62 protein-coding genes and 1 pseudogene (2 of these 63 only partly in view) are annotated in these 55,890 nt (G+C 52.5%); 29 read left to right on the top strand and 34 right to left on the bottom strand.

The window, feature by feature from the left end:
* The 4 genes in view from J9253_RS01165 to J9253_RS01150 are tightly spaced (at most 16 nt apart) and all read right to left on the bottom strand, a layout consistent with a single transcriptional unit that may run on beyond the window.
* Positions 1-962, bottom strand: partial view of a non-ribosomal peptide synthetase gene (locus tag J9253_RS01165; RefSeq protein ID WP_210222931.1) — the start only. The gene continues 3,703 nt to the left of window position 1, outside the view; only the first 962 of its 4,665 coding nucleotides appear in the window; the start codon lies at positions 960-962; its stop codon lies off the left edge, out of view.
* The gene (locus tag J9253_RS01160) at positions 959-4,141 is read right to left on the bottom strand and encodes a non-ribosomal peptide synthetase (RefSeq protein ID WP_210222930.1); all 3,183 of its coding nucleotides are present in this window, start codon (positions 4,139-4,141) and stop codon (positions 959-961) included. Before J9253_RS01160 ends, J9253_RS01165 begins: the two co-directional genes overlap by 4 nt.
* 2 nt (positions 4,142-4,143) lie before the next feature.
* Positions 4,144-8,631, bottom strand: a complete 4,488-nt coding sequence (locus J9253_RS01155; protein WP_210222929.1) for a non-ribosomal peptide synthetase — start codon at positions 8,629-8,631, stop codon at positions 4,144-4,146.
* Positions 8,632-8,647: 16 nt separating this feature from the next.
* Positions 8,648-9,055: a hypothetical protein gene (locus J9253_RS01150; RefSeq protein ID WP_210222928.1), complete on the bottom strand. Its 408-nt coding sequence runs from the start codon at positions 9,053-9,055 to the stop codon at positions 8,648-8,650.
* Positions 9,056-9,237: 182 nt separating this feature from the next.
* On the opposite strand from J9253_RS01150, the pseudogene cobB reads away from it, so the two are divergent.
* Both cobB and J9253_RS01140 read left to right on the top strand, forming a co-directional pair.
* Positions 9,238-10,029 (top strand): annotated as a pseudogene (gene cobB / locus J9253_RS01145) (Sir2 family NAD+-dependent deacetylase); the annotation flags it as partial.
* Positions 9,992-10,168: a hypothetical protein gene (locus J9253_RS01140; protein ID WP_210222926.1), complete on the top strand. Its 177-nt coding sequence runs from the start codon at positions 9,992-9,994 to the stop codon at positions 10,166-10,168. The pseudogene cobB and the gene J9253_RS01140, both read left to right, overlap by 38 nt.
* A 15-nt stretch (positions 10,169-10,183) precedes the next feature.
* On the opposite strand, the gene J9253_RS01135 is transcribed toward J9253_RS01140, so the two are convergent.
* On the bottom strand, positions 10,184-10,765 hold the full coding sequence (locus J9253_RS01135) for an NUDIX domain-containing protein (protein ID WP_210222925.1): 582 nt from the start codon (positions 10,763-10,765) through the stop codon (positions 10,184-10,186).
* A gap of 234 nt (positions 10,766-10,999) precedes the next feature.
* Between J9253_RS01135 and J9253_RS01130 the strand changes: the two genes are divergently transcribed.
* Both J9253_RS01130 and vapB read left to right on the top strand, forming a co-directional pair.
* The gene (locus tag J9253_RS01130) at positions 11,000-11,836 is read left to right on the top strand and encodes a hypothetical protein (protein ID WP_210222924.1); all 837 of its coding nucleotides are present in this window, start codon (positions 11,000-11,002) and stop codon (positions 11,834-11,836) included.
* A gap of 118 nt (positions 11,837-11,954) precedes the next feature.
* Complete coding sequence (vapB, locus tag J9253_RS01125) at positions 11,955-12,164, top strand: type II toxin-antitoxin system VapB family antitoxin (RefSeq protein ID WP_210222923.1); 210 nt, start codon at positions 11,955-11,957, stop codon at positions 12,162-12,164.
* A 246-nt stretch (positions 12,165-12,410) separates the two neighbouring features.
* Here vapB and J9253_RS01120 read toward each other — a convergent pair whose 3' ends face one another.
* From J9253_RS01120 to J9253_RS01105, 4 genes are all read right to left on the bottom strand, one after another.
* A complete protein-coding gene (locus J9253_RS01120) occupies positions 12,411-12,821 on the bottom strand; it encodes a type II toxin-antitoxin system VapC family toxin (RefSeq protein WP_210222922.1) in 411 nt (136 codons plus the stop codon).
* 3 nt (positions 12,822-12,824) lie between these two features.
* Positions 12,825-13,082, bottom strand: a complete 258-nt coding sequence (locus J9253_RS01115) for a type II toxin-antitoxin system Phd/YefM family antitoxin (protein ID WP_028489980.1) — start codon at positions 13,080-13,082, stop codon at positions 12,825-12,827.
* Positions 13,083-13,154: 72 nt separating this feature from the next.
* Positions 13,155-14,390 (bottom strand): type II toxin-antitoxin system HipA family toxin, encoded by a 1,236-nt coding sequence (locus J9253_RS01110; RefSeq protein ID WP_210222921.1) that lies wholly within the window; start codon positions 14,388-14,390, stop codon positions 13,155-13,157.
* Positions 14,387-14,701 carry a helix-turn-helix domain-containing protein gene (locus J9253_RS01105; RefSeq protein WP_210222920.1) on the bottom strand — a complete coding sequence of 105 codons (315 nt, stop codon included), beginning with the start codon at positions 14,699-14,701 and terminating at the stop codon, positions 14,387-14,389. The genes J9253_RS01110 and J9253_RS01105 overlap by 4 nt, the downstream gene beginning before the upstream one ends.
* A 405-nt stretch (positions 14,702-15,106) precedes the next feature.
* On the opposite strand from J9253_RS01105, the gene J9253_RS01100 reads away from it, so the two are divergent.
* Positions 15,107-15,553 (top strand): hypothetical protein, encoded by a 447-nt coding sequence (locus J9253_RS01100; RefSeq protein ID WP_210222919.1) that lies wholly within the window; start codon positions 15,107-15,109, stop codon positions 15,551-15,553.
* 15 nt (positions 15,554-15,568) lie between these two features.
* On the opposite strand, the gene J9253_RS01095 is transcribed toward J9253_RS01100, so the two are convergent.
* The 9 genes from J9253_RS01095 to J9253_RS01055 form a co-directional block, all read right to left on the bottom strand.
* A complete protein-coding gene (locus J9253_RS01095; protein ID WP_210222918.1) occupies positions 15,569-15,997 on the bottom strand; it encodes a GNAT family N-acetyltransferase in 429 nt (142 codons plus the stop codon).
* Positions 15,994-16,908: a CPBP family intramembrane glutamic endopeptidase gene (locus tag J9253_RS01090; protein WP_210222917.1), complete on the bottom strand. Its 915-nt coding sequence runs from the start codon at positions 16,906-16,908 to the stop codon at positions 15,994-15,996. The genes J9253_RS01095 and J9253_RS01090 overlap by 4 nt, the downstream gene beginning before the upstream one ends.
* A 1-nt stretch (position 16,909) precedes the next feature.
* Positions 16,910-17,587 carry a BPSS1780 family membrane protein gene (locus J9253_RS01085; RefSeq protein ID WP_210222916.1) on the bottom strand — a complete coding sequence of 226 codons (678 nt, stop codon included), beginning with the start codon at positions 17,585-17,587 and terminating at the stop codon, positions 16,910-16,912.
* Positions 17,588-17,651: 64 nt separating this feature from the next.
* Positions 17,652-18,821 carry an FAD-dependent oxidoreductase gene (locus J9253_RS01080; RefSeq protein ID WP_210222915.1) on the bottom strand — a complete coding sequence of 390 codons (1,170 nt, stop codon included), beginning with the start codon at positions 18,819-18,821 and terminating at the stop codon, positions 17,652-17,654.
* Positions 18,821-20,257 (bottom strand): bifunctional D-glycero-beta-D-manno-heptose-7-phosphate kinase/D-glycero-beta-D-manno-heptose 1-phosphate adenylyltransferase HldE, encoded by a 1,437-nt coding sequence (gene hldE / locus J9253_RS01075; RefSeq protein ID WP_210222914.1) that lies wholly within the window; start codon positions 20,255-20,257, stop codon positions 18,821-18,823. Before hldE ends, J9253_RS01080 begins: the two co-directional genes overlap by 1 nt.
* Before the next feature lie 64 nt (positions 20,258-20,321).
* A complete protein-coding gene (arsJ, locus tag J9253_RS01070) occupies positions 20,322-21,509 on the bottom strand; it encodes an organoarsenical effux MFS transporter ArsJ (RefSeq protein ID WP_228291466.1) in 1,188 nt (395 codons plus the stop codon).
* A gap of 28 nt (positions 21,510-21,537) precedes the next feature.
* Positions 21,538-22,326, bottom strand: coding sequence for a transglutaminase-like domain-containing protein (locus J9253_RS01065; RefSeq protein ID WP_210222913.1), 789 nt, complete (start codon positions 22,324-22,326; stop codon positions 21,538-21,540).
* Positions 22,323-23,183: a transglutaminase family protein gene (locus tag J9253_RS01060; protein WP_210222912.1), complete on the bottom strand. Its 861-nt coding sequence runs from the start codon at positions 23,181-23,183 to the stop codon at positions 22,323-22,325. The genes J9253_RS01065 and J9253_RS01060 overlap by 4 nt, the downstream gene beginning before the upstream one ends.
* Before the next feature lie 90 nt (positions 23,184-23,273).
* Positions 23,274-24,269, bottom strand: coding sequence for an ArsJ-associated glyceraldehyde-3-phosphate dehydrogenase (locus J9253_RS01055; protein ID WP_210222911.1), 996 nt, complete (start codon positions 24,267-24,269; stop codon positions 23,274-23,276).
* A 118-nt stretch (positions 24,270-24,387) separates the two neighbouring features.
* On the opposite strand from J9253_RS01055, the gene J9253_RS01050 reads away from it, so the two are divergent.
* Both J9253_RS01050 and J9253_RS01045 read left to right on the top strand, forming a co-directional pair.
* Entirely contained in the window at positions 24,388-25,317 is a 930-nt protein-coding gene (locus J9253_RS01050; protein ID WP_210222910.1) for an MBL fold metallo-hydrolase, read from the top strand.
* A gap of 59 nt (positions 25,318-25,376) precedes the next feature.
* The gene (locus J9253_RS01045; protein WP_210222909.1) at positions 25,377-25,895 is read left to right on the top strand and encodes a GlcG/HbpS family heme-binding protein; all 519 of its coding nucleotides are present in this window, start codon (positions 25,377-25,379) and stop codon (positions 25,893-25,895) included.
* Positions 25,896-25,917: 22 nt separating this feature from the next.
* Here the strand turns inward: J9253_RS01045 and J9253_RS01040 are convergent, their stop codons facing one another.
* The 4 genes from J9253_RS01040 to J9253_RS01025 all read right to left on the bottom strand — a co-directional run bounded on the left by J9253_RS01040 (position 25,918) and on the right by J9253_RS01025 (position 27,866).
* Positions 25,918-26,151: a thioredoxin family protein gene (locus J9253_RS01040; RefSeq protein ID WP_210222908.1), complete on the bottom strand. Its 234-nt coding sequence runs from the start codon at positions 26,149-26,151 to the stop codon at positions 25,918-25,920.
* 14 nt (positions 26,152-26,165) lie between these two features.
* Entirely contained in the window at positions 26,166-26,480 is a 315-nt protein-coding gene (locus J9253_RS01035; RefSeq protein ID WP_210222907.1) for a hypothetical protein, read from the bottom strand.
* 14 nt (positions 26,481-26,494) lie between these two features.
* Positions 26,495-27,448 carry a permease gene (locus tag J9253_RS01030; RefSeq protein ID WP_210222906.1) on the bottom strand — a complete coding sequence of 318 codons (954 nt, stop codon included), beginning with the start codon at positions 27,446-27,448 and terminating at the stop codon, positions 26,495-26,497.
* 64 nt (positions 27,449-27,512) lie between these two features.
* Complete coding sequence (locus J9253_RS01025; protein WP_210222905.1) at positions 27,513-27,866, bottom strand: metalloregulator ArsR/SmtB family transcription factor; 354 nt, start codon at positions 27,864-27,866, stop codon at positions 27,513-27,515.
* 89 nt (positions 27,867-27,955) lie between these two features.
* Between J9253_RS01025 and lpxL the strand changes: the two genes are divergently transcribed.
* Together lpxL and J9253_RS01015 are read left to right on the top strand one after the other, a co-directional pair.
* A complete protein-coding gene (gene lpxL / locus J9253_RS01020) occupies positions 27,956-28,900 on the top strand; it encodes an LpxL/LpxP family Kdo(2)-lipid IV(A) lauroyl/palmitoleoyl acyltransferase (protein ID WP_210222904.1) in 945 nt (314 codons plus the stop codon).
* Positions 28,876-29,367, top strand: a complete 492-nt coding sequence (locus J9253_RS01015) for an FKBP-type peptidyl-prolyl cis-trans isomerase (protein ID WP_210222903.1) — start codon at positions 28,876-28,878, stop codon at positions 29,365-29,367. Before lpxL ends, J9253_RS01015 begins: the two co-directional genes overlap by 25 nt.
* A gap of 4 nt (positions 29,368-29,371) precedes the next feature.
* Here the strand turns inward: J9253_RS01015 and murI are convergent, their stop codons facing one another.
* Positions 29,372-30,181: a glutamate racemase gene (murI, locus tag J9253_RS01010; RefSeq protein WP_210222902.1), complete on the bottom strand. Its 810-nt coding sequence runs from the start codon at positions 30,179-30,181 to the stop codon at positions 29,372-29,374.
* Between the two features lie 3 nt (positions 30,182-30,184).
* Positions 30,185-30,979 carry an inositol monophosphatase family protein gene (locus J9253_RS01005; RefSeq protein ID WP_308393065.1) on the bottom strand — a complete coding sequence of 265 codons (795 nt, stop codon included), beginning with the start codon at positions 30,977-30,979 and terminating at the stop codon, positions 30,185-30,187.
* A 50-nt stretch (positions 30,980-31,029) separates the two neighbouring features.
* Between J9253_RS01005 and J9253_RS01000 the strand changes: the two genes are divergently transcribed.
* The 4 genes from J9253_RS01000 to J9253_RS00985 are packed head-to-tail and all read left to right on the top strand — an operon-like array spanning position 31,030 to position 34,197.
* A complete protein-coding gene (locus J9253_RS01000) occupies positions 31,030-31,443 on the top strand; it encodes a phosphate-starvation-inducible protein PsiE (protein WP_210222901.1) in 414 nt (137 codons plus the stop codon).
* The gene (gene hemH / locus J9253_RS00995) at positions 31,440-32,552 is read left to right on the top strand and encodes a ferrochelatase (RefSeq protein WP_210222900.1); all 1,113 of its coding nucleotides are present in this window, start codon (positions 31,440-31,442) and stop codon (positions 32,550-32,552) included. Before J9253_RS01000 ends, hemH begins: the two co-directional genes overlap by 4 nt.
* The gene (locus J9253_RS00990) at positions 32,549-33,289 is read left to right on the top strand and encodes a competence/damage-inducible protein A (RefSeq protein WP_210222899.1); all 741 of its coding nucleotides are present in this window, start codon (positions 32,549-32,551) and stop codon (positions 33,287-33,289) included. Before hemH ends, J9253_RS00990 begins: the two co-directional genes overlap by 4 nt.
* The gene (locus J9253_RS00985) at positions 33,247-34,197 is read left to right on the top strand and encodes a lysophospholipid acyltransferase family protein (RefSeq protein ID WP_228291465.1); all 951 of its coding nucleotides are present in this window, start codon (positions 33,247-33,249) and stop codon (positions 34,195-34,197) included. Before J9253_RS00990 ends, J9253_RS00985 begins: the two co-directional genes overlap by 43 nt.
* Here J9253_RS00985 and sctJ read toward each other — a convergent pair.
* From sctJ to J9253_RS00950, 7 genes are all read right to left on the bottom strand, one after another.
* Positions 34,194-34,796, bottom strand: coding sequence for a type III secretion system inner membrane ring lipoprotein SctJ (gene sctJ, locus J9253_RS00980; protein WP_210222898.1), 603 nt, complete (start codon positions 34,794-34,796; stop codon positions 34,194-34,196). The two genes, J9253_RS00985 and sctJ, sit on opposite strands and share 4 nt — an antisense overlap.
* A 37-nt stretch (positions 34,797-34,833) precedes the next feature.
* Positions 34,834-35,388, bottom strand: a complete 555-nt coding sequence (locus tag J9253_RS00975; RefSeq protein WP_210222897.1) for a hypothetical protein — start codon at positions 35,386-35,388, stop codon at positions 34,834-34,836.
* A gap of 9 nt (positions 35,389-35,397) precedes the next feature.
* Positions 35,398-35,763 (bottom strand): tetratricopeptide repeat protein, encoded by a 366-nt coding sequence (locus J9253_RS00970; RefSeq protein ID WP_210222896.1) that lies wholly within the window; start codon positions 35,761-35,763, stop codon positions 35,398-35,400.
* Between the two features lie 89 nt (positions 35,764-35,852).
* A complete protein-coding gene (locus J9253_RS00965) occupies positions 35,853-36,041 on the bottom strand; it encodes a hypothetical protein (RefSeq protein WP_210222895.1) in 189 nt (62 codons plus the stop codon).
* A 120-nt stretch (positions 36,042-36,161) separates the two neighbouring features.
* Positions 36,162-36,377: an EscE/YscE/SsaE family type III secretion system needle protein co-chaperone gene (locus J9253_RS00960; protein WP_228291464.1), complete on the bottom strand. Its 216-nt coding sequence runs from the start codon at positions 36,375-36,377 to the stop codon at positions 36,162-36,164.
* A complete protein-coding gene (gene sctD / locus J9253_RS00955; RefSeq protein WP_210222894.1) occupies positions 36,377-37,735 on the bottom strand; it encodes a type III secretion system inner membrane ring subunit SctD in 1,359 nt (452 codons plus the stop codon). Before sctD ends, J9253_RS00960 begins: the two co-directional genes overlap by 1 nt.
* On the bottom strand, positions 37,736-38,413 hold the full coding sequence (locus tag J9253_RS00950; protein WP_210222893.1) for a hypothetical protein: 678 nt from the start codon (positions 38,411-38,413) through the stop codon (positions 37,736-37,738). It lies immediately after the preceding gene.
* 235 nt (positions 38,414-38,648) lie between these two features.
* Here J9253_RS00950 and J9253_RS00945 point away from each other — a divergent pair, with 235 nt between their 5' ends.
* From J9253_RS00945 to sctO, 10 genes are all read left to right on the top strand, one after another.
* A complete protein-coding gene (locus J9253_RS00945) occupies positions 38,649-39,917 on the top strand; it encodes a hypothetical protein (RefSeq protein WP_228291463.1) in 1,269 nt (422 codons plus the stop codon).
* 133 nt (positions 39,918-40,050) lie between these two features.
* On the top strand, positions 40,051-41,109 hold the full coding sequence (gene sctQ / locus J9253_RS00940) for a type III secretion system cytoplasmic ring protein SctQ (protein ID WP_228291462.1): 1,059 nt from the start codon (positions 40,051-40,053) through the stop codon (positions 41,107-41,109).
* An 11-nt stretch (positions 41,110-41,120) separates the two neighbouring features.
* Positions 41,121-41,765 carry a type III secretion system export apparatus subunit SctR gene (sctR, locus tag J9253_RS00935; protein WP_323128860.1) on the top strand — a complete coding sequence of 215 codons (645 nt, stop codon included), beginning with the start codon at positions 41,121-41,123 and terminating at the stop codon, positions 41,763-41,765.
* Between the two features lie 4 nt (positions 41,766-41,769).
* A complete protein-coding gene (gene sctS / locus J9253_RS00930) occupies positions 41,770-42,042 on the top strand; it encodes a type III secretion system export apparatus subunit SctS (RefSeq protein WP_210222891.1) in 273 nt (90 codons plus the stop codon).
* Positions 42,042-42,824, top strand: coding sequence for a type III secretion system export apparatus subunit SctT (gene sctT / locus J9253_RS00925; protein ID WP_210222890.1), 783 nt, complete (start codon positions 42,042-42,044; stop codon positions 42,822-42,824). The genes sctS and sctT overlap by 1 nt, the downstream gene beginning before the upstream one ends.
* Positions 42,821-43,879, top strand: a complete 1,059-nt coding sequence (locus tag J9253_RS00920; protein ID WP_210222889.1) for an EscU/YscU/HrcU family type III secretion system export apparatus switch protein — start codon at positions 42,821-42,823, stop codon at positions 43,877-43,879. Before sctT ends, J9253_RS00920 begins: the two co-directional genes overlap by 4 nt.
* 5 nt (positions 43,880-43,884) lie before the next feature.
* Positions 43,885-44,412 (top strand): NfeD family protein, encoded by a 528-nt coding sequence (locus J9253_RS00915; protein WP_210222888.1) that lies wholly within the window; start codon positions 43,885-43,887, stop codon positions 44,410-44,412.
* A gap of 30 nt (positions 44,413-44,442) precedes the next feature.
* Positions 44,443-46,497, top strand: coding sequence for a type III secretion system export apparatus subunit SctV (gene sctV / locus J9253_RS00910; protein ID WP_210222887.1), 2,055 nt, complete (start codon positions 44,443-44,445; stop codon positions 46,495-46,497).
* A complete protein-coding gene (sctN, locus tag J9253_RS00905; protein ID WP_210222886.1) occupies positions 46,494-47,828 on the top strand; it encodes a type III secretion system ATPase SctN in 1,335 nt (444 codons plus the stop codon). The genes sctV and sctN overlap by 4 nt, the downstream gene beginning before the upstream one ends.
* Before the next feature lie 5 nt (positions 47,829-47,833).
* The gene (sctO, locus tag J9253_RS00900) at positions 47,834-48,256 is read left to right on the top strand and encodes a type III secretion system stalk subunit SctO (protein ID WP_210222885.1); all 423 of its coding nucleotides are present in this window, start codon (positions 47,834-47,836) and stop codon (positions 48,254-48,256) included.
* Here sctO and sctL read toward each other — a convergent pair.
* From sctL to J9253_RS00885, 3 genes are all read right to left on the bottom strand, one after another.
* Positions 48,210-48,827: a type III secretion system stator protein SctL gene (gene sctL / locus J9253_RS00895; RefSeq protein ID WP_210222884.1), complete on the bottom strand. Its 618-nt coding sequence runs from the start codon at positions 48,825-48,827 to the stop codon at positions 48,210-48,212. The two genes, sctO and sctL, sit on opposite strands and share 47 nt — an antisense overlap.
* Positions 48,805-49,500: a SctK family type III secretion system sorting platform protein gene (locus tag J9253_RS00890; protein ID WP_210222883.1), complete on the bottom strand. Its 696-nt coding sequence runs from the start codon at positions 49,498-49,500 to the stop codon at positions 48,805-48,807. The genes sctL and J9253_RS00890 overlap by 23 nt, the downstream gene beginning before the upstream one ends.
* A gap of 92 nt (positions 49,501-49,592) precedes the next feature.
* Positions 49,593-50,093: a Crp/Fnr family transcriptional regulator gene (locus J9253_RS00885; protein ID WP_228291461.1), complete on the bottom strand. Its 501-nt coding sequence runs from the start codon at positions 50,091-50,093 to the stop codon at positions 49,593-49,595.
* A gap of 106 nt (positions 50,094-50,199) precedes the next feature.
* On the opposite strand from J9253_RS00885, the gene J9253_RS00880 reads away from it, so the two are divergent.
* The 6 genes from J9253_RS00880 to J9253_RS00850 form a co-directional block, all read left to right on the top strand.
* The gene (locus J9253_RS00880) at positions 50,200-50,436 is read left to right on the top strand and encodes a BolA family protein (RefSeq protein WP_210222882.1); all 237 of its coding nucleotides are present in this window, start codon (positions 50,200-50,202) and stop codon (positions 50,434-50,436) included.
* The gene (locus J9253_RS00875) at positions 50,436-51,161 is read left to right on the top strand and encodes an LOG family protein (RefSeq protein WP_210222881.1); all 726 of its coding nucleotides are present in this window, start codon (positions 50,436-50,438) and stop codon (positions 51,159-51,161) included. Before J9253_RS00880 ends, J9253_RS00875 begins: the two co-directional genes overlap by 1 nt.
* A gap of 2 nt (positions 51,162-51,163) precedes the next feature.
* Entirely contained in the window at positions 51,164-51,484 is a 321-nt protein-coding gene (locus J9253_RS00870) for a hypothetical protein (protein ID WP_210222880.1), read from the top strand.
* Positions 51,485-51,497: 13 nt separating this feature from the next.
* Positions 51,498-52,661, top strand: coding sequence for a homoserine kinase (locus tag J9253_RS00865; protein ID WP_323128858.1), 1,164 nt, complete (start codon positions 51,498-51,500; stop codon positions 52,659-52,661).
* Positions 52,661-53,848, top strand: coding sequence for a cation diffusion facilitator family transporter (locus J9253_RS00855; RefSeq protein ID WP_228291460.1), 1,188 nt, complete (start codon positions 52,661-52,663; stop codon positions 53,846-53,848). Before J9253_RS00865 ends, J9253_RS00855 begins: the two co-directional genes overlap by 1 nt.
* A 152-nt stretch (positions 53,849-54,000) precedes the next feature.
* Positions 54,001-55,890: the 5' portion of a glutamine synthetase III family protein gene (locus J9253_RS00850; RefSeq protein ID WP_210222879.1), read on the top strand. 285 nt of this gene lie beyond the right edge of the window; 1,890 of the gene's 2,175 nt are visible here — the first part of the coding sequence; it begins with the start codon at positions 54,001-54,003; the stop codon falls past the right edge of the window.

Raw genomic sequence — 55,890 nt, 5'->3', positions numbered from 1 at the left:
TGTAACACCATGAACAGGGTGGTATCGGTTTGCATCGCCAGCGTTTTGAGTTGTGCAACTAACCCTTCTGGCAACATCGCCTCGTAGACCGCGCCTTTGGAACGTTGCTGTGGAGGACGGGCGCGATCCGCCGCCAAATTCAGTAAGGCGGGCGCATCCGCCAGTTGTTGCTGCCAGTAATCCAATTGCCGGGCGTAGTCACCTTGCTGCATGGCCTGACGCTGCCAGTGGGCAAAATCAGCATACTGGATCGGCAAAGTAGGCAAAGCAGGTGTTTGCCCTTGCACATCAGCGGTATACAACGTTGCCAGTTCGGACACCAACACATCCAATGACCAACCATCGGCAATAATGTGATGCAGGTTCAGCACCAGCAAGTGTTCTTGCGCCGCCACCCGCAACAAGGTTGCCTGTAATAACGGTTCACGTTCCAGCGTAAACGGGTAATCAATCAGCCGCCGGACATGCGCATCAAGCTGTTCAGAGGAAGCACCGTCCACTGCCAATAATCCCAATGTCAGCGTCAGGGTCGGCAAAATCTTTTGCACCAATGTGCCGTCACGCTCGACGAAGACCGTGCGCAGATTTTCATGGCGGGTAATGATCTGGTTCAGGCTGGTTTCCAACGCAGCAAACGCTAACGCCCCCTGCAAACGCCAGATACAGGGAATGTTGTAGACCTGTTTCTGGTCAGCCAACTGGTGTAACAACCACAAACGTTGCTGGGAAAATGATAGCGGCAAGGGTTGGTTTCGTGTTACCACTGGAATAATTGCCGCAGCGGCTGGGGCTTGTAACGGCTGCAAATACGCCATGATCTCGGCCTTGCGGGCAGACAATTCACGGCGTAAGGCATCCGTCAACACGCCTTTGGCGGCTTTGACACCCAGCTTGTCACCTTCCAAGCGGAATTTGATACCTAAGGCTTGGACTTCATCCAGCAATGCCTGAACCGTTTTCAAAGCTGTTCCAGCTCCTCGCCATCCAACCCATCGGCGTCATCCAGCATCAATGCCTGCGTGCGTAGCAAGGTGTCGATCTGCACTGCCAGCCCAGCCACTGTCGGGTGTTCAAACAGGTAATGAAATGGCACATCCAGCCCAAAGGCTTGGCTTAAGCGTGAAATCACCTGCGTTACCAGCAACGAATGTCCGCCAAGCGCAAAGAAACTGTCGTGGATACCAACAGCTTCCAGCCCTAACACTTCTTGCCAACTCTCGGCAATCTGCTGTTCGGTCGGAGTAGAAGGCAAAGCTTGCGCAGCTAATGTTGCTGAACCCCACGTTGGCACGGGCAAGGCCTTGCGGTCGAGTTTACCACTCGGCATCAGCGGGAAAGCCTCCAGCACCATCACAGCGGCAGGAACCATATAATCCGGCAGCTTTTCCTGCAAGAAATGGCTCACACTCACCTCAAGGTTGGCACTATCAGCACTTTTCGGCACAACGTAAGCTACCAAGCGTTTGTCGCCCAGATACGCTTCCTGCACCCCCACTGCGCCTTCTTTCACCGCCGAATGCTGGTTGAGTAGCGACTCGATTTCACCCGGCTCGATACGGAAACCGCGAATCTTGATTTGGGTATCGGCACGCCCCAGAAATGCCAAATTGCCGTCTTCTCGCCAGTACGCCAGATCACCTGTGCGATACAACAGCCCTTCCCCAAACGGGTTAGGCAGAAAACGTTCGGCGGTCAATTCAGGGCGGTTCACATACCCCTGTGCCAAACAATTACCCGCTACATACAGTTCGCCCGGAATACCCCGTGCGACTGGCTCACCCTGCCGATCCAGCAAGTACAGACGGGTATTAGCAATCGGCTTGCCAATTGGCGGCAAAGCAGGCCATTGTTCCACCTCGCCTTGCAAGGTATAAGCCGTCACCACATGGGTTTCGGTGGGGCCATAATGGTTGTGTAAAGCGCAAGCAGTACCTTTGAACCACGCTGCCAGCGCATCCGTCAGGCGCAATTGTTCGCCAGCCGTCACCACATCACGTAAGGATGACGGCATCCCGCCCATGGCCACGTCAGCCAATTGCTGTAACGCCACAAACGGCAGGAATAAACGTTCCACCTGCTGGGTCTCAAGGAAACGCAATAAGGCGGCAGCATCGCGGCGCAATTCCTCAGGAACCAACACCAGCGTGCCACCACTGCACAAGGTCGTGAAAATTTCCTGAAACGACACATCAAAGCTGATCGGCGAAAATTGCAAGGTGCGGGCAGCTTGCCCCAAACGTGCATCCGCTTGCTGCCACTGCGTCAAATTGAGCATGGCACGGTGCGGCATCCCCACGCCTTTGGGTTGCCCGGTCGACCCGGAGGTATACAGGCAATACGCCAAATGCTGCGGCTGTGTCTGGCAAGGCAGGTTGTCGCTGGGTAAAGTCGCCAACACATCCCACCCGGTAAAAACCTGCATCCCCGCCGTAACGGGCAATTGCGCCTGCAACGCCGGGGTGGTCAACAGTAGTGTTACCCCACTATGGTCCAGCATGTAGTGCAAACGCTCGGCGGGGTAAGCAGGGTCAAGCGGCAAACACGCACCACCGGCTTTCAAAATACCCAATACACTGATCACCAGTGGCGGGGAACGTGGCAGGCAAATGGCAACCGGCCTATCCGGCTGGATACCCTGCCCGCGCAAATACACCGCTAACTGGTTAGCTTGCGCATTCAATGCCTGATAACTGAATGCCTGACCCTCATATTCGAGTGCTAGCGTTGCTGGAGTACGTGCCACCTGTGCTTCAAACAGCTCATGGATGCCACCCGCCGGTGGGAAAGCCTGTGCTGTTGCCGTGAGGTTTTCCAGCACATCCTGTTGTTCCGCTGCCGTCAGTAAGGGTAAATCCTGTACCCGTGTATCGGTATCCACCACCATGCCCGCCAGCAAGGTTTGCAAATGCCCTAACAGCCGGGTAATCAGTACCGGAGCAAAGCGGGTTGCATCAAAATGCACATGCAGTTCCATAACCCCGCGCAGCATGGCGACAAAACTCAACGGATACGGCACACGTTCCACCGCGTTCATTGCCTTGATCAGCCCCAAGGATTCCCAATCGGCTTGTAGCGGGTAATTTTCGTAGGCAAAAATGCTTGCAAACAGCGGTGAACCACGCGGTACATCACTCCAGCCCTGAATATCCATCAAGGAACAATGCGCATATTGCTCACAGTCAAGTTGTTGTTGCTGAAGGGTTTGCAACCACGTCAACAACCTAGCATTCTGTGCAAGCTTGATGCGCACAGGCACGGTATTGGTGAACATGCCCACCATTGCCTCTACCCCCGGCAGGGTTGCAGGCCGCCCGGATACAATCCCACCGAATACCACATCATCACCCGCGCCGTAACGTGCCAGCAACACTGCCCACGCGCCTTGCAGCAAGGTATTCAAGGTCAAGCGGTGTTGTTGGGCAAAGGTACGCAACTGTTGCGTCTGCTCAGGTGACAGCAGCAAGTGTTGCGTCTGGTAAGCGGCTTGACCGGTAGCGGTCGGTTTGCTGGCGCCTAGCGGAGTTGTTTCAGTAAATCCACCCAACTGTTCGCGCCAAAAGTGCTCTGCTTGCGCCATGTCCTGCTGTTGCAGCCAGTCGATGTAATCCACGAATGGGCGGGGCATAGGCAAAGCCAACGGTTTGCCCGTCACTTCTGCCTGATAAAAGCTCAGCACTTCATTCAGCAGAATCGGGTAACTCCAACCGTCATTGATCAAGTGGTGGACTGTCCACACAAAGCGGCAAGTTTCATTATCTGAGCGGATCAGGGTGCAGCGAAACAAGGGGGCTTCATCCAGCGCAAACGGCTGTTTCAGGTCAGCTTCCTGCCAAGTCGCCCACTGGGTAACCTCAGCATGACCGCGCCAATCGTGTTCTTCCCACGGTAACGCCACGTCACGCAATACTACCTGCACCGGCTTATCGAGGTCTTGCCAATAGAACGCCGAGCGCAATACCGCATGGCGACCTAAAACAGCTTGCCAAGCGCGTTGCCAAGCAGCGCCATTCAACTGCGCCGCATCCAGCGTGAGAATGAATTGGATGGTGTACGCATCGGTATCCGGTTTGCTCAGGGTTTCGATCAGCAAACCCTGTTGTAACGGCGTCAGTTCGTAGATGTTTTCCAGATTGTCCTGCATGGTCATTTCCTTTTGCCGACCTTGATCCGGTTCAGCAACTGATCCAGTTGGTTCTGTTTGAGTTTGGCTTGGGCAAAATCGCTGCTGGTGTAACCACCGGCTTGTGGGTCTTGGCAATGCGTCAGCAAAGCTTGCAAGGCTGCCATGAACGCAGCCGCCAAGGTTTCAACGCGGGCGGGCTGGTGCAACGCAGTGCTGTAAGACCAGTCAACCTGCAACTGCCCATCCTGCACCAAACAATTGATTTCCAGCGCGTAAGGGCGTTGCTGTTGCAGGCTGTGCGGGTTGGAATCCATATCCAGCGCGGCATCCGCTGTCTCGAATTGCCCCAGATAGTTGAAACACAGGTCTGCACCCTGCCTCTCCAAGCCTTGCGCTTTACCCACATAACGCAATACACCGTAACCCATGCCACGATTGGGGATGGCGCGTAGCTGTTCTTTGACTGATTTAATGGCGGTAGCGGGGTCACTCCCTGCCAACGTCAGCACTACCGGGTAAAGGCTGGTAAACCAACCGACGGTACGTGACAAATCAAGTTGTTCACGCCCATGCCCTTCCGTATCCAGCCGCAAACAGGTTTGCCCGGTTTGTTTAGCCACGGCTTGCAGCAAGGCGGTGAGCAACAAGTCATTGATCTGTGTGTGGTATGCCTGATGTGCTGCTTGCAACAAGGTGCGGGTGGCGGCTGCCGATAGCTGTTTTAGCACATGCGCTTGTGAAGCCACCGTGTTAGCCGTGTCATTGCCGGGGAAATCCAGCGGCAAGGCCGGTATTGGGGTTGCACACACCTGCTGCCAATACGGTAATTCGGCTTGGGCTTGTTGCAGACCCACCGTCGCTAACCAGCGGTTCCATGCCTGAAAGGACAGGGTTTTGGCAGGTAATTTGACTGGCTGGCCTTGTTGCAATTGCTGGCAAGCAGTTTGCAAATCTTCCAGCAATACCCGCCACGACACACCATCCACCACCAGATGATGGATGACCCAACACAAGCGGGCGGGCTGGTGTGCGCCAAAGCGGAACAGTGCCAGCCGTTGCAGTTCACCCGTCTCCAGATTGAGGCTGGCTTGCAGGCGGATGCGCTCGCTGAGCCAGCGTGCTTGCTGTTGTTCAGCCGGTAATGCCGCGAGATCAATCACCTCCACAGCGTTATCGGCAACTGAGGTATCAACGGTTTGCTGCCACGACTCGCCCTCACGGCTAAAGCGGCTACGCAAGGCATCGTGGTGCAAACTCACCTGCCGCAAAGCTTCCGCCAGCCATTCCGGCTGGAGCGTCGCAGGCACTTCGGCACGGAACGTCAGATTATGGTGATGCGCAGCGGTGAACGCCTGGGCAAAAAACCAGTGCTGGATGGGGGCAAGTTCTACCCTACCTGTCACTAAACCTTGCTCGGCTTGCGATTGGCTGGCACCTGACAGTTCCACCACGTTGACCAATTTGGCAATGGTTTGGTACTGAAAGAGCTGTTTGGGCTGGAAGACCAAGCCCTGCTGCCGGGCGCGTGCCACCACTTGCAGGCTGAGGATGGAATCGCCACCCAGTTCAAAGAAATTGTCGTGGATACCGACGGTGGTACGCCCCAACACGCTCGCCCAGATGTCTGCCAGTTGTTGCTGTAGCGGTTGCGTGGGGGCAACGTAGGTATCTGCATCGCTATCCGCACTGATGGCTGGGGCAGGCAATGCTTTGCGGTTGATTTTGCCGTTGGCCGTGTGCGGCATGACCTCTAACAATACACACACCGCTGGCATCATGTAGGCAGGCAATACGCCTTGCAGGTAAGTGGTCAGCTCCGCCACCGACAGGGTTTGCGCTGGCTTGTTTACCCAGTAAGCCACCAGCCGCTTTTGCCCCGGCGTATCTTCACGCGCCAACACCGCCGCTGCCTGTATCGCCGGATGTTGGGTTAACAGCGTTTCGATTTCCCCCAGTTCGATGCGGAAACCCCGGATTTTGACCTGATGATCGACCCGCCCGATGAATTCCAACGTGCCATCCGGCAGCCAACGTGCCAAATCGCCCGTGCGGTACAAACGCCCCGCCCCGAATGGATTGGCAATGAAACGTTCCGCCGTCAAATCATCACGCTGCCAGTAGCCGCGTGCCAAGCCATTGCCACCGATATACAACTCAGCAGGCACACCGATAGGCACAGGTTGTAACTGCGCATCCAGCACGTACACGATTTTGCCCGGCAACGGCTGACCAATGGGAATACGTTGCGCGTCTGCACTGTCACTCGCCAGTTCATGGCAGGTAGCGGTAATGGTTGCTTCGGTCGGGCCATACGCATTCAGCAAACGAATGTCACGCCCCACTGCCGACCCTAACTTGCGCCACAACACGACGATTTCGGGCGGCACGACATCATTACCCACAATCAGCAAACGCAAGCTGGGCGGCACAGCTTGCCACTGCCCTGCTTCCCAATGCTCCAGCACTTGCTGCAAATAAGCAGGGGGCAGGTCACTCACGCTCACATCCAGCGACCAATCCGCTTGCCCAATCACCACCTGAGCGCCACTGATCAGCGCGGGCAGAATTTGCTCCAGCGCCACATCGAAACTCATGGAGGCAAATTGCAACACGCGGTCTTGTGCCGTCAGCGCGTAATGCTGCTGCATCGTCAGGGTATGGCTGGCCAATGCACCGTGTTCCACCATCACGCCTTTGGGCTGCCCGGTCGAGCCGGAGGTGTAAATGAGGTACGCCAACTGCCCAGCATGAATACTCACGTTGGGATTGTGGGTAGGTTGTTCCCGCATGGCCTCCGCCATGTTCTGTTGGGTCAGCACCACGCTGGCTTGCGTCTGTGCCAGCATAAAGCTGATGCGCTCGGCGGGGTAAGCGGGGTCAATCGGTAAATACACCCCACCCGCTTTCAAAATACCCAACAGCCCCACCAGCATGTCGACAGAACGCTGCATGGACAAGCCCACGGGCATTTCTGCGCCAATGCCTTTCCCACGCAAATAATGCGCTACTTGATTGGCGCGGGTATTGAGTTCGCGGTAGGTCAGGTGATGTGCTGCACACACCACAGCAAGCGCATCCGGTGTCGCTGCTGCCTGCGCTTCCAGCCGTTGGGGGATCAAGCCGTCAGCTACGGCCACCTTGGTACTTGCCCCACTCCATTGCAGGAGTTGCTGTTGTTCCTGCTTTGGCATGAGCGGCAATTGCCACAAGGGCTGTGCTGCCTGCGTTAAAACGGCTTCTAACAGATTGATAAAGCGTGTTTGCAGGCTGGCTATAGCGGCTGCATCGAAGTAGGCAAGGTTGTAGACGAAATCCAGCTTGATCGTTGCGTGCCCTTGAAAATCCTGTACATGCACCACCAGCGGACTTTGCTCCCAGCGTGACCACAACAGGGTGTTTTGGGCGGGAATACCGGCAAAACGCACCTCATAATCCAACTTCTGGAAGGAAAAATTCACATCAAACAATGCGCCAGCACCAGGCTGTGCAGTAACCAAACGGCTGATTTCACTGACAGGAAAACGCTGATGACGGTAAACGCCTTTAAGCGTCGTATTGATTGTCTGCACTAGCTCAACAAAACTGCTGTTCACCTCACTACGCAGTAAAATCGGGCTAATCCCAACAAACAATCCTGCTGTTTGTTTAAACTGGGCATTCGAGCGGTTGAGAACAGGCAAGCCCACTGCAAAAGTATATTGTTGCGAGGTACGGGCAAAATAGACGTATAAAACCCCTAGCATGACATGAAAAACGGTTACCCCACATTGCTGCGCCAGCCCTTCCAATGACTGGTACAGTGACCGCGACATAGGCAGTGCTTGGCATTCACTCGCATGAATACCCTGGGGATTAGGGCGAACCGTATTGCGTGGGGTTAATAAACGTTCGGGTGCGGTGGGGTATTGTGCTAACCAGTAATCACGATCGCGCTGAAAAGCTGAAGATTCTACATAAGCTCGATCATTATGGATAAATTCGACGTATGAAGGGCTACTCATTACTGGTAGCGCTCCCGCCACCAAAGCCGAGTAAATATCTGCCAACGAACGCGCTAACAGAGCCAACCCCCAACCATCTGTTATCAAATGGTGGTATTGGAGTAGACAATAATAATCGTCATCGGCCAACTTCAACAGATCACAACGGAACATCGCCTGTTGGGTCAACGCAAATGGCTCTTCCAAACGCGCCTGCATCCATGCAACAGCCTCACTAGCCGGATTCGACACCGTTGTGAAATCCCTGAGTGTCACATCCACGACCAATGCAGGTAAAAATGCCTGCAATGGCACACCCTCTTCATCGGTGGCTTCGAGCAGCACAGTCCTTAGCGCCTCATGCTGTTGTACCAGCAAATTTACCGCTTGCTCAAACAACGTTGGGTTCAATTTACCCGGAATTTGTACATACCCACCGACATTGTAGAGCGGTATATCGGGGTGCAACATCTGGTCAAACCAGATCTCACGCTGAGCGGATGTTAGTGGAAATGCTCGCGTTATCACAGGTGAAACCTCTTACTTAACTGGCGGTGACTGTCTGGTTCTGTACTGCCTTCAGGCAAATTTTGCAGTAGTCCACCACCATTTCCTCAGCAGCGGCTTTGGCATTCGGATCAACCTCAGCGTCCGGGTCAAACAGCCAATCCAGTTCCACATCCATTTCCATGCAGAAATTAGCGATACTCTCGCCCAACGCTTGCAAACCTTCATCGGGCAACCCGACTAACCACGTCTGTAAAGGTTGTTCCTCTCCCAGATCTGTTTGTGCCCAATCACGCAAGGGTGTTGCCAAGTCTTTAGTTCTGTTGTTAAAAGGTGAAGAAATCTCACTCCAGACCGCTTGCAGTGTCTCCTTGGGTTGGCTAAATGACCAGACCACAAGGGCAATAAGCGCAAGCAATACCAAAAAAACGACGAGAATGTGCATGGGGATTCCTTCAAAAAATACAACAAGCACGGCATGATCTTGACTGAAGTAGTTGTAGTTTACTTGGGGGGAAAACATGCCGTAAGCGCAAAAATTTGGTTAGAATTTACCATCAACCCTCAATGACTTGAAGGGAAAGCAACATTTCTTAACATTTCTCTTGAGGTCGTTTTCAGTATCGCCATTATCATCACCTAACCAAACACATACCCATTATGAACATGCACGCACACATCGTCATCCTCACCGGCGCGGGGATTTCCGCCGAATCCGGCATCCAAACCTTCCGCGCCAGCGACGGGCTGTGGCACGAACACCGCATCGAAGATGTCGCCACCCCTGACGGTTTCGAGCGCAACCCGGCCTTGGTACACGAATTTTACAATGCCCGGCGGCGGCAACTGCATGACCCCAAGGTTCAACCCAACGCCGCACACTTAGCACTTGCCAAGCTAGAACGCGAACACCCCGGCAAGGTGCTGCTGGTCACGCAAAATGTCGATAACCTGCACGAACGGGCGGGCAGCCAAAACCTGATCCACATGCACGGCGAACTCGCCAAAATCCGCTGCCAGCAAAGCGGGCTGATCTACGATTGGCTGGATGATATTGATACCGACAGTATCTGCGACTGCTGCCAGCGCCCCGGCAATTTGCGCCCGCACATTGTCTGGTTCGATGAAATGCCGCTCCAGATGCAAGATATTTTCAGGGCGCTGGAAGAAGCTGACCTGTTTATTGCCATCGGCACCTCCGGGCTGGTTTACCCGGCGGCAGGGCTGGTCAAAATTGCTCAGGAAGAAGGCGTCAGGACAGTAGAACTGAACCTTGACCCCACCAATAACAGCGAGCTGTTCGACGAGTCCATCAACGGCCTCGCCAGCCAGATCGTGCCCGCGTTGTGGAACAGCTGCGGTGCAATACGGCATTACCCTCGTGCCTGCCAGCCGCTCCAACGTCATTTTTCTGTTTGAATTGATCATCGCCGCTATTGCTGTGTTTTGGTTAACACAGGAACGCATGGATTGGCAGGAATGGGTCGGTGCAGCCATGATTATCACTTCCAGCCTGTTTTCGGGGAAAATGCACGCTATGGAAACGACAGAAACGTGACCACTAGTCACCGAATTACGCCAGGGGCTTTTCCAGCGCCAGCCATTGCAGTGCAATAATCGCCAAGGATGCTTGAATTTTACCGGCTTTTAGCCATGCCAATGCGGTGTGGCGCGGGATGACTGATACCCGGATGTCTTCGTGTTCTTCAGGCAAGCCGTGGATGCCGGTTGGCACGGTGGATAAATCGACCGGGGCGTAATACAGGCTGACGATTTCGGTTGAACCGCCTGCGCTGGGGTAGAAATCGATAATGTGTTCCAGCATGTCGATGGTGCAACCCGCCTCTTCCTGAGCTTCGCGCCGCGCCACATCTTCATTGCTTTCGCCGGACTCGACAATGCCCGCAACGATTTCGACCATCCACGCGCCTTGCGCATCCCGCAAGGCAGCACCGGGGCGGAATTGCTCGATCACCAACAGCGTATCCGCGACCGGATCGTGCAATAACACAGCAACGGCATTGCGGCGCTCGAAAATTTCCCGCCTGACCGTCCCCGACCAACCGCCTGCAAACAGTTCGTGGCGGAATTCGTAGGCATCCACGCGGAAAAAGCCTTTGTAGAGATTTTGTTGGGTGAGGATGTCGAATTTCATGGGGTCTTGATGGTGGTTTGTGGAGTGGGCAGTGTGCAACGGGGATGCAAGAATTACAATTTTGACGCGGCGTAGCGGACTAAAGTCCGACCTACAAAAATTGATGCCTGATACTTTTTACAATTTTTAGATGTTAAAATTGTTCACGTGACGGTGATCACTTTTTTATCAAGATAGATTTGTTAAGATCAGATCAATTGGAGATATTTGTGATTATTAGGAGGGACATGAATTATGTCTGAAGTATTTATTACAAAAGCACGCTTAGGAAATATTGCAAGTTTAGTGTCATATCAAATCAGTGAAGATGATATACGCGATTTTTATAAAAAAGAGTTACTTAGTTATTTTTCAACACCAGAATTGAATAAGTTAACAGCAGTTAAAATAATTCTTGATAGCATTGAAAACCAATCATTAAGAATAAAGATCATAGACGTGTATAAAAATGCAAAAGAAAGGCTTGAAAGCTATAAAAAAACCAGCGATTCACGATGGATATACCTTGGCTCAAAACCTGCTTATCATGGAAATAGAAACTGTATTCATTTGAATTCAACATATGATAACTACGAAATACCCGTAGAAATACCAAAAGATAAAATTGAAGAGTACCGGGCTTTTTTCTTAGATCCTGAAAACAAAGACTGTTATATAAATAACCGCGTTGCATTTTTCGGCAGAGTTGAATTTAAGTTTAATGTAATAATAAAAAATATCAAAGAAGTTCATATAGATAACAGTGGTGAAGAAGCGATAAATATGATGGATGGAGATAATAACCAGATACTAGAAAAAATACATCAAACAATAGATGAAATGAATAAATATAAAATTGAATCGATAGATGTAGGAAATATCATATCAAAAACAGGATTTAATACAAAAGCAGCACTAAAAAATCCACTTTTTAATAACGAACAGTCAATTATAAAAACATGGGATGAATACAAGTCAAAACTAAAAGACCTAATAATACAGCACTTAACGATTGAAATAGCTCCTGATTATAAATTTGATCATCAATTTCTAGAAGACCTAGGATTTAGAAAATGCTCGAAGTGTTTTTGATTTTTCAAAATCACTTGATGATAGACACTCTTTAAACTCAAATTTCTTAATATGTAAGATTATACAAAGTCAGCTAAATGCTATATTGCAACCATAGCAACTGTGGAACAAAGCAATCATGGCAACAGTAGATCTGATTACAGAACACACACGCCGCCTACCGGAAAGTGTCCAGCGTGAAATCCTGAACTTTGTTGAGTTCCTTTTCAACAAATACAACAAAGTCTCTGCGCAAGCACCATCTGTGAGCAAACGGCAAGCTGGCTTACATCCGGGCAGTTCTGTTATGGCAGATGATTTTGATGCCCCATTGCCGGACTTCTTCTGAACATAGAACTGCGCACACATAGCCAATGCTGTGATGCGCCTAAAAGTAGAACTCATGGAGGGTTAATTATGTGGCAAGACCCAATCATCAAAGAAACACGCGAGTTGCGCAATCAGTATGCAGCGCATTTTAACCACGATTTAGATGCGATATTTGAGGATATTAAAAAGAGACAAGCAATATCAAAGCGCAAGCAAGTGTCTTTTTCTCACAGAAAAGCCATTGTAATAAAAAGTGCGCGTGATATTAAACCTTATACTCAAATGGATTCAATAACGGCACATCAAAAGATTCAAAATCGGTGGTATTCCTAGTGACCACCACCAGCTTATTAACTTTGGCAATAGATGCAATCATGGCATCCTCATATAAGGTGTCAGATTTTTTATGCATCAGCTTTGCCCAAGCACGAAAAGCCGCTCCATCCAACGTTAAGATATTATAGGTGGTCGCGACGGCATCCAGCCATTCTTCCAATTCAATAGCACGTTGCACATCCTGATCCCGTGTGATTTCTATACCCGCTTGAATTTCGGCTAATGTCACCGACGAGAGGTATAAATCTTTATCATCGACTGACTGAAGCCATGCGACAACTGCCCCATGCGGTTTCTGCCGCCGTAATTCAGAGACAACATTGGTATCCAATAAATACATGATTTATAGAACCTCTTGCACACGTCTTCTCCGCGCCTGCCCCCGCTCCGGTAACACCAGCTCACCCCGTCCCTGATCAGACAACAATAAATCTTTCAGTGATGGTTTTGCCGCCGCTTGGAGTCTGCGCCACACATCAACAGGGACAAGTACCGCTGCTTCAGCGCCACGCCGCGTGACGACTTGCGGCCCTTGTGCGAGACACGCATCCAAAAACTCACTAAACCGAGACTTAGCATCTTGAACAGCCCACGTTTGCATAACAACACCTCCAAATGACCAGTTACATGACTAGTCTATGTTGCCTTCTTTCAAAGAACAAGAACAAGAACATTAACGTAACCGCATCGCCTTACGCTCCGGCTGATCAATGAATGTCTTCAAATACCCAATATCTTTACCCGACACCCCAAGACTAGCGAAAACCTGATCCCATTCCGCCACCACCGCCGCCACTTTAAACCACTCTTCAATCGCCTGCTCACGGCTCAACCCAAACAAACCACATTCCGAAAGCGCGTTGCCCAATGTCCCAAGCGCCCCTTGTTTGCCAACGCCCATTTGCTGATAACCCGCGTTTGACGTATTCGGCAACACATCAAAAGCAGGCGCAAGCGACCAAAACCCCGCCTCAAACACAAACGCATGATTCTTTTCGTGATCGTCAGAATTCTCAATCAGGATATTGAACACCATGCGCCGAAACAACTCCACCCGCTGCTGCGCTTGCACATCCGCCGCCCCCGCTTGCAACACAAACGTTGCCATTGCCCCATAGCTCAATTCATCCAGCGGCGCACCAAACCCCACCCCCGCCGACAACACCGTTTTGGCAGAAAGGGTACGCAAACGCTGGTTTGCCCGTCGGTCAAAGCGTTCAACCGCCACCACGTGCCCAAACAGTCCGGGCAATGCCACCGAATGCGCCACATTGATACCCGCTTGCGCCGCCAGTTTCAGGGAGGCATGTTCAATCAAGCCAAGATCAATGTTTGCCCCACGCGGGAATTTGGCAATCCAGTCTTTACCCGCCATCGTCACCAAAGCTTTGGGGTGCGCCCCGCCCATAGTTTTGGTGGTTCCCGCAATCAGTTTTTCCTGTTCTGTCATGGGTTCATTAGCATCAATCCGCTCAATCAATGCTTGCAAGGCATGGATCGAGTCCGCACTCGGCAAGGGTTCACCACGATGCGGCACGTAAGCCGTTTGATCAACAGAAAACCCCAACGCCCCGAAGCGGTGATCACCCGCGTAATACAGAAAATCCAGAGCCGTTGCCCGTGGTGGATTATCAATGAAACGGATGGCGCGTTCACCCCAACGGTCAGGCATTGCATCATCCAACGCCCCAAACAGCCGATCACGTACCGTGGGTGTCAGTAAAGCGCGTTGCAGCGGCATATCGCCCGATAACGGATAGCCATTTGCCAACCAACTACGCTCGTAGGCAAACGCGACACCTCGCCCGCCCAATGCCAGCGATGCCGTACCCACCCGCACGGGAGTCTGCGGGTCAGTCAAACTCCAAACCGCCAATTCATTACCCGATAGCATTTTCTGCGTACTCATGAACGCCCCTTCGGCAGTTTCGCCAATTCGATCGCCAGCGCCTGCTCATCGCTTGCCGGATCAGCTAGATTGGCAACATGCTGAATCTTCCCGACCAGCCAAAGCGCCATCACATACACCGACACCCCAACCGACGGATCACCCGCCTCCATACGCTGCAACGTAGGCACAGAAACACCCACCCGCGCCGCCCACGAACGCAACGACTCGCCCCGTCGCAAACGGGCAATACGCAAATCTGCCCCCAACGTCTCAAGGGCAAGGTGAACTTGTTTAGGGCTGGCTGATGCGGTGTTAGCTGCTTTACTCATGAACATAAGTATAGACAAAACTGGCTATTTGTAGCTTTTTATTTAGATAAACACCCATGCCATTTTCCACAGCGACTCTTCGGCTCAATGTAGATATTAGGAGATTTTAGATTAAAAAAATAATTCTTGTGATTGTGGTCACTTTTTTATCAAAAGAGGTTTGTTAAAATTAACTTCATTAGGGATATTCTTTCAAGTTTGATTAACCAAATATAAGTAATTAGGCTTAAGTTTTCGCGCACTTACATAGATTAATTCATTGATTTTAAATGATGTGAGTACACAAGAACTTAGGCTCATGTACTTATTGTATCTGATTGCTAATCAAATGTAGGCTAAAAAGTCTATGATCCCATGGGACATGACATTTAATAAATATTTAAGCAAATATAGGTAGTTTTTATTATGGCACAAGATGGCAGTGATTGGGATTATATAAATGAACACATGGGTGGTCATGATGAGGATGGTCTCCCCAATTTTATGAACACCCCATATTTTGGTGAATCATGTAGAAATAATGAATGCAAGTCTTATTTGCCACCAACTGTGAATCTATTTGATTATGAAAATTTAGCCATTGAATATAATTTATCTAGAAAAGAAGTGGATCAAATAAAAAACTATATAGCCATTTATAGCGAGCATGATTTTAAAAATCAAAGCTCAACAAATAACTATATAACTAAAAGTAAACGTTGGGATGAATTTTCAGAAATAAGATCATTAAATGATCATGGCTTACATACTAATATCCCTGGAATTCTCCCTAAATTTTATAAAATAACTTGTGAAATATTTAAAATATCCAAAGGCAATGGTGCTCAATTAACCAAAGCCACTAAATATTAATACAACCATCCACACTCATGAGCGTTCAATCACACAAGCCATCTTCCACAACACCCCTTCCTGCTCCACCACCTCAAACCCATGCCGTTCATAAAAACGCCGTGCCGGATTATCCCCAAACACCGTCAAACGCATCAACGGCTTACGGCGTACCTTGGCAAGCTGCATCATGTATTGCAACGCTTCCCCGCCAATCCCTGTTCCCTGACACTCAGGTACCACATGCAAGTCAGCCAGATGGATAGCATCGTCTTCGAGCCTGATCCGCACCACGCCAATGCACTGATCATCCTGATACAAACCGAAATTTTCTGAGGCTTCCCAAAAACGTGCGAAATACGTGTCATCCCAAACGATGCCATGCTTGGCGTAATACTCAGCCATATTGCTACGGGACAGTTGCAGCGCAAACGCATAATCCACCTTGGGCGTAATTTTTATCATGGCTTAGTCTCCTCCAACGGCGGGCGGGCAAAAAAGCGGAAAATCACCCAATAAAACAATACCGCCGTTAACACTTCCGAGATCACCGTTTCCCACGTAAACAATTCCCCGTGATACACAAATACCGACGGAAAAATATCGTAAGGCGGCACTGTCACATACAAAAACGCGATGATATTATTAATAGCATGGACGCCTATTGCCAATTCCAGCGTACCATCACGCACAGTAATCAACGCCAGCAACAAGCCGGTAGTCAGGTAAGGCAAAAACGCAATCCACTTATTTGCCCCGTACACTTCCGGGTTCAACAAGTGCGGCAAGGCAAACATCAGCGCACTCACCAGCACCGCGCCCCACTTATGCATCACCAGTCCCAAACCCTGCATCACATAGCCACGGAACAACAACTCTTCCGCCGAGGTCTGGATCGGAATCAGCAGCAACGCCACCGGCAAAAATGCCAAAAACTGCTCCGACTTGAACACATATTCCATCTCACCAGCCGGGGTAGGCAGCAACCATTCGCCCACCACCCCAACTATCAGATAAGTCGCCGCAAACACCGCCGCGCCCTGCGCCACCCGCAACCAACTGATGCGCCGTAATGGCGTGATCAGCGACAAAAACGGGCGCTTATGCAAAAAGCGCACAACCAGCCAAACGCCAGCCATCAGAAACAGGAACATCGCCATAATGTCCACAAACGTCAATGTCGCCGACAACCCTTCAAACAGCCATGAATCAGGGTTGAAGCGGGTGGTTTCATCCTGATCCACCTCCACCCAGTACGCCAGCATGAAGGTTGGCATCAAGCCAACCCCCTGCCAAGCCAGCAAAATCAGAAAAAACCCTAGCAGATAACGCCACCACTGATTTTTTCCCTGTTTTGCCAGCTCAAGATAGCGCATATTAAAAAATCTCTTGGTAACTCACGAAAACCGCACCCACCGTCACCGGAATCAGCACCAGCATCCCCAAACCCAACGGGATAACCGCTACCAGACTCAAGACCGAGTACATCAGGAACAGTACCAACAACGGCAACACTTGCGTCACCGCAGTACTGACACACATCTTCAGTGCATCAAACAGCGACAGCTCGCGAAACAGCATCAGCGCAGTCGTGAAATAAAACAGCACAAACGACGCAAAACCCACGATCAACAGGAACAACATCCCACCCAGCCCAATACCACCAACACCGGCAGTCGCGCCACGCAACAAGCTATCGCCCACGAATACGACACTGATAATCCCAACCAAAGCCGCCAACGCAAACAGGATGCCACCTAAAGCCAGGAACTCGTTACGTTTACGCGCATCCAGCAACACCTTCCACAGGTATTCGAGCTTGAGCGGCTTGCCTGCGTTGGCCTGTTGCGCCGAATACAGCAACCCAGCGATCAAGGCAGGCAAGAGCACCAGAATGACAATCTGCCCCAGAATCGGCAAGAAATTCAGTACAAAACCCCCCATTCCCATGACCAACGCCATCAACACCCATGTTTTCATATCCTTGGAAAACAAAGCCCAGCCTTGTTTATACCAATCGACCGCACGGCTGGCGGGAATACGCTTGATTTGCATGACACAATCTCCTTGTTTAAGTCTTTATTGAAAAGTTGTTGTTGTGGTGCTGCTGTGTAATTTTTTATAAATCCCAAACGCAGGTAGCAACAGGCGGTGAGGGTAATCCCGCTGCTACAGGTTTCGCGCCTGATTTTGCCATGCTGAGTGCTGATTGCAAGCGTGCAGACAACATCGGCGCAAATGCCAATTTAGTTGGCCACGCCACCGTCACATTAGCATAGTGGTAAAACACAGGCTGGTCGGGGCGGCTACCATCCGGCTGGCCACCTTCAGCACGGTCAACCGCCCACGTTCCCCACTTCATGCCGCTGACATCCATCCACGGTAACAAGTCGGCGAGTTCTCGTTGAGTGGCAGCGATGACTTCCGCTACTGGCTTGCCCACGCCCTGCTCCGCCGGTTGCCCGCCAATATACCAGACGGTTTGGCCTTCTGCGTCGCGGTGCGAAGTAATCGTGGCTCGCGGTTTGTCACTCATCCCCAACGCATGGGCATAAATCATCGGCAAATCACCACGCACCAACACCATTTGCAAAGGGCGGCGCTGCATTCCGGGGAATTCCCTTCGACTACGCTCAGGGAACGAAGCCAGCAATGCCTCATTACCTGCGCCCGCTGTCAGAATGATTTGCCCCGCGTCGATTGCCAGCTCAGACCCATCCGGCAAAACTGCCTGATAACGGTAAATATCACCGGCTTGTTGCAAGCCCGAACGCTGCACATCCACCTGTAGCAACGCATCATCAAGCTGTTCCCGCAAGGTTGCCAGCAACGATGGCACATCCAACACCGGCTCATCCAAGCGGTACAAACCGCCATGAAATTCAGCGTGGCGGAACAATTCCGGGTAAGCATCACGCGGCACGGCATCCATACGGCTTTTCATCGCCTTGCTGGCGAAAAAACCCGTCATGCGCGAACCAATACCGCCAGACGTCCACAACAACTGCGATTCGGTGAGGATGTTGACACGGCTCAAATCAACCGCGCTTTCACCGTTCAATGCAGCCCGCCACAAACGTGGCATGTCGCCAATCGCCAGCGTTGCACCGGTCACTTTGCCCGTGAGCGCATACTTCGTACCGCCGTGAATAATCCCTTGGGAAGCAATGGTCTGGCCTTTGCCAAGCTCATCGCTGACCAACAGTGCGTTGACGCCTTGTGAGCGGAGTTCCGCCAGCAGCCAGAGTCCGGCGATGCCGCCACCGACGATCAAGGTATCGACTTGCATCAGGATTCCTTTTGCATATTCTGGATTCTGGCAATCGTGCTAGTGGTCGACACGCCATCCACAAAACTCAGTACCACCACGTCGCCGCCGTTATCCCACACGCAGCGGTTGCCGGGAATTTTCTGCGGGTCGTTGTCGCCGCCTTTTACCAGCAAATCGGGTTTGACGGCGCAAATCAGGCGTTCGGGCGTATCTTCGCTGAAATCCACCACCCAGTCGACGCAGGAAAGTGCTGCCAGCATTTTCATGCGGTTGGCCATGGTATTGACTGGGCGGGTTGGACCTTTCAACTCACGTACTGATTCATCAGTATTTACCGCAACGATCAGGCGGTCGCCGAGCTTGCGGGCTTCTTCCAGATAGGTGACGTGCCCGATGTGGAGGATGTCGAAACAACCATTGGTCATGACAATGCGTTCGCCGTGGATGCGCGAATCCTGCACCGCCGCCAGCAATTGTGCCTCGCTGACCACCCCTTTGGCTTGCGCATGGTGTGCTTGCAATGCCTTGTGCAATTCGGGGACGCTAACCGTGGCCGTACCGACTTTGCCCACCACAATACCCGCCGCGAGGTTCGCCAGCGCCATAGCCTGTTCCACGACTAAACCGGCTGCCATGCTCGCCGCTAACACTGCCACCACGGTATCGCCAGCGCCGGTCACGTCGAAGACTTCGCGGGCGCGGGTCGGCAAGTTGTAAGGGGCTACCCCATCGCGCAACAAGGTCATGCCCTGTTCGCTGCGGGTAATCAGCAAATTGCCCAGCCCACAACGCGCCAGCAAGGCTTGCCCACGCTGTACCAAATCGGCTTCATCTGTCCAATCGCCGACGGCTTCGCGGAATTCCGCCAGATTTGGGGTAATCACAGTCGCACCCTGATAGGTGGCGAAGTCCTGCGCTTTAGGGTCAACCACCACCGGCTTGCCTGCGGCCTGTGCTAACGCGATCAACTCCCGCGCCCGTTCCAGCGTGCCCTTGCGGTAATCGGAGAGTACGACCACATCCGCCGCTGCCAGCAATTCGCTGAAATGGCGTAATAGCGTGGTATGATCTTGCCCCGCGAAACCTTCCTCAAAATCCAGCCGAATCAGTTGCTGATGACGGCTGAGGACGCGCAATTTGGTAATGGTCGGCGTATTATCCAGCGCCACGAAACGGGTTTGCACGCCACGCGCCTGCAAGGTGCTCTCCAACGAACGCCCTGCTTCGTCATTACCGACGTAACCCAGCAATACCGCCTGACCGCCAAGGCTGGCAATATTCAAAGCCACGTTGGCCGCACCGCCGGGGCGCTCTTCATTGGCTTTCACATGCACCACCGGAACCGGGGCTTCAGGAGAAATGCGCGAGGTGTGGCCTGACCAATAACGATCCAGCATCACATCGCCGACCACCAGTACACGCGCCCGTTCAAAAGCAGGAATTTGTAAGCTCATTTTATTATTTACAGCAGGCTAAAAAACAAGGCAGAGAGTTTACCAAAAAACCAGACGCAACCCCCTATTTTCCCGCAGGCAAGCGCAACGACAGCAACAACGCCGCCAACACAAACCCGGCGGAAAACCACAAACAGCCTTCTAGCCCGTATTGCTGATACGACCAACCCGACAGCACCGTACCCGCCAGCCGCCCGCCCGCATTCGCCATGTAGTAAAACCCGACCTTCAACGCCACCTTGTCGTGATCGGCATAAGCCAAAATCAAGTAAGAATGCAGTGCGGAATTAATCGCAAACACCACCCCGAACACCAGCAAACCTGCCACCAGCACGGTTCCCGCATCCCAACCCTGCGCCAATGCCACCGCAATACCCGCCGGAATCAGCAACAGGATCAGCGCCCAAAGCTGTGCTGCCCGCGCCCCCGGCGCATGTTGCTTCATGCCCAACAATGTCGGCGCACTCGCCTGCACAATCCCATAGCCAATCACCCACGCCGCCATGAACGTGCCCACCTGCATGAAACTCCAGCCCAGCACACCCGCCATGAACACCGGCACAGCCACCACGAACCACACATCCCGCGCCCCGAACAGGAAAAACCGCGCCGCCGACAACCAGTTAATCGCCGCATTATTGGAAAACACTTGGGTGAATTTCGGCTTGGCCTTCGACTTGCCCAAGTCATCCGGCAGCAACAACAACGTAACGATAGTGACCGCAAACAAACTCAAGGCCAATACCAGCAAGGCATATTGAAAACCCACTGCTTGCAACAAAGCCGCACCGAGGAAAAAGCCCACGCCTTTCAATGCATTCTTGGAACCCGTCAGCAACGCCACCCACTTGAACAAACGCGCATTCGCATCGGCAGGCACCAGCGTTTTCACACTCGATTTCGCCGACATCTTGTTCAAGTCCTTGGCAATACCAGAAAGCGCCTGCGCAAACATCACGTAGGGCACGGTAAGCCACTGGGTCGGCATCAGCATTCCCAGCGCCAACACTTGCATCGCCATGCCCAGATGCATGGTCACATTCATACCCAACCGCGCCGCCAGCCAGCCACCAACCAGATTGGTGACAATGCCGAAGAATTCGTAGAACAAAAACAGCATCGCCACCTGAAACGGTGAATAGCCCAACTGATGGAAATACAGCACCACCAGCATACGAATAGCCCCATCGGTGAGCGTGAAAGCCCAATAGCCGAGGGTAACGACCATGTAATTACGCAGATCAAGATTCACGTCAAGGTTCCAACTTGTTAAACACCGGCTAATCCGAAATAAGTTGTACAGACACGCGCTGGGAACAGCTATTGACCTCTGAGCCAAATTGGTTGTAGAGCGCGACATTAGCCGCATCATGACCGTAACCAATCACCATATAGCCACCGCGCAGGGTGTCTTGGGTTGCATCGAAGGCGTACCAGCGCCCCCCCACGTAAGCCTCGAACCAAGCGTGCATGTCCATCGGTTTCAGCCCATACAAATAGCCCACCACCATACGCGCCGGAATGCTCAGCCCCCGGCACAAGGCGATACCCAGATGGGCAAAATCCCGGCATACACCAAAGCCCTGGGTATTCACCTCCGCTGCTGACAACGGCACGGCACTACTGCCCGGTACGTAGCGGATATTGGTACGCAACCAATCCTCGATAGCCGCGACCTGATCGTAACCCAACGCCTGACCAGCGGTGATCTCGCTAGCCATCTGGTTAAAACGGTCAGACTCACAATAACGACTCGGCAACAAATAACTGAATACGCCATCCGGCAGACTCTGAATATCCACAAACGGAGCGCCCGGCGCTCTATCTCCATAATCTGCAATGATCACTTCCGCCGACGTGTGGATGGTAAAAATACCCACCGGCGCGGTCAGGCGTTGGCACAGATTGCCAAAATCATCGGTGAATTCGTACACTGGCACGCTCGGTGACAGGTTGTATTCCTCCCGATTAATCCACTGCTGTGCGCCACTGCGTGGGCGCAGCATCAACACAAAGGTTGTTGGCATGGCAATATCAAACATCAAATCACAACGAGTACGTAACCTCATTCTAAAGGCCCCATTTCCGTTACCCACACACCCACATCGAGCGTAGCGCCCGGCGGCCCGATATAAGCACCCGCAACCGGCGGTACCGACTCAGGCATCCGCGCCACCGCAATCGCGATATGATCGGTTCCCACCAAATCACCGATGGTTGGGTCAAAACCTATCCAGCCCGCACCCGGCAAAAACACTTCGGCCCAAGCATGGGTAGCACCATAATCGACTGCCGACGGTGGCGTGTGCAGATAGCCACTGACAAAGCGTGCCGCCAGCCCCAGAGAACGCACTGCCGCCATGAACAGGTAAGCAAAGTCCCGACACGAACCCGTCCCATTGGATAAGGTTTCAGTATCAAGCTGCACCCCCGGTTCCTCCCGCGTCTGATACGTCAGCGTCTGGTTAATATACGCAGCCAGCCGCTGCAACAAGGCGTAAGTCTGAATCGCTTCACCCGGTTTCCAGACACGCGCCACCCATGCGGTCAGCATAGGGTCAAGGGGATGCCCCATTTGTATATAAGGGTCTAACACCACCCGATCTTCCGCCTCGTAAGCAAACGGGTAATGTGTCGCGTAATCAGCCACCAGAAAATCCAGCGGTGTCTCATTGAACTGCTGGATAATTACCTCGCTCTCAATCACCAACTGGCGAGTAGGCGTGGTAAAACTGGCAATCGCCACCGAGTTATCTTCCACATCACGATGCCAGCGCAAAGTGGCGGGCGGCGTAATATTCAGGGTAGAAGACTCGATACGCAGTTCATGCCCTTCCCTCGGGCGCAGCCGCAAGTGATGCGTCTGCAAATTCACGTAGGCGGCAAAGTTGTAGTAAGTACGATGGAGGATTTTATAACGTTGCATGATTAACCTTGTTCTCCCGTGGCGCTGAAATAAGCTTAATTGGGATGAGTACCCTTAAGTATAATGCCAAAGCCCCCGCCCGATATGAATTTAAAGTGTTGCCGCTACTTTTGCCGTCAATTCCATCATACGGTTCATGTAACCCCACTCATTGTCGTACCACGCATAGATTTTCACCTGCGTGCCATCAATCACCATCGTGGAAGGTGCGTCAATGATGGCAGAACGCGGGTCGTGCTTGTAATCGACCGACACCAGCGGGCGTTCTTCGTAGCCGAGGATGCCTTTCAGGTAAGTTTCGGACGCCTCCTTGAAATAGCCGTTCAGCTCTTCCGCCGTCACTTCACGCTCTGCCTCGAACACGAAGTCGGTTAGGGAAGCATTCAACATGGGAATCCGCACCGCATGACCGTTGAGCTTACCGACCAATGCTGGGAAGATCTTGGTAATGGCTTTGGCAGAACCCGTGGTGGTGGGAATCATGGATTCGCCACAAGCACGCGCCCGCCGCAAATCCTTATGCCCCTTGTCGATAATGGTCTGGGTATTGGTGATATTGTGCAGCGTAGTCATGCAACCGTGCTTGATACCAACTTTTTCGTGCATGACTTTAACCACAGGCGCAAGGCAGTTGGTGGTGCAAGAAGCCGCCGTCAGCAAATGATGTACCGCCGGGTCGTAGTCCTGATCGTTGACGCCATAAACAATATTCAACGCACCCTCCACCGGGGCAGCCACAATCACTTTCTTCACACCCTGATCGAAATACGCCTGCAACTGCTCGACTTTGCGGAACTTGCCGCTGCATTCCAGCACAATGTCACAGCCCGACCAGTCAGTATCACCAATGTCTTTGTTGGAGGTATAGGCAATTGCCACGCCATCAACGATCATATGGCTAGCGTCTGCGCTGCATTCCGGCGACCAGATGCCGTGTACGGAATCGAACTTCAGCAAATGGGCGGAAGTCGTCGCATCACCCGCGATTTCATTGATCTGTGTGAAAGTGAACGCCGGGTTGCCCCAAGCTGCGCGGATACCCAGACGCCCCATGCGCCCGAAACCGTTGATACCGATAGTTGCCATGACCCTACTCCTTAAATCTGTAAAACATGGATGAGGATTATATTCACCAAAACGGATATAATGAAATTATTTCATGCCTTGTCATATAAAGTTCATAAATCACATCAGGAACATCATTATGTTTAGCAAACTGCTTCCCGCCACTTTCTGCCTGCTGCTACTGACCCAAGCCGCCCATGCGTTTGCACCCACCACGCAAAAAGTCACGGATAATGTCTACGCCATCGTTGGCGATACCGGCGAGCGCACCCCGGAAAATCAGGGCATGAACAACACCAGTGGTTTCATTATCACCAATGACGGCGTGGTACTGGTTGACTCCAGCGCCACCGAAGCCAGCGCCAAAATGTTGGAGGATGCCGTCAAAACCGTCACCGACAAGCCTATCAAGCAAGTAATCAATATCGGCGTGCAAGACCATCACTGGATGGGCAACAGCTATTTCCTCGCCCAAAAAATCCCGGTCAGCGCCCTCGCCAAAACCGTGGCAAGCCAAAAAAATCAGGAATCCATGAACCGGATGCGCCTCTCCAGTGGCATTGGCGGTAAACCCGAAGACCTGAAAGTGGAATTCCCCAGCGAAACCTTCGACGGCGATGAAAAAACCCTGAGCATCGGCGGCACAGAAATGTCACTGCGTTACCTCGGTGATGCACACTTCCCCGGCGATGCAGTGCTGTGGTTGCCCAAGGAAAAAGTCGTATTCACCGGCGACACCGTATTCAACGACCGGATGCTGGGCGTACTGCCGGACATTTCCAACGTGAAAGATTGGCAAGCCACCTTCAAGAAAGTTGTGGAACTCAAGCCAGAACACATCATTCCGGGGCATGGCAACCCCAGCGACTGGGCAACCGCGCAGAAAAATACCGGCGATTACCTCGACTGGCTGGTAACGAACGTCGGCAAGTCGCTGGAGGAAATGGAAGATTTAGGCGATGCCGTCAAACGCCTGTCAGCGGATGAGGCATTCAGCTTCCTGAAAATGGCGAAAGAACTGCATGGGCGCAATGTGCATCAGACCTACTTGCAGCTTGAAGCCGAGTAAAAGCGGGCATTCAGTGCTAACATTCAAACGACCATCACCTTTTCCCCTAGGAGGATAGTATGAAAAAACGTATACCCATCATGTTGCTCACCACCCTGCTGGCATCGCTGAATCTGGCACACGCCGAAGACGAGGCAAAAAAACCCTCGAATTTTATCAGCGTCAAGCAGATTTCAATGGAGCTAGCGATGGATATTGCCCATGAGTCCGTCCTCGCCTGCCGCGAAAAAGGCTACAACGTATCCGCTGTCGTGGTTGACCGCAACGCATCGGTGCAAGCCCTGTTACGCGACACGATGGCAGCCCGTTTCACCATGCAGATCGCTGAAGAAAAAGCCAACGCGGTCATTATGTCAGGTGCCAGTTCCGCCGAATTTCGCGCCAACCGTGCTGACATCAAAGATGAAATGAACGAGGTCGACGGCATTCTGATGTTGGAAGGTGGCTTGAAAATCGAAAGCGGTGGCTCATTGCTGGGGGCTATCGGCGTCAGCGGCGCACCCGGCGGCGAAAAGGATGCAGAATGCGCCAAAGCTGCACTCGACAAGTTGATGGAACGGCTGGAAATGATGGATTAACCGCAGTGTCCGTACTACCGGGTCAAGCCAGCCAGCCCTCAATGCTGGCTTTGCCCGGAATCCCCCCAGCATGAACCACCACCCCATCCACGACTACACCCGGTGTAGACATCACCCCATAGCCCAGAATCGCCCCCATATCACTCACCTTTTCCAGCGCAATGTCCACGCCCTTGGCGGCAGCAACATCCTGAATCAGCTTGGCGGTGGTCTCGCAATTGGCACAACCGCTACCCAATACTTTGATCTCTTTCAAATTATGTTCCTCGATTAACAACAGGATTGACCGGAAGCCGTCGGTGTGCAGCACGACGCTGCTTCTGCTTTCACCGCAATGTTCAGCATTTTGGGTTTGGCAGGTTCCACCGCGCAGCATTTCGCGTCGAAAGCGACATCCAGTTTCTGCGCAGCCTCGTCGCGAATGTGGCGGGCAATCTCGATCACGCTGCAAATGTGCGCTTCCGGCACACCCATCTGACGCAGCTTGTCGAGCTGGCACAAGCCCATGTCAGGGTGTTTGGATGCAATGCCGGACGCCAGCGATACCAGCGCGACAATGGATGAATGCAACTGCGGTTCAGACATGCGATTTCCTCCGATCAGGCCAGCAGGTTAAAGCCCCAGCCGACCAATGTGAATGCAACCGCCAATACGGCGGCGTAAATACCCAACGCTTTCCAGTGGATGACCTTGCGCAGGATCAGCATTTCCGGCAACGACAGCGCCGCGATGCTCATCATCAATGCCAGCGTCGTACCCAGTGCCACGCCCTTGCCCAACATGGCTTCGGCTATCGGGATAACCCCTGTGGCGTTGGAATACAGCGGAATACCGAGCAAGACTGCCAGCGGCACGGTGTACCAGTCATCGCCGCTGAGATAGGTTGTCACCCACGCTTCCGGCACGTAACCGTGGAACAGTGCCCCGACACCAACGCCCAGCAGCACCCATTTCCAGATGCGGCGCACGATTTCACGCACTTCGCCCATCGCGTAACGGTGTCGCCCCAACAACGAGGTATCCGGCTCGACCATATTCAACTGACCCATCTGGATTTTCCACACGTAACCTTCCACCCAGCGTTCCGGCTTGAACCATTCCATGACGACGCCACCGACGTAGGCCACCGTCAGACCTGCCAACACATACAGCGCCGCCAGCTTCCAGCCAAGGATTCCAGCGAGGATCACCACCGCGACTTCGTTGATCATCGGGCTGGCAATCAGGAAGGAAAAGGTCACGCCCAGCGGAATGCCCGCTTCCACAAAACCAATGAACAGCGGCACGGAAGAACACGAGCAGAACGGCGTCACCGCCCCCAGCAGAATCGCCAGTGTACGCGCCAGCCACTTGGGTTTGTCGCGCACGTAGCCACGCACTTTTTCCGGGCTAAGCAAGGCGCGGAGCAAGCCCATCAGGTAGATGATGACCACCAGCAGGGTAAAGATTTGCACCACATCCATGACGAAAAAATGCAGTGCCGCGCCAAAGGCCGAGTCAGGTGACAAGCCCAGCAGTTGGTAAACGAGCAAGTTGGCTAAGGTTTCAAACATGGCACTGGTCAGGTTGGAATAATATACCAACTATATACGCTATTTCGCATATATGAAATAGCCGTTAACAGTTTGGTGAATTGCACAGCGGGTTTTGTTTTTCAGCACCTGTCAGCCGCAGGGTGTCGGCGTCGAAAGGTTCTTGCCCGATACTGCCCAACTGCAAACTGGCCAGCACATCCAGCATCCACAGCGGCAGTTCGGGATTCAGACGGTAATACACCCACAGGCCGGACTTGCGATCCAACAGCAAGCTGCTTTCACGCAATACCGCAAGGTGGCGGGAAATCTTCGGCTGTGCCAACTCCAGTGCCTGAGTGAGTTCGCACACGCACAGCTCATCCTTGCCCTCCAATAATACGAGGATGCGCAGGCGGGTCTGATCGGCGAGGGCTTTGGTGAAGGTTTCCAGTTGCATGAGCGGAATTTCTCACGATTCCCCCAATAATGCTAGACTTGCACGCTTTAATCAGTGCATTCCCTGCATTGTCCACCACGTAAATGATCATGCAAAAAATATCCGGTAAACAATTCCTGCACCCGCGCTACTGGCTGACTTGGTTCGGCCTAGGCTTCCTGTGGCTGTTGGTGCAACTGCCCTGGAGCGTGCAAATGTGGCTGGGCAAGCAATTCGGCTTACTCATGTTTTACCTGTTACCCAAACGTCGGGAAATTTGCTGCATCAATCTGGAACTCGCCTTCCCCGAACGCACTGCGGCGGAACGCGCCCAGCTCAACCGCGAGCACTTCATCTCGCTGGGGCGCGGCTTACTGGAAACCGCCCTGAGCTGGTGGGGCGATGATGACAAGCTGGCGCAGCAAACCGACATCGAAGGGCTGGAAAACCTGCAAACTGCAATGCAGCAAGGTGGCGTAGTATTGCTCAGCGCCCACTTCACCAGCCTCGAACTTGGCGGACGTTTAATCGCACAACGCATCCCGTTACACGTGATTTACCGCCCACACCAGAACCCGCTGATCGAATGGCGCGTCGCCCGCTTACGCTCGAAACGTTACGGCAAAGCCATCTCCCGCAACAATATCCGCGACATGCTTCGCAGCCTGCAACAAGGGCATGTAGTGTGGTATGCGCAAGACCAAAATTTCGGGCATAAAAATGCCGTATTCGCGCCTTTTTTCGGCGTAGAAGCCGCCACCAACACCGCCACCAGCCGCCTCAGCAAGCTTGGCAAAGCGCAAGTCGTGCCGTTTTTCACGCTGCGAACTGCTACCGGCTATCAATTACGTTTCCTGCCAGCACTTGAAAATTTCCCCAGTGGAGCCATACTTGACGACACAACCCGAATAAATAACCTCATTGAGCAACAGGTACGCGAGTTCCCCGCCCAATATTTATGGACACATCGCCGCTTCAAGGATGACCCCTCCGGCGGCAACCGATACATTCTCTATTCCAAGGAAAACCAATGCAAATTGCACAAAATACCGTAGTCACCATGACCTACACCCTCACTGATGATAAAGGTCAAGTGCTCGACCAAGCTGATGCTACCCAACCGTTTGCCTACCTGCATGGCGCAAGCAACATTATTCCAGGGCTGGAAACGCAGTTGGAAGGCAAGCAAGCCAATGACAGCATGAAAGTCACCGTTGCCCCGGCGGAAGCCTACGGTGAATACGACGAGCGCATGACCCAGCAAGTGCCACGCAGCATGTTTGAAGGTGTCCCCGAAGAACAAATCGTCGCAGGCGCTGCTTTCCATGCCCAAACAGGCGCAGGCAACCAGACCATTCGCATTGCAGCCGTCGACAATGACACTGTTACCATCGACGCCAACCACCCACTGGCGGGCGTTACCTTGACGTTTGATGTCAGCATTATCAGCGTCCGCGCCGCTTCTGACGAAGAAGTTACCCACGGTCACGCACACGGTGAAGGCGGCCACCACCACCATTAAGCCTTCAGCGGTAGCGTGTTGGCAACAAACCCAGCTCAACCCTGTGCTGCCACAGGGTTTGTATACTGATCAGATGCTGTGCATCCTCAGATTTGCTGGAAAAAAACCGCACGCTACCCTGCCCTGTTTCAACCCTGCGCAAATCCTGCTGATCCAGCACCCGGATTAACTGGTGCGTCACAGGCGTACTGGTTTCCAGCACCGTCATTCGCCCGTGCGTTACCTCGTGGATTGCTTCGCTCAGGAAAGGGTAATGCGTACACCCCAATACCAACGTATCCACCCCCGCTTCCAGCAAAGGCAGCGTGTAATGCTTCAACAACTGACGCACCGCCTCGCTACTGAAATCCCCCGCCTCCACATGCTCCACCAAACCGGGGCAGGCTTGCGCCATCACTGTCACTTGACTGGCATGATCGCGAATCAAATGCTGCAAGCGTGGGCTGTTCACCGTTTGCTGCGTCGCCAGCACCCCAATCACCCCGGTTTGCGTCATCCGTGCCGCAGGTTTCACCGCAGGCTCTATCCCCACCACTGGAATCGGCAACATACCGCGCAAATAGTCCACCGCATGAACCGTCGCGGTATTACACGCCACCACCAACACTTTAACCCCTTGTTCCAGCAAGAAATCAGCCATCTGCTTGCTACGAGTACGGATATATTCCGGTGTTTTCGCCCCGTAAGGTGCATGACCCGAATCCGCCACATAAATCAGGTCTTCCGCAGGCAGCAAACGGTGAATTTCGCGCAGCACCGAAATGCCACCCAAACCGGAATCAAACACCCCGACAGGTTGTTCGCGCTGTGACATGGCTTACTGGTTTTCCTGCAAATACTGTAACCAGGCTGCAAATAATGCCTTATCGGGGGAAATTACCACCGAACGCGGCTCCAGCGCGGGTTTAAACACAGCCTCACCCTGCAAAGTACAGGCATAGCCACCCGCTTCGGCGAGAATCAGCGTCCCCGCCGCCAAATCCCACAACTTCATGCCGCCGTGCAAGTACACATTGCCCCGGTTTGCCGCCATCCACGCCCACTCCAGCACGCAACTGCCGAGATTACGCTGCGAACCATACGGCGGCTGGTGCATCAACGCCTGTTTCAACGGCAGCGACAAACGCTTGAAATCCACAATAGCCACTGCATTGCGCAAGGCAAATTCACTGGGCTGGCAACGTAGCGGCTTGCCATTCAACCAAGCACCCTGCCCGCGTACCGCGCTGAACATTTCGTCGCGCACCGGATCATACGTCAGCGCCAACACCACTTCACCCTGCTGAAACAAGGCCAGCGACACCGCAAACAGTGGAATGCCCGCCGCGAAATTGCTGGTGCCATCCAGCGGATCAAGACACCACAAAGCATCGGCTTCGCGCAACAAACACGCCTGCTCCTCGCGCTCCATTTCCTCGCTCAGAAACGCAATCTCAGGCCATTGTTGCTGGAGAAACGTCGCAATACGCCGATTAGTCGCCAAATCTGCTTCCGTTAACAAGCTACCATCCTGCTTTAACGCAAAGCCCACGTGCTCGAAACGCGGTAAAATTTCCTCGCGTGCAATTTGACGTATTTCCTGCACCAATACTTGCAAATCAGGCTGCATCATTTAACCTACCCAGCATTACCAAAACGCTAACAATACAAGGATACCCACACATGGACAAACCGAACATTTCGGCCAGCCAAAAATTGTTGCATGGGATCGAATATCTAGTGCTCACCATCATCACAATAGCCACTGTTGTCGCCGTCGGTCAGGAAATCTTCCTCATGATTAACAACCTGAAAGTCCAGATCGCTGACCTGCTGTTATTGTTTATTTATTTGGAAATCATCACCATGGTCGTGGTGTACCTGCAATCCGGGGAAGTACCGGTGCGGATGCCCTTATACATCGGCATGGTTGCCCTCGCCCGCTACCTGATCCTCGACATGAAAGCCATGGACCAATGGCAAATGCTCGCCATTTCAGCCTCTATCCTACTGATTTCACTAGCCGTACTAGCGGTGCGTTTTGGTCATGTAAAATACCCGTATGAAAAAAACCTCAAAGGAAAGCCCCAGCCATGAGTCGCTTTATCAATGAACAAGACTATTTCCACGGCAAATCCGAATGCACGGGTATATTGCTAGTCAATCTGGGCACGCCTGATGCCCCCGATAAAGCCTCATTGCGCCGTTATTTGAAAGAATTCCTGTCCGACCCGCGTGTCGTTGAAATTCCCCGGATTATCTGGAATGTCATCCTGCACGGCATTATTCTCAATACCCGCCCCGCCAAGAGCGCCGCAAAGTACAAAACGGTGTGGACGGAGAATGGCTCCCCGCTGATGCACATTTCCGAGCAACAGCAACAAGCCCTCCAGAAAGAAATGGACATCCGCTTTCAAGGGCCCGTGAAAGTAGCTCTAGCAATGCGCTATGGCAACCCAGCCATCCCCGATACCCTGCTGAAACTCAAGGAAGCCGGGGCAAGGCGCGTACTGGTATTGCCGCTTTACCCGCAATATTGCGCTGCCACCAACGCCACCACCTTCGACAAAGTATTCGACGAACTCAAACGTTGGCGTTGGATGCCAGAATTACGTCTGGTCAACCACTACCACGACCACCCCGGTTACATCAAAGCCCTCGCCAACAGCGTGCTGGCACACTGGGAAAAGCAGCCACGCGGTCAACTGCTGGTCATGTCTTTCCACGGCATCCCCAAGCGCAACCTGATGCTGGGCGACCCTTACCACTGCGAATGCCACAAAACTGCACGACTACTGGCAGAAGAACTCAACCTCAAACCCAGTGAATGGCGCGTCACCTTCCAATCGCGGTTTGGCAAAGCCGAATGGTTACAGCCCTACACCGACAAAACTATGCAAGCACTGCCGGGCGAAGGCATCAAAAACGTCGACGTGGTCTGCCCCGGTTTTGCGGCCGACTGCCTCGAAACGCTGGAAGAAATCCGCGAAGAAAACCGTGAATACTTCCAGCACGCAGGCGGTGAACACTACCATTACATCCCCGCGCTCAACGATAACTCTGAGCATATCAAAGCATTAGCCGACATTATCCAACAGCACACCCAAGGCTGGGCAGAAACAACCCCCGGCTGGTCAACGACCACCCAACAGCGGCGAGCTGAAAAGACCTTGCAACGTGCCACCGATAAAGGAGCCAAACAGTGAAAGTTGGACTCATCCTCATTGGCGATGAACTGCTCAGTGGTTTACGTCAAGACAAGCATCTGCCACAAGTGATAAGCTTTCTCAAAGCACGGGGCTTGCCGCTGGCGTGGGTACGCATGATCGGCGACGATTGGGATTTACTGCTGCAAACCTTGCAGGAAACCTTTCAAGGGAATGACATCGTGTTCAGCTTCGGCGGCATTGGCGCAACCCCGGACGATTTGACCCGCCAAGCAGCGGCTGCCGCCACAGGCGTCAGATTGCTACGCCACCCGCAAGCTGTCGCCCTGATCGAAGGCCGTTTCGGGGCAGAGGCTTACCCTAACCGCATTCGCATGAGTGAACTACCGGATGGCGCCAGCTTGATCCCTAATCCCATCAACCAAATTCCCGGCTTCAAGGTGCAGCACCACCATTTTGTCCCCGGTTTCCCTAATATGGCGTGGCCGATGGTCGAATGGGCGTTAGACACCTATTACCATCAATATTTCGACACCACCCCACCCGTGGAACACCGCTGGCTACTGCAAAACGTGCAGGAAAGCGAACTGATCCCGATGATGGAAGAGCTGTTGCGTACTTTTCCAGCCGTGCATCTTTCCAGCCTGCCCAGCACCGCCGAACGCCGTCAAATTGACTTCGGGTTGAAGGGCAAAGCCACAGACGTGCAAACAGCGGGCGTATGGTTCGAGGCATGGATACAAGCCAACCAGATCAATGGCGAACGCCAGCCGTGAATATGCCGCCCCGCCACTTGCTTGCACCCAAACACTGGCTCACATGGGCAGGTATCGGGCTGTTTGGAATACTCGCTTGGCTACCCTGGCAAGCACGGCGCGGGCTAGGTAAATGGCTCGGTAATGGGATTTACCGTCGCAACCGTAAACGCCGCACTGTTGTTCTCAGCAATCTGCGCCTGTGTTTCCCTACACTGAGTGACGCCCAGCATGAACAGATGGTGCAAGCCCATTTGCAGGAATATGCCAGCGCCTTACTGGATTACAGCGTGTTGTTCTTTCGTTCACGTCGCTGGCTATACCAACGCACCCAAATAATCGGGCGGGAACACATTGATCAAGCCATTGCCGCTGGGCAAAACGTTATCCTGATGCTGGGGCACTCGGTATGGCTGGAATTTGCGCCCGCAGCTATCGGGGAACATTACCGCGCTTACGGCTCTTACAAACCCTTCCACAACCCTGTCGCGGATTGGCTGATTGCCCGCAGCCGTTTGCAAGATGTCGAATTCGTGGTCACCCGTGAGGAAGGCATGATGAAACTGGTACGGGCGCTGGAACCGGGACGGCTCATGTTTTTCCTGCCGGATGAAGATCATGGCAGTAAACATTCGGTGTTTGCCCCCTTTTTCGGGGTTCCCAAGGCAACCTTGACGACCCCGGCACGCCTAGCCAAGTTAGGCAAAGCGGTTGCGTTACCCGTCATGGCGTTTTTCAACCAACAACAAGGGGGTTACGATATTGTGATCGATGCTGCTCTGACGGACTATCCCAGCAAAGACGAGGAGGAGAATGCAGAACGCCTGAATACAGGGCTACAAACCCTGATTGAACAACACCCGGAGCAATACATGTGGGTACTGAAGTTTTTCCGAACCCGCCCGACTGATGAGGCTGACGTTTATTAATTGGTAGCAGAAAACTGTGCGGGAACCATGACCACCGATACACTATCGTAGGTCAAACCCTCAATACTTTTTTCCACAATCATTTTAATGTCTGACTTCATGTCTTCCAGACGATAGGCCGGGTTGTATTTGATAAACACTGAGGCCGAGGAAGGTTTGACTTCGGTATCAATCGGGTTGTTTTCAGGCAAGACCACGTGCACTCGCGCTACTAAAACACCATCAATCTGCGACAGGGTTTCCTGCACGCTTTGAGATAAAGCAAAGATAAAACGGGCACGCTCTTCTAGTGGGGAAGAAATCAACCCTTCCTTCTTGAATAACTCGCCAACCGTTGCCGTTTTTTCTTTGGGATAGCCTTGTTCTTTCAGAAGTTGGACAGCTTGAGGAATTTGGGATTCTTCGACATTCAGATAATAAGCATCAGCTTTTGTATCATAAGTCTTTTCTGCCCCAATCTTATTATTAAGTAAGATAGAGAGCATCGCGTTAGCATCATTTTCTATCAGATTCCTGTAAAGCTCTGTTTTACAGCCAGTTAAAAAAACCAAGGCGAAAATAACTAAAAAGTGGAGAAATTTTTTACTTATGATTGTCATTGCTTTCTCATGTTTTGCAAAAAATGCGTATGGATTACTAACCTGCTTGGAACAATGTTTTAAATCCCTGAGAAACTTGTCCGACAGCAGATGAAATAATCTTCATGTGACTAAACCACATTTCCATTTTAGATGCCCATTGATAAACCTTGTTCTGATATTCAGCAGCAGACAGGATATTATCAGCAACACTTTGTGCAGCAGTTTCCATTTGCCCTGATTGATTATTCATAGTCGCCGTCTCAGGATACGTCCTGATTTGGGCAGTAGTGTCAACTGTTGCCCGGTCAGCCACCATGTGTTGACGCATCTCAGGCATTCCTTGAAACTCTGATAGCACGCTATGATAAGAACTATCCATTCCCTGAACTTTATTCAGCAACGCTTGCTTAAAACCACCGAAGCTCTCACCACTTGGCTCCACTATACTCAGAATAGGTTCTTTTACATCCTGAGCAGGGTCAATACTAAGATCACCATACGTCATAACATCTTCAAAACGCTTTACATCTTGAGCTGTAGGGGCAGGTAATTGCTGCATCCCTAAATCACCAGAATTTACTGGATTTACCAAAACGCTCGCATCAATCATATTACCATCCTAATTATTCAAGTAGGCAACAGCAATAATTTTTTCATCCTGATTACCGTACTGAACAACTTCTTCAAATAATTCTTTTGCTTCAGCTTTCTGGCCTTTTTGTGTTAAGGCAATGCCCAGAAAACATTTGGCACTCATGTGGTTGGGATCTTCAGCCAAAATCTGATCGCGTAGAATACTGATAGCCTGATCATACCTTCCGGCATAGATTCCCGCTACAGCGACACCCACTTTAATAGGAATTTGTTCCCGACCAATGGCGCTTACGCCATCCATAATCAATTGGGAACGCTTGGCATCACTTCTGAAACAAGCTAAGTAACCAACCTGGGATACTACTCTAAGTAATTCGACATCAGGGCTCATACCATCTCCTTATTATGTGGCATCAAGATAACTTGATGCCACGTTTTATTGAAATCACAGTTTAAGACTCTAGAATAGAGCCGCTGTAATTATTGCTGAACGGCCTGTGCTGCCGTATCTAAAGCACCACTAACACCCTGGATAGCTGCCAGCTCCGCCTTGGAATCCATCGTCAGGATTTCGGCGTTAGTAGCTGCAGTGTTAATAGTAACCTGAGCATTTGCACTATCAGTCAGGGTTTGAGCCACGGTAGTTGCGGCGCCTGCAATATCTGCCATTTGAATATCTCCTAAAATTAATCGTCCATAAAATAAAATTCCCGATGACTAATCATCAAACGCAGGGAATCTATAACTTCCTGTTACACATTGCGTTCCATGCTTGCTTTTGGCATTCACTCAATGATGAGTTTGTGACCAAAACTCTTCAACCACCTCGCAACTGGCGTCCAATGCCTGTAAAAACCTGTTTAATTTATCGTATTCATCAGGGGATACCCCTTGATTCAACTCGGAACGAACTTCTGAAGCCGCTTGATTAAATTTATCCAGAAGCTCATTTTTATACATACCGGACACATCATTTCTGAGGTTCTGCTCGATTTGCAGCATCATTATCTCTCCCCTTTTTCAATACCGTAATAAAAAGGAATATCTATCCCATTATTCGTCAATACCACATGATCCGGCTTGATTGACTTAACAAAATATTTCTCGCCAAGTGCCGAACCTTCCATATACTTTTTGCCATCTTTAGCGACCATAAAGGGTACTTCGCCAACACTAACGCTGCGGATAGACAATTTGATACGATCCCGCACGTCAGTAACTTTCAGCACAATGGCCGGTCCCTCTCCCTGAAGATCAATGAATTCTTTCCGAAAACCTTTTAACTGTTCGATTTCAGGTTGGGTTAACTCGCCGTTGACTATAACGCTCTTGCCATCAGTTGTTGCATGGATACGGCTAGAAAGCCCTTTTTTCTGGATGAACTGCACAAACGAAGCCAAATAGCCGTCCATCGTCTGAAACTCACCCTCACCAATAGAGCGGATACCCCCGACATCGCTGAGGATCGTAGCCTTGACCCGCTCCCAATCTGCTGACTTACTCACGAATCCCTGCGCAACCAATACGCCGTCGGTATCCCCTGACTTGAAGTGAAGAGCGGGTTGCCCCATGGCTCGTGCAATCATAGCGGCACTCTCAGCCATCTCATCCTGTGACCAGATGTGTAGATTAGCCTTGATCCCGGCACTCTGCATTCTGCTCATCAGGTCATTGCGCTCCAACACCGTGTTGGTATAGCCACTCAAGCTAACTGAACCATCAGCCTCATTCACCAGCGTGAAGTCCTGTTTGCCCAACTCCTGCATCAGGTTGGCAGCCTGTTGTTCCCCGGAATCACGTACCCCCAGGTTTTCCAGCACACGGTTGAACTGGGGTGCCCAATACAACAGATTGGCAAGCAAGAGTATCCCCACCCCCATAGCTAGCCACCCAACCCCACTTCCACCCTTCTTCTTCCCGGATGCACCGGCATCAACCGCCTTTACAGGCTTCTTAGGGGATTCAGCGGAAGGTGCAGCAGATGATTCAGCAGGCCGCGCCCGTTTCTGGTGAACCTTGCTTTCGGAAGGCTTGTTACTGCTTGGAGGAGGAGCCACTCGGCTATCTGTCACCCAAAACTCGACATTACCCAATCTGACCGGCTGATAGGGAACCAGCTCAAGGCTTTCAGCCGTTACCTCCGCCCCCCCCACAAACACAGGTCGCGCCAAGGGCTGAAGGGTAATGCTGCCGGAGGTAATCAGTAACTGGATATGCTGATCGGCAATATTTTCATCATGTAAAATAATATCGCAGGTCATGGAGCGACCAATGACCAAGCTACCCGTTTTCAAGCGGACAGATGCGCCCGCATTAATCCCGTTGAGAACCTTGAGTACAAACGAAGTTTGTTGAATTGCCATTTACTCCGCCCGCTTCTTGTTTTTAACAACATCGACCACATCGAAGCCCGGAAATTTCTCATCGGTCTTCACATCCCACTCAGCGCCCATACCCCCCACCGGATCTTGGGAGCTAAAGTTCACCACGCCACGTTTATCTTTCCAGCGATACACCTGCCGACGTGACAACTCCTGATTATCCATCACCCTGGCCATGGCGAGCACGGCGCTCACAAAGCGTTCGGGCCCCGTCATATAAATAATATTATCAACCTCTGAAGCCTCCCACTGAAAGCGATCTTCCAGAACCTGAAGGCGCTTAAGGGCATTGGTAAACTCCCGTGGAGACATGGTTTTCATACTAACGGAAGCGGTTTGCACCTCATCTTCCTTGTAAACGAACAGGGCTTCCTTGTCGTAGTACCAGATCAACCCATAATTTTTAACCAATTCGTTGAAAATATCTTCTGGCTTACGGCTCTGGAAGTGCAAGCTGACGACCTCCTTGACCTTAGGACTGACCACAATGGGAAGATCCTGCAAAGATGCTAGTGTCTTCAGCAACTCAACCAAGGGTTCCTGATCAGAAAAGTGCGAATAGGGTTCCTTTTTCCAAGGTACAGGAGCAGCCGCCACCGCATATCCGGCAAACACCAGTAATAAAATAGCCCATCGCAATCTGCGTATTATGTTGTGCATAGCCAAGAATCCCCCGGCAGATATAAACCAGCCTAATTTATTCCTACACACACCGAGATTCATCATTTGAAAGATGAACGTAGAAGAAATGCGACTTAATGGAAAAAGGCTCAGCCAGCCCCGGCGGATTATCTGCCAAACACCCCCGTTCATCCCGTAACATTAAAGCGACAGGATATAAGGGCTTACATTTACCACTGAGTTCCGTCATACCTTGTATTCAGGAGGATCGAGAATGCCCCTTCCTATCGTGTCTGCGACACAAACCAGTGGACAAGCTCAGGTTAGCGCCAGCATTTCCTCCGCATTTCTGGCGCGTACCAGCACCATCCAGCAGCAAGCAAGGGAAAGCAGCTTCAATAAACTGCCTACAGGCTTGCCAAGCTTTGCAGCCCCGTCGATGATGTCATCCCTGCTGCAAAAAATTAGCCAGCAAATTGGCGGGCAAGCAAGCAGCGGTTCGGAAACATTGCCGCCCCAGCCAGCCCCCGTCCCGTTAAGTGACACCGAAAAGAGCACTCTGCTGGGTACTTACGCGGCTGACAGCCAAGGCAATATTCCCGCCGGTCAAGCTGTAACCGTTCTGGATGGCGACAATGCTGACCAGCGCCTCAGCGAAGGCGACACACTGGTCGTCAGCAATGCGGCAGGCGCAGAAACCTCACGCAAAACCCTGGCCGCCACCGACCTGTATGAACTGCGTTTCCGCGAAAACATGGTCACAACGGCCAGCTCCCTCGGTGCAGGCTGGGATTTCAGCGAGGATCTGGTGCATATCAACGGTGGTGAACTCACCCAGACGGAAACGCGCAGCTACACCAGCGCCAGCAATCAAACCGCCACAGAAACCGTGCTGGAACGCAATAACTACTGGGAAGTGGTGCAACGGGGCAGTAATCGTTACTTGCTGATGCGCGAAACAGATAACGCAGGCCAAACCATCAAGCCTTCGGATGCCATCAATGACGTGTTCAACAACCGTCAGGATTACGCCTTTGACTGCGCCAGCCCCCTACGCTTGCTCAACCTGAAAGCAACGCTGGACACCATCGGCACGGATGACTTCGACAGCCATGCCGGGCGCTTGCAAATCTCCTCTTGGTACGACAAGGATGACAGCTCCGGCTTTGATGGTGGCTTCAACACCAAGGTACGCACCGCGCAAGCCGGAGAAGTTAACGTCGATGGCGTCAGCAACCTGCAAGGTGAAACAGCCTTGTTTGATACCGCCAAAGGTGACGCACTCATCCCCGGATCGGCCTATTACTTTGACCTGCCCGGCGACAACAAATCAGCGTCACAGGGCTGGAATGCCGTTTACCTTGGGCGTAATGATGATGGCTCTTACCGTTTCTGGAGCACCAATATCGGCAATGTGGACATCAGGTTTGGCGAAAACTCATGGCTCCCGCAAGACACCTTCAAGGGCTATTACTTAGGTGCGGTAAACGTCAACCCGAATAGTGAACGCCTGCAAAGCTGGGACTCAAACCGTTCGGTCTGATATTGACACCGCATAGCCTGAATAAGCTTGAAGTCTACCTGATACGACGGCAGACTCAGTGCCGCTATTGCACGTTTTCAGCAATAAACAATGCCCTGCTGCTGTACAGGTAGCGCTCAGGATAATAACCATAATGGAAAACCGGCAGTCCCAGATCATCCCGATCAAATTTCCCAGTCAGGCAGCACTAGCTGTACGCCTGAATAATATCCTATTGAATAAAACCAGCACCCTCAGCTTTCAACTGGACGAAAAACGTACTGCCCGATTCCGACTACAACCCGCCGACAGCAGCACCCAGAGCCTTTGCCCCATCAGTCTGACACTGGAATTAGGCAACACTACCGCTGGTTTATGGCTGTCCGAATGGCCGCTCATTGAACAAATACGCCAATTCGTACCCGATGGCCTGTTGCAGCAATTGCCTGAAAATTTAACCATCAGCATTATTGAAAGCGCCCTCGCCCCCTTGTTACAGCAGGCGGAACAGGCATTGGGGCTAACAATAACTGTGCAAGGCACTACTGCTGAGCATCAAAGCCCCCTCTACAACATGCCACTGGGTTTTGAAATCCAAATCCTTGATCAGGAAAGTGACAACGTACAACAGACGATTTCTGCCCTGCTGATGCTGGATCCACATATTTACCCACATCTACAAGAACGCCTGCGCCACTGGCAGTCGGATACCAACCCTGACTGGGAAGAACATCTCACCCCGGCATGGCTAGAGATTAGCCGCATTGTTTTCACCATGCAGGAGATCAACCAGTTACAACCGTCTGACCTGATCCTGCTGGAAGACACCCGTTTTGAGAACGAGAATTTACTCAAATTGCGCCTCAATTCAGGCTATTACTGCGAAGCGACCCTCAACCAAACGACACCCTCAACCCTGACTATCAACACCGAGTGGATGACTATGACCGACAATGAACAACAGCAAAAAATAGAACACGTCAGCCAAATCCCCGTGCAACTTTCCTTTGATGTTGGCGAAAAAACCTTGTCGTTCAATGAAGTGCGCCAATTACGCCCTGGCTATGTTCTGGAACTTGGCAAATCATTACCGGAAATCATCCAGATACGCTCCCAAAATCGTTTGATCGGCACAGGGGAACTGGTCGAAATCAACGGCAGGGTTGGGGTGCGCATCCTCAACCTGTTCAACAAAAAAGCCAAGGGCAGTTAGGCATGGAGGGTATGCCCAATCCCATTCTACTGCTAGCCATCCTGACGATTCTGGGGCTAGCGCCCTTCATTGCGATCATGGTTAGCTCGTTCGTCAAGCTGGTGGTGGTGATGCACATCATCCGTAGTGCTTTGGGCTTGCAACAGGAACCACCCAACATTGCCATCAGTGGCATTGCCATTATTCTGTCCATGTACATCATGGCACCGGTGGTGATGGAAACCTACGAACAATTCAATACCCACGGCGTCTCCATCGAGGACATCCGTAACCCGCAACTGATTGATGCGCTAGAAGGCAGCACTGACCCCTTGCGGCAATTCCTGACCAAACATTCCAGTGACAGTGAACGCGAATTTTTCACGCAAACCACCCAAAAGCTATGGCCAGAAAAATACGCAAAAGACATCACCACTGATCACCTGTTGGTGCTCATCCCCGCTTTCATGGTGAGTGAATTGACCAATGCTTTTCAGGTAGGTTTCCTGATTTTTCTGCCATTCGTGGTCATTGACCTAGTGATTTCCAACCTGTTGATGTCAATGGGCATGATGATGTTGTCCCCGATGGTGATCTCCCTGCCCTTCAAGCTATTGCTGTTTGTGCTGGTGGATGGCTGGTCACGCCTGATCCACGGCCTGATACTGAGTTACTGACGCCATGAATGAAACCGACATCATCCACAACACCTCGCTGGCGATGCAACTGATCCTGTACCTGTCGTTGCCAGCCATCATTGCGGCCACCATCGTCGGCTTGTTGATCGGTTTGCTGCAAGCACTGACTTCAATTCAGGAACAAACCCTGCCGCATGGCTTCAAACTGGTTGTCACCATGCTGGCTCTAGCCGCCACCGTGCGTTGGCTAGGGCCAGAACTCCTCACTTTCACTCAGAATGCTTTCGATCAAATCCCTCTGGTGCGGCATCACTAATGGAAACGGATGCCCTTCATTCGTGGTTGCTGGCTTGGGCACTGACCGCCCCCAGAATACTGGTGGCATTCGCCTTGCTCCCCATCCTGACAGATCCCATCGTACCGCGTACCTTGCGCAACGGGATCATCATGATCATGTCACTATTCATCCTGCCACTGACACACGAGCAATTTCTGAATATTGAACTGGATATGCTTCACCTGCTCGGCATTTTAGTCAAAGAGGGCGTCATCGGGCTGTTATTGGGTTACACCCTGAGCGTACCTTTTTGGGCGGTAAAAGCTGCCGGATTCCTGATTGATATGCAACGCGGGGTCATGAGCGCCCTGTTTTTCTCACCCGTCACCGCCAATATGGTATCGCCGTTGGGTGGCTTGTTCAGCCTGCTGCTGACCACACTGCTACTGGTATCCGGTGGCTTTTTGATTTTGTTGCAAACCCTCTACTTTAGCTACCAAACCTGGCCGATCGACCAGTTTTACCCACGCATTACTCTGGAAGTGACGACATTCTTTCTCCAGCAACTGGATCTGCTGCTGTATACCAGCGTTCTCATCGCTGGACCATTCCTTGGTGCTATGTTTTTGGTCGACTTTGGGCTTGGCATAGTGGGACGCTTCCTCCCCCAATTAAACGTGTTCCTCGCCGCCATGCCGGTCAAAAGTGGCCTGACGTTTTTCATGCTAACGCTCTACATCAGCTTTTTGGCGGACTACCTGAAAGAGGGGTTCTTCAAGATGGGGAACAACCTGCCGTTACTGGATGCCCTACTACGATGAGCGAAGACAGCAGCCAAGAAAAAACCGAAGAACCGAGTTCGCGCAAACTCAAAAAAGCCCACGAGAAAGGCCAGGTTGCCCGCAGTAACGACGTATCGGCGGCGCTAACCATGCTATTTGTTGTCCTGTACTTTTTTGCGGCATGGGACTGGGTTTTCGCCAAATTCATGGAAATGTTCGATATTATCCCAAGGCTTTACACCATGCCGTTTCCACAGGCGCTGGATCTTGGCTTCAAAGCCGTGATGGAAAATGCCCTGTACAGTATCGCCATCCCCTTCGCCATGATGACCGTCATTTCTGGCATTCTCGGCAGTATTATCCAGACTGGTTTTGTATTCTCCTTTGACCCCATCATTCCACGCCCCTCAAAAATCAGCTTTACCAGCGGGTTCAAGCGGATATTTTCTGCCAAGCAATTCGTCACCACCCTGATAGCCTTACTCAAAACCCTGATTGTCGGTGTTATCCTGTTATTTGTGGTACGGACTGGCATCAGCGAACTGCTCCATGCCATCAAACAATGTAACGTCGAATGCCAGAAAGAAGTTATTGAACATCTGGTTCGCCAACTGATGCTATTCATTGTACCCATGCTGATCATCATGGCGGTGGTCGACTTCCTGTTCCAGCGCCAACAATTCACCAAAGACCAGCGCATGACCAAGGAAGAAGTCAAAAAGGAAATGAAGGATATTTTTGGCGACCCCCACGTCCGTGCCGCCCGCCAAGGCATCCGCCGGGAGCTATCCGAGCAAGACATCCAGAAGCGTATCCGCACCGCTCGGCTGCTTATCCTCGACATGGGTATAGCCATTGCGTTGCAATACGAACAAGGCGTGACACCACTACCCATCATTGTGGCCATTGGTAAAAATAATATGTCCCGGAAAATGGTGGAAATCGCCACCCTGGAAAATGTTCCTGTGGTTAGTGACCCTATTTTGGTCGATGACTTGCTTAGCGAGGGCAAAATTGACCAATACATACCGGAAAAAACCATTAACAAAATTGCAAACCTGCTCCGCCAGACGCAGGGGCAAGTCAAACAGTGAAACGTATGGAACCAGACAATCAGCCTACGACCTTTCTCCAGCGCGTAAAAAACGGCTGGGCGGAATTCAGACGCACCAACTTGCGGGCACAAACACATTACGCCATTTTCCGCGCTACCCAGCACCTGAAACACAAGGCCGGGCTGGTCAAGCAATACCAGCAACGTTTCATGGCTGGCTGGGAAACCTGGCTGGGCATTGGGGCAGGCATTACCGGCTTGCTGATGCTGCTCAACCCCGACGGTTTGTGGCGCTGGCAATTTTTACTGGTACTGGTCTGCGTCCTGCTCGCCCCCTTGTTGGCTGACTTGTTCAAGTCGCTGAAACGGGTTTTCACCGAATACCCCGGCAAACAGCTTATCGGGCAAGTCGTTACGCTGGAACAACCTGTGGTGGATGGTAGCGGCAGCATTCGTTTAGATAATCTGGAATGGCAGCTTGCCGGAACGGATTGCCCAGCAGGAACCCAAGCGAGGATCGTAGCTATCAATGACAGAACCTTATACATCACGCCCCTAAGCCAAGCCACATAATTCATTACAAGGATCAGGAGCACGTTCCCCATGCAATCCAGCCAATCACAAGACCTTCTCAACTCGCTAACCAAGCGCAGCGATGTGGTGCTGGCATTGTTGCTGGTGGCCATCATTTCCATGATGATCCTGCCCATGCCCACCTTGGTCATGGATATGCTGATCGCCCTGAACATGACCATTGCCATCCTGTTAATGATGCTGGGGATCTACATCCCCCACCCCTTGGCCATCTCGTCTTTTCCCTCGATTCTGCTGCTGACCACCTTGTTCCGGCTCTCCCTCAGCATCGCGACTACCCGCTTGATCCTGCTGGAAGCAGACGCTGGGCACATTATCCAGACCTTTGGGGAATTCGTGGTAGGCGGCAACCTGATTGTAGGTTTGGTCGTCTTCCTGATCATCACAATCGTGCAATTCATCGTCATCACCAAAGGCTCGGAACGTATTGCCGAAGTCAGCGCGCGTTTCTCACTGGATGCCATGCCCGGCAAACAAATGAGCATTGACAGCGACATGCGTGCTGGCCTGATCACCCTTGTCGATGCCCGGAAGCGCCGTTCCAATCTGGAAAAAGAAAGCCAGTTATACGGCGCACTCGATGGCGCGATGAAATTCGTCAAAGGCGACGCCATCGCCGGTTTGATCATCATCATGGTCAATATTATTGGCGGCTTGTCCATCGGCACGATGCAACGCGGCATGGCAATGGGCGATGCATTAGAACTGTATTCCATCCTCACCATTGGTGACGGGCTGGTGTCACAAATACCCGCGCTGTTTATTTCCATCACTGCCGGTATCATTGTCACCCGCGTCCGGGGTGAAGACGATGCCAATCTGGGTAGTGACATTGGCGGGCAAATACTCGCCCAACCCAGCGCCTTGCTCGGTGCTGCGGGCATTGTTGCCGCGATGGGGCTAATCCCCGGTTTCCCAACGGTCATTTTCCTGTTTCTGGGGATATTATTGGGCGTTACGGGTATGGCCTTGCGCAAGGTGCAGCACCAGATGGCATTTTCCGACGCAGAAATCACCACCGTCATCGGGCAACAAGAAGCCGGTGGTGCCGCAGCACAACTGGCTGGTGGTAGCGATGCCAAAGCAGCTCTGGAAGACATGCAACCCCTGTCACCCGCGCTAGTGGAATTACCCGCCCAAGCCAAAAACCTGTTTTCAATGGATACCTTGAATCTGGAATTCGTGCGTATCCGCCGTGAATTCTATCAGGACATGGGCGTTCCATTGCCCGGCATCAGCGTGCGTCTGTCATCACGTCTCAGCAATGACAACTACCAGATTTCCATCCGGGGCATACCCGTTGCCCAAGGCAATCTTCAACCCACCTCTGCCAATACCACAGGCGTAGAGTTAGCCAAACCAGCGACAGACAAAGCCGGAAGCGATATAGTTACCGGTGGCACACGCCCTGCCCCCGACAATATCCAGGCCATCAGCCGCCATCTCGCTTACATCCTGCGCAAGCACGCGTCTGAATTCATCGGCATACAAGAAATACACACCCTGTACAGCAAACTGGAACAATCCAGTTACGCCGAGCTGGTCAGGGAAGTACAACGTGCCGTCACCACGCCCAAAACGGTCGATGTATTCCGCCGCCTGTTGAACGAAGGCGTTTCCATCCGCGACCTGCGGCAGATTCTAGGAACCCTGGTGGAATTTGGTGAAGCGGAAAAAGATACCAGCATGTTGGCAGAACGGGTGCGCGTCGGCCTCAAGCGCCAGCTTTCCTACACCTTCACCAACGGTACAGGGGTATTGCCGGTTTACATGTTCGCGCCCGAAACCGAAAAGCTGCTGCAAAACAGCCTGCGCCAAACCCCGAATGGCGTATTTTTTGCGCTGGCTCCTGAGGCTACCGAGCGCTTTGCCAACACCTTGCGGGAACTCGAATCCGAACACGCCAAGGACAAGGTACGCCCGGTGATCCTCACCAATATGGAGTTACGGCGGCATATCCGGCGGCATCTGGAAAACAGTTACCCGGAACTCCCGGTGATCTCTGTGCAAGAACTGACTTCCAGTGTCTCCCTCAATCCTGCTGGGGAGATTCGCCTGACATGAGACCACGTACCCCCTTAAGCCATGTGACGGAACGGATGCGCAACCATCTGGACAACTGCACCCCGCTGGTACTGCACGGGCGCATTGTGCAAGTCACCGGAACCGTGGTACGCGCCATTGTCCCCCGCGTGAAACTCGGCGAATTGTGTATGCTGAAAAACAGCGGCGATTCGCGTGAGATTCCCGCTGAAGTCATCGGCTTTGAGCAAAACATCGCCTTACTTGCCCCCATCGGTGACATGCAGGGCGTGTCTGCCCACACCCAAGTGATTACCACCGGCAAAATGCTCGAAGTTGGTGTCGGTGAACACCTGCGCGGTTGCGTACTCGACGGCATCGGGCGCGTGCAAGAAAATCCTGATAGACCCATGCCTACTTTCACGGAACACTACCCCATCTATGCCTCGCCCCCCGACCCCTTGTCACGCGACCGGGTAAGCACCCCATTATCACTCGGCATACGCTCAATGGATGCGCTCATCACCTGCGGTATCGGGCAACGCATCGGCGTGTTTGCGGGTGCAGGCGTCGGCAAAAGCTCCCTGCTCAGCATGTTGGTGCAACACGCGGAGGTTGACGTTTACGTCGTTGCCCTGATCGGCGAACGCGGACGTGAAGTGCGCGAATTCATGGAAGAAGCGCTCGGTGAAGAAGGGATGCAAAAAACCGTGCTGATTGTTGCCACCTCCGACCGCCCCGCGATTGAACGCCTCAAAGCCGCTTACGTTGCCACCGCTGTTGCCGAATACTTCCGTGACAAAGGCAACCGGGTGCTGTTGCTGATGGACTCCCTCACCCGTTTTGCCCGCGCCCAACGCGAAATCGGGCTGGCAGCCGGTGAAGCCCCGGCACGGCGCGGCTTTCCACCCTCGGTCTTTTCGGAACTGCCCAAACTGGTGGAACGCGCCGGTAACTCTGATAAAGGCTCCATCACCGCATTTTACACCGTACTGGTGGAAGGCGACGACATGAGCGACCCGATCGCCGATGAAGTGCGCTCGCTGCTGGATGGGCACATCATGCTGTCGCGTGACCTTGCCGCAGGCAACCACTACCCGGCCGTCGATGTGCTGGCAAGCCTCAGTCGTATCATGCCGCAACTGGTCAGCCCACAACACCGCGCCGCCGCCGCCCACCTGCGCACCCTGCTGGCCAAACACAAGGAAATCGAATTTTTGCTGCGGGTCGGTGAATACAAACACGGCTCTGACCCGCTGGCAGACGAAGCCATCCGCAAAATGGACGAAATTCTGCGTTTCCTCAAACAGCCTTCACACGAATATTCCAGCTTTGACGATACCGTCAAGTGGCTGACGCAACTGGCAGGATAAGCACCATGAGTCTGGAACAATTAAAAACCATCCGTTCCCGCCGTATGGAACAACGCTTCGTTGAATTACAGGAACAGCGGCGAGTCTTGCAGGAACAACAACAACGCCTGCACCAAAAAGAACAGCAACTCGCCAGTTTCGGGCAATGGCGGCTGGAACATCAGGAAGCCCTGTTCGCCAGCCTAAAAAACCAGCCATTCGCCCCGCAAATGCTGTTTGATTACCAAAAAAATCTGGAAGACTTGCGTCAGGAAGAAGAACGCCTACGCGCAGAATTGGCTGAAGCACATCAAGGTTTGCAGGCTGCCGAAGCACAGGTTCAGACAGCCCAACAAAACTCCAGTGAAGCCAATCTGAAGCTGGAAAAACTCAAGGAAATCATTAAAGTTCAGGGCGCAAAAAGTGCCCGCGAAGAGCCTGTTCAATAACCTGCATTTGCTGCTCTAGCCCAGCATTCACGATCCCCAGATCCGATTCCAGAATACAGCCATCTTCCGCCACCTGATCATCGCCGACCACTTCCAGACTGGTGAAACGGTGCGGAATCGCATCCAGTTGCTCCGAAATGGCGGCCTGCCGCTGCGGGTGTACGCGGATCATCAGCTTGTGGCTGCCCCGCACCAGTTCCAACCCACCTAACACGGCCTGCCTAACGCGCTCGTCGGCATCAAAACTGTGGATCACTTTGCGGACAGCGGTCGTCACCAGCTCTTCCAACTCACCTTCCAGCATCATCAGGGTATCGTTCACCCGCCCGGCAAACAGTATCATTTTTTCCGCTGCTTCCTTGTCGGCACGTTCCCGCCCCTGCTCCAGACCACGTTTGATGGAACGCCCCAAGGCCACGGAAACAATTTCTTCGCGTTGACGATGGCGGTGCTGAAGCTCAAACGCCATGCGGTCATAATCCACCAGTTGCTCGTAATCAGCCGCTTTCAGGACTTTTTGATCCGCACGTAATTGCGTGTCCACGGGCTTAATTGAAAAGAATTTTGCCATCGCGGCTGACTCCCATTTTGATTTCTATCGCAACTTTTTGTACCAGAACAGCACATTCAGCGGTTTGGGTATCCATCTCCGCCCCACATTTAGCATGGCGTTTCCACAAGACGTAAAACTCGCGCTCCAGCTTGTAAGCCAGCCGTTTCCAGAAAGCAGACGGGTAATCAGCAAACGCGGCTCGCAAACACAACATCCCTGCTAATGCAAAACGCTTCTTCAAACCCATGTGCGCGGGGAAAGCAATCTCCGTGGTCACATTGTGGGTTAACAACGGTGCTCGCTGTTGCAGAAAACGGTAAAGGTCATCACCCAATAATTGCTGGACTTTGAGCAGGTCATCACGGGTAACGATGCGCCGCAATGCCTGAAAATGAAACACTGCACCCAAGTACAGAATCAATTGTTCCAATTCTTGCCCACGCCACAAAGCCAGACGTGACAGCGGCTTGCTGAAATCGAAAAATACGCTGTCGCGCAAACCAAGGCGCTGCATCATGTGCTGCACCAAACGGCCTTCACCGCGTGTTTGCCCAAACAATGCTTGCATGACCTGACCATCCGGCATGGTTGCCAGCCAACTGGCGTGCAGGTAGGAGTCTGGGCGGAAATTAAAGCGCCACACCGCCTGTGACAGCTCATTTGTAATATCGAAATGATCGGTTGGGTTCATGATGCCAACATTATTATGAATATGTTAGCAGTATCGCCTGTCTTTATGGGAATAGACAGGCGTTTCCTGACAAAGCCACCCGCTTGCGTGAATTAGCGGTAGCCAAGACCTGTCACTTGCTTGTGCAGCTTGGCATTTTCATCACTCAGATGACGCACCAAACAGTCCAGACTGCGCACCACGAATTCCAGTAAATTAGTGGCAATATACGGTTCTGCAATACGCAGACGGTTGTACATGGGGCGGCTGATTTCCAGCAAACGTACCCCGCTACGCCGCGCCCGCAGGCGTACTGTGCGAGGTTGTTTGTCAAAGAAGGACATTTCACCCACTAAACCACCCGGCTCAACCTGCCCCACTTCAAACTCGCGCTCACCATCGACGTGCAATAGCTTGACCGCGCCACCAATCACCAAATAAAAGCGGTCACTGACTTCACCAATATCAGCCACAACTTCCTGGGAACCCAATTCACGAAGTCGAGTGAACGCCACAAACTTGGCAATTTCACCGTCGGTCAAAGCCGCACAGAATTCCGGGCAAGTATCTTTCACTTGCTCCAGTAACTGGAGATTTACGTTATCCATCATCATCTACCCTTATATACCCTAAATTATCACCATTATACGCGCTGAAATAAGCGTTGTCGGCAAGTGCTATAGTATAATGGCGCATTTTACTATAAACCCGGAGCACCCCATGAGTATCAGCAACGAAGCCGTCGCCAAAATGGTTCAGGATCACATCCCGGATGCACAGGTCACGATCAACGGTGATGGCTACAAATACGAAGCCGATGTTATCAGCGAAGTATTTGCAGGTCTGAACACCCTCAAACGTCACCAACTGGTTTACGCCGCCGTCAATGAGGCCATTACCGCTGGCGAGCTTCACGCCCTGACTATCCGCGCCAAAACACCAGCGGAAGCCGCCTGATGGATGATAAAACCCGTGCTCACCACCCCGTACTGCAACCCATTAGCGATCAGGAACTGACCCGTGAAAGCTGGAAAATTTTCCAGATTATGGGCGAATTTGTCGACGGTTTTGAGCGTCTTGCCCACTTGAGACCTTCGGTGAGCATTTTCGGTTCCGCCCGCACGCCACCCGATAACCCGCTATACCAACTCACCGAAACCATTGCCCACAAACTTTCCGATGCCGGTTTCGCGGTAGTCAGCGGTGGCGGCCCCGGCATAATGGAAGCTGCCAATAAAGGCGGACAACAAGGCAAATCACCCAGTATTGGCCTCAATATCCAGTTGCCGCACGAACAGCACTCCAACCAGTATCAGGATATTTCGCTGTATTTCCGGCATTTTTTCTCGCGCAAAGTCATGTTCGTGAAACACGCTTCAGCCTACGTGGTCATGCCCGGCGGCTTCGGCACCTTGGACGAACTTGCCGAAATTCTCACTCTGGTGCAGACGGGCAAAACCCGCAAAATTCCTATCGTATTGGTACACTCACCCTTCTGGGAAGGCTTGGTCGGATGGTTCAGACAAACACTGGTAAAACAAGGTACAATCTCAGCCCAAGACTTGGATCTATTTGTCGTACTGGACGACGCAGACGCCATTGTCGATCATATCTTTGCTTACTACGAACGCGCTGTATCGGGGCCGTCTGCGGAAGAACGCGCCAAATTCATGGAGTTATAACAATGACAAAACAACTTTTACTGGCACTGGGACTAATCACACTGTTTGCTTTGCCTGCCCATGCCGAAGATACCACCACTGACGCGGCGGCGGAGGCTGATACCCCCGTCAAGGTCAAGGTCGAAACCATCCGCACGGAAGACAGTTTCGGCACGATTGAGGAAGAGCGGGTGCAAGCCATGCGCAGCGAAATCCGCTACGTGCCGACCGGCAGTACTGACGGCTATAATCTGGTCGATTCCGTCACGTCCCAAGGCAAAAGCCAGAATGCCCACCAAAACCAGAACATGATGATTCCAAGCTGGAAACTCTTCTCCTGGTAAGCAAAGCGAGTCTATGTCAGTTTATACCCCCGTCAGTGTCACCGAGCTGGAACATTTTCTGCTGGAATACCCGCTCGGTACGCTGACGGCGCACACTGGCATCAGCGCGGGCGTCGAAAACAGCAATTTTTTCGTCACCACCACCACCGGTCAATACGTACTCACCCTGTTTGAGCACCATACCCCGGCGGAACTGGGTTACTTCCTCACACTAACGCGGCATTGGGCGGAAGCCGGGATTCCCGTCGCCCGCCCACTTGCCAACCATCAAGAGCACTTGCTCAGCCAGCTAAACGGCAAACCTGCCGCATTGTTGATGCGTTTACCTGGTCAGCATGTCGACCACCCGACCACCCAACAATGCGCTGAACTGGGTGCAATGCTGGCGCGGATGCATCTCAGCGGCAAAGATTTCCCGCAGCAACGCCCGCCAGACCGGGGGCATGAATGGCGGATGCAAACGGCTGCCGCACTCCTGCCCCGGCTGGAGGCTGACCCTGCCGCCCTGTTGGAAACCGAGCTTGCCTACCAACAAACCATCCCCTTCCAGCAACTGCCTGCCGGGGTTATTCATGCCGACCTGTTCCGCGATAACGCCCTGTTCCAGCAAGGCACTTTGAGTGGTGTCATCGACCTGTATTTTGCCTGCACCGACAGTTGGCTGTACGATCTGGCGATTGTGGTAAATGACTGGTGCTGCAACCCCGATGGCTCGCTGGATATTCCCCGTTCACAAGCCTGTATCAACGCTTATCAAGCCGTGCGCCCCTGGCAGCCACTGGAATACCGGTACTGGCAAGCCACGTTACGGGCTGCCGCCTTGCGTTTCTGGCTGTCACGGCTCGATGCCCAACTCAACCCACGCGACGGAGACATGATTTTGCAAAAAGACCCGGCGGAATTCCGCGACAAACTGCTCATGCGTATCGCAGAAGAGCGGGGTGCAGCGGAGCACATCACTCTGGATGCACGGCGTTTGCTCTGCCCCATGCCAGTGATTCGCGTGCAGGAAGCGGTGGAAAACCTGCCTGCTGGTATCACCGTCACCGCCATTTGTACCGACCCCGGTGCATTGCACGACATTCCCGCTTGGGCACGCATTCACGGTCATACGGTTGTGGAAACCCGCAGCGAAGGCCGCGAACACATCATCGTACTGCAAACAGGACAGACATAATGGGCGGACATCACCACAGCCATCACGTCGAAAAAATACTGCCGGAAACGACGCACATCAGCCGCGAGGAGCGCCAAAGTGCTACCCGCAAAGTCACACTGGTGGGTGCTGCGCTCAATACCGTGCTATCGCTAGCGCAAATTGCAGGCGGATTTTTAACCCAATCACAAGCATTGATTGCCGATGGCTTCCACACCCTTTCCGATCTGGTCAGCGACTTTGTGGTGCTATTTGCCTCACATCTGGCGCATCAGGAAGCCGACGACAACCATCCTTACGGCCACGGGCGCATTGAAACACTGGCCACCGTCATTCTCGGATTGATGCTGGCGGGCGTGGCTGTCGCCATTTTCATGCAGGCTTGGGGACGCATGTTTTCCGGCGTTCCCCTGCCCATCCCCCAACCCATTGCGCTGGCTTTTGCCGCTGCTGCGATTATCGGCAAGGAAGCGCTGTACCATTACACCATGCGCACCGCCAAACGTGTCAACTCGCCCATGCTCAAAGCGAATGCTTGGCATCACCGTTCAGATGCGATTTCTTCCGTCATCGTGCTGCTGGGTATTGCCGGTGCGCAATTCGGCTACCCGTGGCTTGACCCGGTGGCAGCCATGGTCGTCGCTGCCATGATCCTCTATATGGCAGCCCAACTGATCATGGAAAGCACCAGTGAACTGGTCGATACCGGGCTGGCTCCTGAGGAAGTGCAGGAAATCCACGATTTCATCGCTGACATTGAAGGCGTAGAAAACGTCCACCTGCTACGCACCCGCCGCATGGGTGGCAACGTGCTGGCGGACGCACACTTACAGGTCAACGGCAGAATCAGTGTATCGGAAGGCCATTTCATCAGCGATCAGGTCATGCACCGTTTGCGCAAACGCTTCCCCGACATCAAGGATGTCATTATCCACATTGACCCCGAAGATGATGAAACAGCCCACCCCAGCCAAAACCTGCCTTCCCGTGAGGAATTACTGGCAACACTGCAAGCCATGCCCGCCACTGCTGCGTTATGGCCAGCCATCGACGACTTCACCCTGCATTACAACGATGGCAAGATCCAACTCGAACTGATGCTGCAAGAAACCCCCAGCCCGGAGGCCATCCGCACGTTCCAGCAAGCCTGCGACAGCATTACCTGTATCGAGCACCTAGGCTTTTTCACCAAATTAGTGCATTCATGACTCATGAAGCACTAATAAAGGGAATTGCCAAATAACTTCCCCCCCTCATCTCTTAGACAAAAAGAGGTGCAGGGCGGGATTTCAGGCAATGGCATAAAGTTTGCATGAAAGCACTATCATTTCTGATTTACTGTATCGAACGAGGTTAATAGATGAGCAGCAATCTAGCGCGTACCCAAGCAATCCACACCATCAGCCAACGTTCCCCGATGGATCTCGGCAAGACCGATCCGCTGAGCAAAATTTGGGGATGTGATGTCTTCAACCTGGCCCGCATGGAAGAAACACTTTCCAAAAATGCCTTCAAGGCCATGAAGAAAACCTTCCAGACAGGTGAACCTCTAAACCCGGCAACTGCCGATGTCGTCGCTGCTGCCATGAAAGAATGGGCCATGTCCAAAGGTGCCAAATTCTTCTCCCACATTTTCTACCCGATGACCAATGCGACGGCAGAAAAGCACGATGGCTTCATCATCAGCAGCCCAGAAGGCAATGCCATCACTGATTTCAGTGGCAGCCTGCTGATCAAAGGTGAGCCAGATGGTTCCTCTTTCCCGAACGGCAGCCTGCGCATGACCAATGCCGCACGTGGCTATACTGCATGGGATCCAACCAGCCCTGCCTACATCATGCACACCGCCAACGGCGCAACCCTGATGATCCCTTGCGTGTTCCTGTCATGGACAGGCGAAGCACTCGACAAAAAAATCCCGCTGCTGCGCTCCAACGCTGCGATGAACACCGCTGCCCAGCGCGTCCTGAAGCTGATGGGTGAAACTGACGTTGCCACCCTCAACTCAAGCTGTGGTGCAGAACAGGAATACTTCCTGATCGACGAAGCCTTCGCCACTGCCCGCCCGGACATCCTGCTGGCAGGCCGCACCCTGTTTGGCGCACCACCAGCCAAAGGCCAACAATTTGACGACCATTACTTCGGTGCTATCCCTGAGCGCGTGCAAGTCTTCATGCAAGACCTCGAAGACAAGCTCTACCGCCTCGGCATCCCTGCCAAAACGCATCACAACGAAGTAGCACCGGGTCAGTTTGAAATTGCCCCTTACTTTGAATCTGCCAACGTGGCTGCCGATCACCAGCAATTGCTGATGACCCTGATGAAAATCACCGCCAAATCCCACGGCTTCCTGTGCATGTTGCATGAAAAGCCATTCGCGGGCGTTAATGGTTCTGGCAAGCACGTCAACTGGTCAGTCGGCAATGCTACCCAAGGCAACCTGCTTGATCCGGGCAATACGCCGGAAGAAAACCTGCACTTCCTGGCATTCTGCGGTGCGGTTATCCGTGGCGTACACCAGTTTGGCCCTTTGCTGCGGGCGGTTATCGCTTCTGCCTCCAACGACCATCGTCTGGGTGCGAACGAAGCACCTCCGGCGATCCTGTCAGTTTATCTGGGCAGCCAACTTGAACAAGTCTTCCAAGACATCAAAGACGGTAAGCTCCTCAAAACCAAACAAGGTGGACAAATGGATCTGGGTCTGTCCCAAATCCTGAAATTTGACCGTGACCCCGGCGACCGTAACCGTACTTCACCGTTCGCGTTCACCGGTAACCGTTTTGAGTTCCGTGCCGTTGGCTCCTCACAGTCTGTCTCTGGCCCCCTAATTGCCATGAACACCATGCTGGCTGATTCCCTGAACTGGATTGCCGACAAGCTGGAAGCTGAGCTGAAAGGCGGCAAAGACGCTGCAACCGCAACACTGGCGGTACTGAAAGTCGTGATGGAACAGCACGGCAATGCCGTCTTCGGCGGCGACGGCTATTCATCCGACTGGCACAAAGCAGCAGTCGAAGAGCGTGGCCTGAAAAATCTGCCAACCTCTGCTGACGCGCTGCCAGAGCTGTTAAGCCCTGAGGTAGCTGGCCTGTTCGAGCGTACCGGCGTCCTATCTCCCGTTGAACTGCACAGCCGCTTTGAAGTATATGCAGAACAGTACGTCAACAGCATCGACGTTGAAGCCAAGCTGATGATCAATATGGCTACCACCATGATCTACCCTGCGGCGGTGACTTACCTGTCAGAACTG

Origin of the sequence: Thiothrix litoralis, from assembly GCF_017901135.1 — a bacterium.
Taxonomy (GTDB): Bacteria; Pseudomonadota; Gammaproteobacteria; order Thiotrichales; family Thiotrichaceae; genus Thiothrix; species Thiothrix litoralis.
Note: the sequence above shows the minus strand (reverse complement) of the source record. Positions and strands in the feature narration are given on the sequence as shown.

What these genes read in the sequence shown, in the direction of transcription:
- sctO (WP_210222885.1), top strand. Translation starts at nt 47,834, where the DNA reads ATGAGTCTGGAACAATTAAAAACCATCCGTTCCCGCCGTATGGAACAA.
- J9253_RS01100 (WP_210222919.1), top strand. Translation starts at nt 15,107, where the DNA reads ATGGCACAAGATGGCAGTGATTGGGATTATATAAATGAACACATGGGT.
- sctQ (WP_228291462.1), top strand. Translation starts at nt 40,051, where the DNA reads ATGGAAAACCGGCAGTCCCAGATCATCCCGATCAAATTTCCCAGTCAG.
- J9253_RS01135 (WP_210222925.1), bottom strand. Translation starts at nt 10,765, where the DNA reads ATGAAATTCGACATCCTCACCCAACAAAATCTCTACAAAGGCTTTTTC.
- J9253_RS01030 (WP_210222906.1), bottom strand. Translation starts at nt 27,448, where the DNA reads ATGTTTGAAACCTTAGCCAACTTGCTCGTTTACCAACTGCTGGGCTTG.
- J9253_RS00920 (WP_210222889.1), top strand. Translation starts at nt 42,821, where the DNA reads ATGAGCGAAGACAGCAGCCAAGAAAAAACCGAAGAACCGAGTTCGCGC.
- J9253_RS01015 (WP_210222903.1), top strand. Translation starts at nt 28,876, where the DNA reads ATGCAAATTGCACAAAATACCGTAGTCACCATGACCTACACCCTCACT.
- sctV (WP_210222887.1), top strand. Translation starts at nt 44,443, where the DNA reads ATGCAATCCAGCCAATCACAAGACCTTCTCAACTCGCTAACCAAGCGC.
- J9253_RS01120 (WP_210222922.1), bottom strand. Translation starts at nt 12,821, where the DNA reads ATGTATTTATTGGATACCAATGTTGTCTCTGAATTACGGCGGCAGAAA.
- sctN (WP_210222886.1), top strand. Translation starts at nt 46,494, where the DNA reads ATGAGACCACGTACCCCCTTAAGCCATGTGACGGAACGGATGCGCAAC.
- J9253_RS00875 (WP_210222881.1), top strand. Translation starts at nt 50,436, where the DNA reads ATGGATGATAAAACCCGTGCTCACCACCCCGTACTGCAACCCATTAGC.
- hemH (WP_210222900.1), top strand. Translation starts at nt 31,440, where the DNA reads ATGAGTCGCTTTATCAATGAACAAGACTATTTCCACGGCAAATCCGAA.
- sctS (WP_210222891.1), top strand. Translation starts at nt 41,770, where the DNA reads ATGAATGAAACCGACATCATCCACAACACCTCGCTGGCGATGCAACTG.
- J9253_RS00890 (WP_210222883.1), bottom strand. Translation starts at nt 49,500, where the DNA reads ATGAACCCAACCGATCATTTCGATATTACAAATGAGCTGTCACAGGCG.
- hldE (WP_210222914.1), bottom strand. Translation starts at nt 20,257, where the DNA reads ATGAGCTTACAAATTCCTGCTTTTGAACGGGCGCGTGTACTGGTGGTC.
- J9253_RS00950 (WP_210222893.1), bottom strand. Translation starts at nt 38,413, where the DNA reads ATGCACAACATAATACGCAGATTGCGATGGGCTATTTTATTACTGGTG.
- J9253_RS01080 (WP_210222915.1), bottom strand. Translation starts at nt 18,821, where the DNA reads ATGCAAGTCGATACCTTGATCGTCGGTGGCGGCATCGCCGGACTCTGG.
- sctT (WP_210222890.1), top strand. Translation starts at nt 42,042, where the DNA reads ATGGAAACGGATGCCCTTCATTCGTGGTTGCTGGCTTGGGCACTGACC.
- vapB (WP_210222923.1), top strand. Translation starts at nt 11,955, where the DNA reads ATGGCAACAGTAGATCTGATTACAGAACACACACGCCGCCTACCGGAA.
- J9253_RS00865 (WP_323128858.1), top strand. Translation starts at nt 51,498, where the DNA reads ATGTCAGTTTATACCCCCGTCAGTGTCACCGAGCTGGAACATTTTCTG.
- J9253_RS00960 (WP_228291464.1), bottom strand. Translation starts at nt 36,377, where the DNA reads ATGATGCTGCAAATCGAGCAGAACCTCAGAAATGATGTGTCCGGTATG.
- sctR (WP_323128860.1), top strand. Translation starts at nt 41,121, where the DNA reads ATGCCCAATCCCATTCTACTGCTAGCCATCCTGACGATTCTGGGGCTA.
- sctD (WP_210222894.1), bottom strand. Translation starts at nt 37,735, where the DNA reads ATGGCAATTCAACAAACTTCGTTTGTACTCAAGGTTCTCAACGGGATT.
- sctL (WP_210222884.1), bottom strand. Translation starts at nt 48,827, where the DNA reads ATGGCAAAATTCTTTTCAATTAAGCCCGTGGACACGCAATTACGTGCG.
- J9253_RS00985 (WP_228291465.1), top strand. Translation starts at nt 33,247, where the DNA reads ATGGATACAAGCCAACCAGATCAATGGCGAACGCCAGCCGTGAATATG.
- J9253_RS00880 (WP_210222882.1), top strand. Translation starts at nt 50,200, where the DNA reads ATGAGTATCAGCAACGAAGCCGTCGCCAAAATGGTTCAGGATCACATC.
- J9253_RS01050 (WP_210222910.1), top strand. Translation starts at nt 24,388, where the DNA reads ATGTTTAGCAAACTGCTTCCCGCCACTTTCTGCCTGCTGCTACTGACC.
- J9253_RS00885 (WP_228291461.1), bottom strand. Translation starts at nt 50,093, where the DNA reads ATGATGATGGATAACGTAAATCTCCAGTTACTGGAGCAAGTGAAAGAT.
- J9253_RS00855 (WP_228291460.1), top strand. Translation starts at nt 52,661, where the DNA reads ATGGGCGGACATCACCACAGCCATCACGTCGAAAAAATACTGCCGGAA.
- J9253_RS00970 (WP_210222896.1), bottom strand. Translation starts at nt 35,763, where the DNA reads ATGAGCCCTGATGTCGAATTACTTAGAGTAGTATCCCAGGTTGGTTAC.
- J9253_RS00870 (WP_210222880.1), top strand. Translation starts at nt 51,164, where the DNA reads ATGACAAAACAACTTTTACTGGCACTGGGACTAATCACACTGTTTGCT.
- lpxL (WP_210222904.1), top strand. Translation starts at nt 27,956, where the DNA reads ATGCAAAAAATATCCGGTAAACAATTCCTGCACCCGCGCTACTGGCTG.
- J9253_RS01090 (WP_210222917.1), bottom strand. Translation starts at nt 16,908, where the DNA reads ATGCGCTATCTTGAGCTGGCAAAACAGGGAAAAAATCAGTGGTGGCGT.
- J9253_RS01115 (WP_028489980.1), bottom strand. Translation starts at nt 13,082, where the DNA reads ATGCAAACGTGGGCTGTTCAAGATGCTAAGTCTCGGTTTAGTGAGTTT.
- J9253_RS01085 (WP_210222916.1), bottom strand. Translation starts at nt 17,587, where the DNA reads ATGCAAATCAAGCGTATTCCCGCCAGCCGTGCGGTCGATTGGTATAAA.
- J9253_RS01065 (WP_210222913.1), bottom strand. Translation starts at nt 22,326, where the DNA reads ATGAGGTTACGTACTCGTTGTGATTTGATGTTTGATATTGCCATGCCA.
- J9253_RS00975 (WP_210222897.1), bottom strand. Translation starts at nt 35,388, where the DNA reads ATGATTGATGCGAGCGTTTTGGTAAATCCAGTAAATTCTGGTGATTTA.
- J9253_RS01045 (WP_210222909.1), top strand. Translation starts at nt 25,377, where the DNA reads ATGAAAAAACGTATACCCATCATGTTGCTCACCACCCTGCTGGCATCG.
- J9253_RS01130 (WP_210222924.1), top strand. Translation starts at nt 11,000, where the DNA reads ATGTCTGAAGTATTTATTACAAAAGCACGCTTAGGAAATATTGCAAGT.
- J9253_RS01095 (WP_210222918.1), bottom strand. Translation starts at nt 15,997, where the DNA reads ATGATAAAAATTACGCCCAAGGTGGATTATGCGTTTGCGCTGCAACTG.
- J9253_RS01025 (WP_210222905.1), bottom strand. Translation starts at nt 27,866, where the DNA reads ATGCAACTGGAAACCTTCACCAAAGCCCTCGCCGATCAGACCCGCCTG.
- J9253_RS01110 (WP_210222921.1), bottom strand. Translation starts at nt 14,390, where the DNA reads ATGAGTACGCAGAAAATGCTATCGGGTAATGAATTGGCGGTTTGGAGT.
- J9253_RS01055 (WP_210222911.1), bottom strand. Translation starts at nt 24,269, where the DNA reads ATGGCAACTATCGGTATCAACGGTTTCGGGCGCATGGGGCGTCTGGGT.
- J9253_RS01035 (WP_210222907.1), bottom strand. Translation starts at nt 26,480, where the DNA reads ATGTCTGAACCGCAGTTGCATTCATCCATTGTCGCGCTGGTATCGCTG.
- J9253_RS00915 (WP_210222888.1), top strand. Translation starts at nt 43,885, where the DNA reads ATGGAACCAGACAATCAGCCTACGACCTTTCTCCAGCGCGTAAAAAAC.
- sctJ (WP_210222898.1), bottom strand. Translation starts at nt 34,796, where the DNA reads ATGACAATCATAAGTAAAAAATTTCTCCACTTTTTAGTTATTTTCGCC.
- J9253_RS01000 (WP_210222901.1), top strand. Translation starts at nt 31,030, where the DNA reads ATGGACAAACCGAACATTTCGGCCAGCCAAAAATTGTTGCATGGGATC.
- J9253_RS01105 (WP_210222920.1), bottom strand. Translation starts at nt 14,701, where the DNA reads ATGAGTAAAGCAGCTAACACCGCATCAGCCAGCCCTAAACAAGTTCAC.
- J9253_RS01060 (WP_210222912.1), bottom strand. Translation starts at nt 23,183, where the DNA reads ATGCAACGTTATAAAATCCTCCATCGTACTTACTACAACTTTGCCGCC.
- J9253_RS00965 (WP_210222895.1), bottom strand. Translation starts at nt 36,041, where the DNA reads ATGGCAGATATTGCAGGCGCCGCAACTACCGTGGCTCAAACCCTGACT.
- J9253_RS01160 (WP_210222930.1), bottom strand. Translation starts at nt 4,141, where the DNA reads ATGCAGGACAATCTGGAAAACATCTACGAACTGACGCCGTTACAACAG.
- murI (WP_210222902.1), bottom strand. Translation starts at nt 30,181, where the DNA reads ATGTCACAGCGCGAACAACCTGTCGGGGTGTTTGATTCCGGTTTGGGT.
- J9253_RS01005 (WP_308393065.1), bottom strand. Translation starts at nt 30,979, where the DNA reads ATGATGCAGCCTGATTTGCAAGTATTGGTGCAGGAAATACGTCAAATT.
- J9253_RS01150 (WP_210222928.1), bottom strand. Translation starts at nt 9,055, where the DNA reads ATGCACATTCTCGTCGTTTTTTTGGTATTGCTTGCGCTTATTGCCCTT.
- J9253_RS00945 (WP_228291463.1), top strand. Translation starts at nt 38,649, where the DNA reads ATGCCCCTTCCTATCGTGTCTGCGACACAAACCAGTGGACAAGCTCAG.